We start from the raw sequence: 57,671 nt of genomic DNA on the forward strand, positions 1-57,671 counted from the left end.
ATCCCAAGGACACTGGCCGTGATCCTGTATGGAGATCTTGATATTTCGGTTGTGAATGAACTTCCGGCAAACCGTCTGCCGGTCAAAAACTGTGTGGTTGACACCTCTTACCGTCCGAAAGCATATCGTTTTATAGAGAAACAGGTAAAGATGGGGCATCAGGCGTATATCATCTGTCCGATGGTGGAGGAGAGCGAGCAGATCGAAGCAGAAGATGTGATTTCTTATACAGAAAAACTGAGAAGTACACTGCCGCAGGATATTACGGTTTCGTATCTCCATGGCAAGATGAAACCGGCCAAGAAGAACGAGATCATGGAAGCTTTTGTGAAAAATGAAATCCAGGTTCTTGTTTCCACGACGGTGATCGAAGTTGGTGTGAATGTACCGAACGCCAGCGTTATGATGATCGAAAATGCGGAGCGTTTCGGCCTTGCACAGCTGCATCAGCTTCGCGGGCGTGTCGGAAGAGGAGATGCACAGTCTTACTGTATCCTGTGTTATGGGAAAGACGGAGAAAAGACAAAAAAGCGTCTGGAAATTTTGAACAAATCCAACGACGGTTTTTATATTGCGAACGAAGATCTGCGTCTGAGGGGACCGGGAGATCTCTTTGGAATCCGTCAGAGCGGAGAGCTTGCATTTCGCATCGGAGATGTTTTTCAGGATGCCGCGATCTTACAGGAAGCAAACGATGCAGCAAACGACACCCTGCAGGATCCATCCTATCCGGAAGGGAAAGATTACGCCATTTTAAGACAAAATCTCGAAAAATATATGTACAAGGATCTGTGCAATTTGAATTTATAGTTGATAATTTGTAAAAAATGGTATATGATTAAGCCGATTGCTTAAGAAGCATTAAAAACAAGAGAGTTTAGAATGTTTTTTTATGAGGAGGAAACTATTATGGCAAACCGTAGACAGGCAAAGAAAAATGCAGCAGCTGCTGTAAACAAAGAAGCAGCAAAGAAAGAAGTAAAGACAACTGTTGCTGAAGAAACAGCAGAAAAAGTTACAGCAGTAGAAAAAGTTGCAGAAAAAGCAGCAGAAGTAAAAGAAGCTGTAAAAGAAAAAGTTGCAGAAGTAAAAGAAACAACAAAAGCTGCAAAGGCTGCCAAAGCTGAAACAGCTGAAAAAGCAGAACCGAAGAAGACTCCGGGAAGAAAAGCAGCAGTAAAAGAAGAGTTCGTTCTGGAATTTGCCGGCAAGCAGATCACACAGGAAGAAATCAAGAAAAAAGTAAAAGAAAACTGGACAAAAGTTCAGAAAAATAAAATCAAAGATATCAAGACGATCAAAGTATTCCTGCAGCCGGAAAATAGCTGTGCATACTATACGATCAATGACGAAGGAAACGACAGCTACAAAATCGAGCTTTAAGATCAAATTGTCATAAGATGCTATACTTTGAAACACTTTCCAGTTTAAAACCGGATGAAATCCACATACTAGGATCGCAATAGAAAATTGCACATCTGAAAAAGAAAAGGAAAACAAAACATTTCAAAGGAGGCATGTAATTATGGCAAATCGTTCATCTAATGTGGCGGCAGTACCGGAAGCAAAAGGTGCTCTTGACAGGTTCAAAATGGAAGTGGCAAGCGAACTTGGCGTTCCTCTGACGGATGGTTACAATGGTAACCTGACATCAAAACAGAACGGATCTGTAGGTGGCTATATGGTCAAAAAAATGATCGAAGCACAGGAGCGACAGATGTCCGGAGGAGCCGGAAGCGGCATGAACGGAAACGGCAGTGCACAGTACTGATCGGGAACTTCTGAAGTTTTGGATTGAAAAATGACAAAAGCGGGTGAGAGAAAACTTCTCTTGCCTGCTTTTTTTAAAATTAAGAATATGGTGACAAAATACTTTCTTTTTTGCAGGAGTCTGTGCTATAATGACCATAGTCTGCGAAAATACAGTCAGCAGAACTCTATAATGATCTGAGGTAGATAGAGAATGAACATAGGATTAATTGCACACAATGCAAAGAAAAATCTGATCGAGGATTTTTGCGTTGCCTACAAACGTATCCTGGAAAAACATGAGTTGTATGCGACCGGGATCACAGGAAGGCGTATAGAGGAGGCAACGAACCTTCATGTCCACAAATTCCTGGCAGGAAGCGTGGGCGGAGATAAACAGTTTGTAGAAATGATCGAACGAAACGGATTGGATATGGTGATTTTTTTCTACAGTCCATTATTTACCAATTCGAGAGAGCCGAATATTGAAATGATTTCAAAAGCATGTGATATTTATAACATACCGATTGCTACCAATATCGCAACAGCAGAATCTCTGGTCATCGGTCTGCAAAAAGGTGATCTGGAGTGGAGGGAAAATATATGACGATCACAGACGTTGGGAATCTTTTCATGTTTGCCGGAGGTCTTGGTATGTTCCTCTACGGTATGCACAGTATGTCCGGAGGCATTCAGAAAACAGCCGGCAATAAAATGAAAGAGCTGCTCGGGATTCTGACGAGCAATCACTTTATGGCAGTTGTGGTCGGGGCACTTGTCACGGCGATCATCCAGAGCAGCGGTGCCACAACGGTTATGGTGGTCGGATTTGTCAATGCGGGCATCATGACACTGACACAGGCCGTTGGCGTCATTATGGGAGCAAACATTGGTACCTGTATTACGGCGTGGATCGTATCACTTGGACAGCTGGGAGATGCTTTCAAGGCATTTTCCCCTTCTCTGTATGCACCACTTCTGGTCGGGATCGGAGCCTTTCTGATCATGTTCAGCAAAAAGGCGAAAAAGCAGACGGTCGGTGAGATCCTGGTAGGACTTGGCCTTTTGTTTATCGGTCTGGATTTTATGGGAGATGCTGCGGGAGATTACCTGCATTTTCCAATCTTTACCAGGGCATTTGAGCTCTTTGGCAGCAATCCGATCCTTGGTATCCTGATCGGTGTGATCGTTACGGCGATCATGCAGAGTTCATCGGCTGCAGTTGGTGTCCTTCAGACACTTGCAGCGGCAGGTGGTGTTGTGACTGCAAGTTCTGCCATGTATATCAGTCTTGGATCGAACATAGGTTCCTGCTGTACGGCACTTTTGTCCAGCCTTGGCGAGTCACGCAATGCAAAAAGATCAGCTGTGATCCATCTCACGTTCAATGTACTCGGTGCACTGGTCTGGGGCAGCGGATTGTTTGTCCTGTTTCAGTTCCGCCCGGCTTTCGGGACAATGGGGATCGACAGTGTCGGTATCTCGGTATTCCATACGATCTTTAACCTTGTCTGTACGGTTCTTATGACACCGCTGAGGGGGAAACTGGTTGCATTATCCGGTCTTCTGGTCAAAGGCGGCGATGAACAGGAACAGGCAGAGCAGAGTGACGATGCGATCACACTGCGTCATCTGGATGACCGTATCCTGGAGACACCGTCTTTTGCCGTTGAGAATGCGATTCTGGAAGTTGTACACATGGGGCACATTGCAAACGAAAATATGGAACGTGCCTTTGAAGCCGTTATGAATTATGACAAAGAAAAAATCGAGCAGGTTTACCGTACGGAAAAAGTCATCAATAAGATGGAAAAACTGATCACAGAGTACCTGGTTAAGATCAGCAATCTTTCTTTGAATGAAGACCAGCACATGGTTGTCAACGATCTGTTTTATTCGGTCAGTGACATCGAGCGTGTCGGCGATCATGTGGAAAACATTGTGGAGCTGATGGATGTCAAAGAGGATGGCGAACCGATCACTTTTTCCGAAGAAGGCAGATGTGATCTGGCAGAGATCATGGATCTGGTTGAAAAATCTTTTGTATTTTCCATATCGGCCAGAGAAAAGGTCAGCATGGATGATGCAAATAAAGTTGTAAAATATGAGGATATGGTCGATAATCTGGAAGAAGAGCTGAGGGAGAAGCATATTGAACGCCTTTCCAGACAGTTGTGCAATCCGACAAGCGGAGTGGCATTTCTGGATATTATCAGCAATCTGGAGCGTATCTCTGACCATGCCTACAATCTGGCAGGCTATGTGATGTCAGAACAATAAAAAGGAATATAAAGGAGCAGTCATGGGAAAATGGATCTATTACGTGGAAGACGATACAAGTATAAGGGAGTTGGTGCTGTACGCACTGAAAACCGCAGAATTTCAGGTGATGGGATTTGAAAATGCTGCTTCTTTTTATAAAAGAATGAAAGAACAGCAGCCGGATCTGATCCTGCTGGATATTATGCTTCCGGATGAGGATGGAGTCAGCATTCTGAAAAAACTGAAAAGCAGACCGGATACGGAGAATATCCCGGTCATTATGATGACGGCAAAATCTTCGGAATACGATAAAGTTCTGGGTCTGGATTCCGGTGCGGATGATTATATCACAAAACCGTTTGGAGTTATGGAACTGATCTCCAGAGTAAAGGCGGTGATCCGCAGAAGTGATCGGAGCAAAGGAAGTGCGGGAGAAGTCTTAAAGATCGGAGAGCTGGTTCTGGATGAACAGAAGCATGAGGTTTACGCCCGCGGACAGGCGGTCAGTCTTACGTTCAAAGAGTTTGAACTTTTGTCTTATCTTATGAAAAACCGAGGGCTGGTGCTCTCTCGTGATAAGATCCTTAACACCATATGGAATTATGAGTATGAGGGAGAGAGCCGCACCGTAGACGTACATATTGGTTCCCTGCGACAGAAACTTGGGACATGCGGAGATTTTATAAAGACAATACGCGGAATCGGTTATAAAATAGAGGATTAAGCGATGAAACAACGGATCTATCGAAACTATTTCTGGGTTGCACTTACAACGATACTGATTGTATCGTTTGTTTTTGTATTTTCTTATAATCGAACGATTCATGATCAGAAAGAGGAAGGGATGCGGGAAGAGGCAGAATTCATTTCTGCACTTCTGGAAAAGCAAGGAGATGCAGATGTCGATTTTCAGGCGGCAGCCGGAAAGACAGACTTTCGCATCACCCTGATCGCTGAAAATGGTATGGTGTTGTATGACAATAAAGTCAAAGATGTATCGGGCATGGAAAATCATGCAAAACGGCCGGAAATCTTAAAAGCCAGCAAGAACGGTGAAGGTTCCAGCAGCCGTATTTCCAGTACGATCCAGTCGGAGACTTATTATTATGCACGAAAACTTTCCGACGGCAGATATCTGCGTCTTTCAAGTAAGGGACTGAGTATCTGGAGCGGGTTTGTACAGGTACTTCCGGCACTTACCGGAATCGCACTGTTTGTCATATTTATCACATTTCTGATCGCCCATTTCCTTACCAGAAATATCGTAGAAGCGATCAACGGCATTGATCTGGAAAATCCGATGGAGCATCTTGTATTTCCGGAGCTTGGCGTTTTGCAGAAACGGCTTGGTTTTCAGAATCGAAAAATCCAGACGCAGATGCAAAATATGAAAGAACAGGAGTATAAATTAACTGCAATTACGGAAAATATGAATGAAGGGCTCATTATGCTGGATGCAGACCGCAGGATTCAGTATATGAACCAGAGCTGCCAGGATCTGTTTGAAGTATCCGGAAGCAAATTTATCGGGCAGACTATTTCCGGATTCTGTGACAGCATTCCGATGCAGGAGGTAGTAGAATCTGCACTGAAAGGAAATGTTCATACTGCCATGCAGGAACTGGATCATAAAAAAGTTCAGTATTTTGGAAATCCAATCCTGGAAAATCAAAAAATTCAGGGAATTATCATTCTGGTCCTGGATATTACTGAACGGGAGCGGACAGAGCGGATGCGAAAAGAATTTTCGGCAAATGTTTCACATGAACTGAAGACACCGCTGACTTCCATCTCTGGTTTTGCTGAGCTGATGGAGAATCATCTGGTTGCACCAGAAGATGTGCCGGAGTTTGCCGCCAAAATACACAGGGAATCCGAGAGACTGCTGACGCTTGTAAATGATATTATCAAAGTCAGTCAGCTGGATGACAAGGAAGTATATTATGGAAAAGAGAATATAGATCTGCTGTCTTTTGCAAAAGAGGTCTGTGACCGCCTGGAACCGATGGCACAGAGCCGGAACGTTACGGTTGAACTTTCCGGAGATGCTGTTTTGTATCTCGCGTCCAGGCAGCTGATGAATGATCTGTTTTATAATCTGATCGAAAATGGAATCAAATACAACAAGCCAAACGGAAAACTGTGGGTTACGGTCAGCGAAAAGAAAGGACATCCGTGTATCAGTGTGAAGGATACCGGGATCGGTGTGCCGATGAAATATCAGAGCCGGATTTTTGAACGGTTTTTCCGTGTGGATAAAAGTCATTCAAAACAGACGGGCGGAACAGGTCTTGGACTGTCCATTGTCAAACATGTGGTGGAATATTATGGCGGTTACATTGAAATCCACAGCAAAATGGAAGAAGGAACAGAAATCGTTGTACATCTGTAAATGAATGAAAGGATATTCAAAGGTAAATATGAAGAAAAGAATCAGTATCATCATGTTGCTTACAATCTCCGTGTTGATGACAGGATGTGAAGAGCTGCATAAAAAGCCGCTTGCTTATATTGAAACAAATGCAGATGATCGACAGAGTGAAACGTCTGAAACAGAAACAAAAAAGAAAAAAGAGACAGAGCCGGAAACGGAAGCCGTGGAAGTGGTCGAGCAGGGCAGCTTGGAAACAGAACGTCCGGAAACGGAGACAGAATCTGAAACGGAAGAGGATAAAACAGAGGATGCCGCTCCGGAAGGAGAACTTCCTGTTCTGGAAAAAACAGACAAGACTTCAGAAGAAATTGAGATGGAAAATATTCTCCAGAATCCGGAACTTCCGACCGGGTGTGAATCTGTGGCACTGACAATGGTTCTCAAATATCTCGGATTTGATTTGGAGAAAACAACCATAGCAGATGATTATCTTGTTTTTGCAGACCGGAATTTTGCGATGGGTTATATTGGAAATCCACATACGGAAGACGGGGCAGGTATTTTTGCACCGGGACTTGTCAAGACTGCAAATAATTTCCTGGAAGCACAGGAAAGTGAAAAAAGAGGCTTTGATATTTCAGATACTGACTTTGAAGATCTTTATAATTATGTGGCGGCAGGGATACCGATCATAATCTGGAATACCATGTATCTGGAGAAACCGGTTCCGACGGATGAAGTATGCGAGTTTGAGGGAAAAACCTATCGCTGGTTCCGCAACGAACACTGTATGGTGATGTGTGGTTTTGATAAAGAAAACGGTACGGTTCTGATTCAGGATCCGCTGGACGGACTGGTAGAACGCGATGCAGAAACATTTGCAAAATATTACGAGGAACTCGGAAAAAATGCAATGATCATTCACTAAGGGATTGCATACTCTTACTTTTTTTGGTATGCTTATTCCAAGGAGGATGTGGCTTATGGGAGAAAAGTATGAGTATTTGAAAAAAGTATTAGATGACAGCCATTATACCGTGGCATTGTGTGGTTCCGGCATTCTCGCAGAGACGGGATGCAGGACTTTCCAAAACCAGGATTATGCTTATGAGATTGAGCAGAAGTACGGAAGATCACCGGAAGATATTTTCGCAAGTGCCTATTACATGACAAGACCGGATTCCTTTTTTGAATTTTACAGGGCAGAAGTTCTCAAAAAGGACTGGAAGCCTTCCGAATCCTGTTATGCACTGAAAAAACTGGAAGATGCAGGAAAGATCCAGTGTATTTTAAGCGATAATATTTTTGATCTGGAGAAACGTGCAGGATGCAGCAATGTGCTCAGTTTGCGAGGGAGCATCTATCAGAACCGCTGTCCGAAATGCGGACAGGAATATCCGATGGAATATATCCGGGATTCCAAAAAGACACCGCGATGCCGGAACTGTAATAATGTGGTACGTCCCGGTGTGACTCTTTACGGAGAACAGCTGGACAGCCATCTGACTTCACTGGCAGCGACAGAAGTCGAAAAAGCAGAAGTGCTTCTTTTGCTCGGAACAAAATTATCTTCGGATGTGTACTCAAATTATGTTAAATTTTTTGAAGGTGAGCAGATCGTTGTGATCCATGAAAAGGAACACTACACGGACTGCAAAGCAGACATGGTGATCTACGATCAGCCGGGAAAGGTACTTTCCAATCTGGGATATGATTTTTGAGCCGGCAGATGCCAAAAGCAGTCCGTCCAAACCGGATGTGCGGCACAGAAAAACAAAAGAAACGACATTTGCCGGGAGACGGCAATGTCAGAAAAGCGGAGATAAAAGTAAACTATGAATGTATTGTTTTCTTTGACACCAAAAAGTGAAGTAGCGTATCTGTATGATGATTACTCTCTTCGTCAGGCACTTGAAAAGATGGAACACTACCGTTACAGTGCAGTACCCGTGATTGACCGCAATGGCTGTTATGTGGGAACGCTGACGGAAGGAGATCTGCTCTGGTATATCAAAGACCATAAGATTGTGGATCTTCATATGACAGAAGAGATCCCCCTTTCGCAGGTGGAACGCAGATGGTACAATGAACCGGTCAATATCGACTGTGAGATCGAAGATCTGATCTTAACTTCCATGAATCAGAACTTTGTCCCGGTGATCGACGATAAAAAGATCTTTATCGGTATCATCCGCAGAAAGGATATCATAGAGTACTGTTATAACTGCTATAAAAATGTAGCAGGAAACGAAAAAAACTAAAATATTATGGAAGTAAAAGGATTTATCGTTATATTTTAGTGACGCTTTACATTGACAAAGTAAATATTTGTTGGTAAAATACAATAAGCCTCAAGAGAACAGAGGCAGTTTTGAAAGAAGGCAGGAAATCCCAATGAAGAAAAGAGTATTATCCTTATTGGTTGACAATACCTCCGGTGTACTGAGTCGAGTAGCAGGGCTGTTCAGCCGCCGTGGTTACAATATCGACAGTCTGACCGTTGGCGAGACAGCGGATCCGAGATACTCACGTATGACTGTTGTCGTAAACGGTGATCAGCAGATTTTGGATCAGATCACAAAGCAGCTGGCAAAGCTGGTTGATGTTGTTGATATCAAACAGCTGGCAGAAGGCGAAAGCGTGACAAGAGAACTGGTGCTTGTAAAAGTAAGAGTTGGCCGTGAAAACAGGCAGGATGTAATGTCCATTGCAAATATTTTCCGTGCCAAAATTATTGACGTGGGAGTTGATTCTCTAATCATTGAACTTACCGGTACAGAGTCCAAGATTGAAGCATTTTTCAAACTTCTTGGCGATTACGAGATATTAGAGCTGGCAAGGACAGGCATGACAGGTTTATCAAGAGGAGCGGAGGATGTCCGTTACCTGTAAAGAAGAAAGCTAGAGGCATTAATTATACCTTTAACAAATATATACATAATGGAGGAACATAAAATGGAACCAAGAATTTTTTATCAGGAAGATTGTAACCTTTCCGCACTGGAAGGACACAAGATTGCAATTATTGGTTACGGCAGTCAGGGACATGCACATGCACTGAATCTGAAAGATTCCGGATGTGATGTTATTGTTGGTCTGTATGAAGGCAGCAAGTCCTGGGCAAAAGCAGAAGCTCAGGGATTAAAAGTATATACAGCGGCAGAAGCTGCAAAACAGGCAGACATCATTATGATTCTGATTAACGATGAGCTGCAGGCAGATATGTACAAAAAAGACATCGAGCCAAACCTGAATGAAGGCGATATGCTGATGTTCGCACATGGTTTCAACATTCATTTCGGATGCATCAAACCGCCGGCATATGTTGATGTAACTATGATTGCTCCAAAAGCTCCTGGACATACTGTAAGAAGCGAGTACCAGGCAGGAAAAGGAACCCCATGTCTGATTGCTGTAGAGCAGGATTACACCGGAAAAGCATGGGACAAAGCACTGGCTTATGGTCTTGGAATCGGTGGAGCAAGAGCAGGTCTGCTGGAGACAACTTACCGTACAGAAACAGAGACAGACCTCTTTGGTGAGCAGGCAGTTCTCTGCGGTGGTGTATGTGCACTGATGCAGGCAGGATTCGAGACACTGTGTGAAGCTGGATATGATCCGAGAAATGCATACTTCGAATGTATCCATGAGATGAAACTGATCGTAGACCTGATCTACCAGAGTGGTTTTGCAGGAATGAGATATTCTATCTCCAACACAGCTGAGTATGGCGATTATATCACAGGTCCTAAGATCGTAACAGAAGACACAAAGAAAGCTATGAAACAGGTTCTGAAAGACATCCAGGATGGTACTTTCGCAAAAGAATTCCTTCTGGATATGTCACAGGCAGGACGTCAGGTACACTTCAAAGCGATGAGAAAACTGGCTTCCGAGCATCCTTCAGAAAAAGTCGGTGCAGAGATCAGAAAACTGTACAGCTGGAATGGCGAAGACAAACTGATCAACAACTAATCGTTTATCGTGAGAAATGATTTAAGGTTTCAATTTATATTTGGCAAGATAAAAGCAGATTCCGTTCTGGAGTCTGCTTTTTCCCGTTTTCAGGTGATGTCCATGTTTTGTGTGTCCTACATTTTTTTCGGCGTCATCCTGATATTGCGTTACTGCTATGATGCGGCGGCTTGCACTGCATTGCCGGAAAGGGTAGAATAAGAACAGATTATCCGGAAAAACTAAGGAAAAGGAGAAGGTGCATGAATAAGAAATTGGGGTATCAGATTTTGGAATTGTGCGGTATTTTGCTTGGAAATGCGATCCTGGCATTTGGAATTGCAGCTTTTGTATTGCCGCACGGCATGATCACCGGAGGAGCGACTGGTCTTGGACTTGTTACGAGCAGAGTATTCGGGGTGGATCTCTCGGTGTCAGTAGCTGTTTATAACATTATTTTGTTTGCGGTCGGGGCGTTTGTACTCGGCAAAAAATTTGCACTGACGACCATCGTGAGTACTATTGTGTATCCAATGTTCCTTTCTTTTTTTACACAACAGCAGTGGATTGCAACGATGACAAATGACATTTTGCTTTCAGCTATCTATGCCGGCATTATGGTCGGTCTTGGTGTCGGTATCGTCATCCGGTTCGGAGCATCGACCGGAGGGCTGGATATCCCGCCGCTGATCCTGAATAAAAAATTGGGGATTCCGGTGGCGGTTTCTATGTATCTTTTCGATTTCACAGTGCTTCTGTTACAGGTTGTTATATCGACAAAAGAACAGGTTCTGTACGGAATCCTGATCGTAATCTTAAGTTCCATTGTACTCGGATATGTCTCTTTGGCAGGACAGAAAAAAGTACAGGTTATGATCATATCCAGGCATTATCAGGAAATTCGCGATATGCTTCTTCAAAAACTGGATCTTGGTGCCACAATGTATCATATCGAGACTGGCTACCTGCAAAAAGATGAGATGGCAGTCTGTTGTGTGATCTCATCCAGAAAGCTGCATACTGTGACCGATATGGTGCAGGAAGTCGATAAAAAAGCATTTCTTTCCGTAACGCAGATCAATGAAGTGCGTGGAAGAGGCTTTACACTGGATCGAAAATATATATAAACCTTGACAAGTCTGGTCGAAAATGGTAATATTTATTCATTGATAGGAAAAGCGTTGATGAGGAATAGTACATTTTGACCAGAATACAGAAAGCTGTCGGGTGATGCGAGACAGTGGAAGGAAAGAATGGAACTGACCTTGGAGCAGCTGCCTGAAATCAAAGGAGAGTAGGAGCAGACGGAAGTCCACCGTTACAGGGACAGGATATAAGATGCAAATCCGTATCCGGTGAGAGTATGAATGAATTCATAAAATAGAGTGGTACCGCGGAAGACTTGACCTTTCGTCTCTATGATAGCAGATATGTTATAGTGAGACGTAAGGTTTTTTTATGTTCTTCAAACGATGCCTGCCGGATAAATTAAAGACAAAAAGAAAAGGAGATCTGTTAAAATGATGAAAAATGTAAGTAAATATCAGAGACAGTATTTTATGCCGCCAGTAGAATGCAATGACTGGGTGAAAAAGACTTATGTAGATAAGGCACCAATCTGGTGCAGCGTCGATCTGCGTGATGGAAACCAGGCACTGATCGTACCGATGAGTCTGGAACAGAAGGTAGAATTCTTTAAACTGCTTGTAAAGATTGGTTTTAAAGAAATCGAAGTCGGTTTCCCGGCCGCTTCCGAGACAGAGTATAATTTCCTGAGAACACTGATCGATCAGAACCTGATTCCGGATGATGTGACCATTCAGGTACTGACACAGGCAAGAGAGCATATTATCCGCAAGACTTTTGAAGCAGTGAAAGGTGCTCCGAGAGCGATTGTACATGTATACAATTCTACCTCTGTGGCACAGAGAGAACAGGTATTTAAAAAATCCAAAGAAGAGATCCTGAAGATTGCCGTAGACGGTGCAAAACTTCTGAAAAAGCTGGCTGATGAGACAGAAGGAAATTTTGCATTTGAGTACAGTCCGGAGAGCTTTACCGGAACAGAACCGGAATATGCACTGGAAGTATGCAACGCAGTTCTGGATGTATGGCAGCCGACCGCAGATAACAAATGCATCATCAACCTGCCAAGTACCGTACAGAATGCAATGCCGCACGTTTACGCAAGCCAGATTGAATATATGAGCAAAAACATGAAATATCGTGAGAATGTGCTGATCTCTCTGCATCCGCATAATGACCGTGGATGTGGTATCAGTGATGCAGAAATGGGACTTCTGGCAGGTGCTGATCGTATTGAAGGCACTCTGTTCGGAAATGGCGAGCGTACCGGAAATGTGGATATTGTGACGCTGGCACTGAATATGTATTCTCAGGGTGTAGATCCGCAGCTTGACTTCCGTGATATGCCGGCAATTTCTGCAGCATATGAAGAATATACAGGCATGCATATTGATATGAGAAGTCCGTACGGCGGAAGCCTTGTATTTGCAGCATTCTCTGGTTCCCATCAGGATGCAATCGCAAAAGGTATGCATTACCGTGAGGAGCATGACTGCCCGACCTGGACCGTTCCGTATCTGCCGATTGATCCGACCGATATCGGAAGAAGATATGAGGCAGACGTGATCCGTATCAACAGCCAGTCCGGAAAAGGCGGCGTAGGCTATATTCTGGAGCAGAACTTTGGACTGAACCTTCCGGCAAAAATGCGTGAGGCAATGGGATATGCTGCAAAAGACAGCTCAGACCATCAGCATAAAGAATTGCAGCCTCAGGAAATTTTCAATCTGTTTAAAGAAAAATTTGAAGATATCACAACGCCGTTCAATATCAGCGAAGTACACTTCAAACAGCATAATGGCATTATTGCAGAGGTGACTGTAGAATGTGAAGGCAAGAGCGTGGTTGCGATCGCAGCAGGAAATGGCCGTCTGAATGCAGTAAGCAACGCACTGAAGAATCAGTTCCGTCTGGAATATGATCTGACAACTTATCAGGAGCATGCACTGGAACAGAGTTCCAGATCCAAAGCGATCGCCTATGTTGGTATCCGCAGCAAAGACGGAGAACATTACTGGGGTGCCGGCGTGGATCAGGATATCATCCGTGCTTCCATCAATGCACTGCTGACTGCAATCAACAACATGGTAAATGCAAAATGAGATTTGTCACAGAGCATTTCTGTGACAAAGATATGGAAAGGCCTGTAATCTATATGGATTGCAGGTCTTGTTTGTGATTTGACTGGAATTTTCTATAAAATGCTTGACATTCAAGCAGCTTTATACCTTACAATCCCACTATAAAGTACTTGCCTGATGCAAAGTACAAAGAGAGGAGAGGTTTTATGAGCAATATCAAAGAAGCAGAAGAACAGACCGGTATCAGTCGTGCAAATATCCGGTACTACGAAAAGATGGGCCTGCTGCAGCCAAAGCGAAATGAGAAGAATGGATATCGTGAATATAGGCCGGAAGATATAAAGCGGATTCTTCAGATTAAGATTTTACGGAAGCTGGATGTTCCGATTGAGGAGATTAAAGATACCTTTGATCGTCCTGAAATGTTTGGTAAGGTGATCCAAAAGCAGAAGGAAAGATTGGAAAAGCAGAGAGCGGAGCTGACGGATGCGATTGATTTCTGCGAAGAGATTAAAGAGGAAAATCTCGGAGAGTTTGATCCACAGTACTATTTGAAGAAAATGGATGAAAAGGAAAAGAAAGGTGCCGTTTTTGCGGATTTGCTGAATGATTTCAAAAAAGTATCGAAAGCAGAAGCAGAGGCACGCTTCTCTTTCAGGCCGGATACCATGTGCATGAATCCGGAAGAATTTGAAGAAGCATTATTGCAGTATGCCTCTGAAAAAGGAATGAAGATTGTGATAACAAAAAAAGGAATGTATCCGGAATTTACGTTGGATGGAATTCCCTATACTGCTTACCGGCACTTTTCACGTTTTGGTGCGATAATAGAATGTGAGACAACAAATGCAAAAACAGCAGAACATGAAATGTCGCCGAAGCGTTATCACATGTTTAAATGGCTGCATCGGATGGAACTGCCGACGTTTCTTCTGATCTTGATACTGGTATTATTTGTACGCAGCGTTGAGGGATTCGTTTTGGCAATGATTTTTTATGCTATCTGTGGAATTGTGGCATATTCCAGATATTTTGATTATACGAGAAATTCCTGAGAACAATCCGTAGGCATCATAGTTGGGGACTTTTGACACCCACATCATAATTATAAAATTGACAAAAAATATAACTCCCTATTATAATGGAGACATCTATCGTGCATTGCAATTTAAAACGGGTAATGTTATACTGAAAACGATAAATTTTCACAGGAGGATTTTGGAGCAATGGGTATTAAAGTAAGCGAATTTGGAAAAACTTCAAAAGGTAAGATTGCACATATCTATACACTGGTAAATGGAAAAGGTATGGCACTGGAAGTGACCGATTATGGTGCAACCATGGTGTCAATCCTTGCTCCGGATGCAAAGGGCAGAAGCAAAGATGTACTGCTTGGATATGATGATGTGCAGGATTATGAGCAGGGAACCTGTTATTTTGGTGCAATCATCGGAAGAAACGGAAACCGGACAAAAGATGCACAGGTCGTGATTGACGGACATGTGTATCAGATGGAAAAAAACGAAGGCGAAAACAATCTTCACAGCGGAAGTGAAGGTTACAGCAATATCATCTGGGATGCGTCCGTAGACGAGGATGGCAACAGTGTAAGTTTCCATCATGTCGGTGCAGACGGTGAACAGGGACTGCCGGGTACGTTTGATATCACCGTTACTTATACACTGACCATGGAAAACGAAGTGAAGATTCACTACGAAGGAACTTCTGATAAAGATACGATTGCCAATATGACTAATCACGGATATTACAATCTGGCAGGACATGCAGCAGGAAAGATCGAAGATCACATTTTATGGCTGGATGCAGATGCATTCACACCGGTAGGACAGGGCATGATCCCAACTGGAGAGATCCTTCCGGTTGAGGGAACACCGATGGATTTTCGTGCTGCAAAGAGCATCGGAGCAGATATTGAGGCAGATTATGAGCAGCTGAAGATTGCCGGCGGATATGACCACAACTATGTACTGAACAACAGCAACGGAACACTCCGTAAGATTGCGGAAGTAACCGAACCGGAAAGCGGAAGACGTATGGAAGTCTTTTCCGATGCAGTTGGCGTTCAGTTCTATGCAGGTAATTTTGTTGAGAGTATTCCAAAGGGAAAAGAAGGTGTCGTTTATCAGAAACGCTCCGGTCTCTGCCTTGAAACACAAGGATTCCCGGATGCAACACATCACGAGACGTTTCCGTCTACCGTACTGCGTGCCGGTGCAAAATACGAAACGACAACCATTTACTATTTTTCAGCAGTAAAATAAAAAATCAGGTATTTTATACAAGGACAGGAATATATTTAAAAAACAGGTAATGGTTCTGAAAAGTAAAAGGAGTGTCCGCAGGTGAAAAGGATTGCAAAAAGACAGTTTTTCTTACTTGGATGTGCATCATTGGCTGCAATGCTCCTGTCCTTGTATGATCGTTATGGGATTGTTTTGACAAGCAGCAGTCGGAGTTTTCTGGCAGAACAGAGTCAGCTTCAGGAACAGGTGCTGAGAGAAAACCAGGAAAAAGGCGGAAACCGCAGCACAGGGCAGAGCGGAAAAGAAAGCAAAACAATGGCGGAAAACAAAGCGGGAGCGGAGACAGAAACTGCAGAAAAGGATGAAAGAATGGCATCAGATGCAAATCCGGACATCCGTGTCCTGCTGTGCAGTGACAATTATGCGAGTGAATACCATGACCGGATCACGATTACGGCAGATGTGCCGTTTCGGGTGAGCGGACAGGGCACAGAACGGCACTGCCAGGCCGGTGAGCAGGTTGAGCTCACGATGCAAAGCAATGAATTTTTGCAGGGCGATCTGGTCTTTACAATGGAAGAAGACGGTGTATTTCAGCTTCCGTATCTGAAACGTGCCGCAGAGTGTCCCTCTTACGAAGGGAGTCTTCATGTGGAGAAAAGAGAGGAAGGTCTGATCCTGATCAATACGCTTCCGCTGGAAACTTATCTGTGCTATGTGGTTCCAAGTGAAATGCCCTCTTCCTATCCGATCGAGGCGTTAAAAGCCCAGGCAGTCTGTGCCAGATGTTATGCTATGCTTCAGATGGAGAACAGTCGCTGCGAGGAATTTGGTGCAGATCTGGATGACAGCGTTTCTTATCAGGTGTATAATAATATTGGAAAGACGGATGCTGCCGTGCAGGCAGTGCAACAGACTGCCGGGATGGTGATAAAAGAAGACGGGCAGATTGAAAATACGCTGTATTATTCAACGTCCTGCGGACTTCGCATGGAGGAGGAAGCTTCCAACGAGGCCGTTTTCTGTGCAGCGATGTCCGGCAGCAGAGCATCCGATGCGGAGCGTGAAGAATCCTGGTATCGCTGGAATACACTTTTTTCGACAGAGGAACTAAATGCCGCTGCCGAAACGTTTTATCCGGGACAGATCGGGCAGATTTTAAGCTTAAACGTTTTGAAGCGACTTGAAAATGGAAGGGCAGAAGTGCTGCAGGTCACAGGGACACTTGGGACGGTAGCAATCGAAGGAGAGTATGCGATCCGCCAGTTTCTGCGGCCCGGTGATCAGGCTGTGATCTTACAGGATGGAAACACGGCACCAAGTCTTGGACTTCTTCCGAGTGCGTTCTTTTATATTACCCCACAGTATCAGGGTGGCGTGCTGTCCGGTTTTCTGCTGAATGGAGGGGGATATGGGCACGGGGATGGCATGAGTCAGAATGGTGCAAAACACCTGGCGGAAGAGGGATGGAGCTGTCAGGAAATTTTGAAGTATTACTATGGAGACGGAGTGGAGATCATATGCGATACGTGATACAGCTGGTTCGCTGGCTGCTGAGATTTATGGATAAAAGTTCAGAGGACAGAGTGGATGCCTATTCGGCACAGTCTGCTTTTTTTATCATTATGGGATTTATTCCCTTTGTGATGTTGCTGCTTATTTTGCTCCAGTACACGCCGATGACAAAAGAAGACGTTATGACCTTGTTGAAGGTGATCTTTCCGGAAGGTTTCCATGCGTACCTGGAAACGTTAGTCGGATCTGTGTATACAAAATCCACCGCATTGCTCTCTGGAACGGTGATCACAGCAGTCTGGGCGTGCAGCAAGGCCATGATGTCTGTATCCAAAGGACTGAATAAGATTTATGACACAAAGATCCGGAAAAATTATTTTCTGGCAAGATTCCGGGCAGCTCTTTATATTATTTTGCTGCTGATATCGCTGATTCTGGCGATGGGGCTGTTTGTGTTCGGCAATCTGCTGCATGATTATCTTCTGCATTATCTGCCGTGGCTGCGAGCCGTATCCTGGCTGATCATCAGTGCCCGGACGATTGGAACGATCCTTTTGCTGTGCATGATCTTCTGTGCGATGTATGCGTGGCTTCCGTATAAGAGACAGGATTTCTTTTCTCAGCTTCCGGGAGCAGTGGCCACTTCTTTTGCCTGGTCGGTGTTTTCCTATGGCTTTTCGGTCTATATCGAATATTCCAAAGGGATGTCAGCAATCTATGGAAGTCTGACAACGGTCGTGATGGTCATGCTGTGGCTGTATTTCTGTATGTGGCTGCTGTTTATGGGGGCAGAGATCAACTGCTATCTGGAGCAGCCAGAAAAGTTTTCAAAAGATGCAATCGAAAAAGGGTTGTAATTTTAAAAATTGATGTTATAATGATTTTGATTGAAATGCGAAAGGCTTTGAAAGTGCAAAGTAGTTTCCTGTTTCCCGACAGAGAGGGAGGATCATCGGCTGAAAATCTTCCACGGTACAGACAGAGAGATGAATTTCACACTGGAGCTGCGTTCCTGAAGACAGTAGGGAGCGACGTACTTGTGCGTTAAACAACATTGAGTGTCTGTCAAATGACAGAAATCAGGGTGGTACCACGGAAAGATCGCTTCGTCCCTATTTTGGGATGGAGCTTTTTTATTTTAATTTACAAGGAGAATGAGACATGAAAGACAAACTGCAGGCAATCCGGGAGGAAGCACTGAAACAGATACGCGAGTCAAACAGACTTGATAAACTGAATGAGGTAAGGGTTTCTTTTCTTGGAAAGAAGGGTGAACTGACTGCTGTATTAAAAGGAATGAAAAATGTAGATCCAAAAGAGCGTCCGTTCGTTGGTCAGATGGTTAATGAAACGAGAGAAGCGATTGAGGAGTTTTTAGAAGAGACAAAGAAAAAACTGGAAGAAAAAGCACGCGAAGAAAAGATGAAACAGGAAGTCATTGATGTGACACTTCCGGCAAAGAAGATCAACGTTGGCCATCGTCATCCGAATACAATCGCTCTGGAAGAGGTAGAGCGTATCTTTGTCGGTATGGGATATGAAGTCGTAGAAGGACCGGAGATCGAGTATGATTTGTACAACTTCGAAAAACTGAACATTCCGGCAAACCATCCGGCAAAAGATGAGCAGGATACATTCTATATCAATAAAGATATCGTGCTTCGTACCCAGACTTCTCCGGTACAGGCCCGCATTATGGAACAGGGCAAACTGCCGATCCGTATGATCGCACCGGGACGAGTATTCCGTTCTGACGAAGTGGATGCAACCCATTCCCCGTCCTTCCATCAGATCGAAGGTCTGGTTGTAGATAAAAATATTACATTTGCAGACCTGAAAGGTACTCTGGAAGAGTTCGCAAAACAGCTGTTCGGACCGGAGACAAAGACGAAATTCCGTCCGCATCATTTCCCATTCACAGAGCCGAGTGCGGAAGTTGACGTAAGCTGCTTCAAATGCGGCGGCAGCGGTGAGATTGAAGGTCATTCCTGCCGTTTCTGTAAAGGTTCCGGCTGGATCGAAATCCTTGGCTGCGGTATGGTTCATCCGCATGTATTTGAGATGTGCGGCATTGATCCGGAAGAATATACCGGATTTGCTTTTGGTGTAGGTCTGGAGCGTATTGCACTTCTGAAATATGAAATCGATGATATGCGTGAATTATATAAGAACGATATCCGCTTCCTGAAGCAGTTCTAAAAATGCGGATGCGAAACAGAAAATCAACGGAAAGTACAGGAAAGGAAATATAACCATGAATACATCATTATCTTGGATTAAAGCATATGTTCCAGAGCTGGATGTTACGGCACAGCAGTACACAGATGCCATGACATTATCCGGAACAAAAGTAGAAGGATTTGAGCGACTGGATGCAGATCTGGACAAGATCGTCATCGGTCAGATCGATAAAATTGAAAAACATCCGGATGCAGACAAACTGATCATCTGTCAGGTCGATATCGGCGAGAAGACGATCCAGATCGTAACCGGTGCTCCGAATGTAAAAGAAGGAGACAAGGTTCCGGTTGTTTTAGATGGCGGACGCGTTGCAGGCGGACATGACGGCAAAAAAACACCGGGCGGTATCAAGATCAAAAAAGGAAAACTTCGCGGCATTGAGTCAGATGGTATGATGTGCTCCATTGAAGAACTTGGTTCTACCAGAGATATGTATCCGGAAGCACCGGAATACGGCATTTATATCTTCCCGGAAGATGCAGTGGTAGGCGAAAGTGCCATCAAAGCACTGGGACTGGATGACGTTGTATTTGAATACGAGATCACATCCAACCGTGTAGACTGCTACAGCGTGATCGGTATTGCAAGAGAAGTGGCAGCAACTTTCGGAAAAAAATTTGTGCCTCCTGTTGTAAAAAAGACCGGAAATGATGAAGATGCAAACGATTATGTGACCGTTGAAGTGGCAGACAAAGATCTCTGCCCAAGATACTGTGCACGTGTCGTAAAAAATATCAAGATCGCTCCGTCACCGAAATGGATGCAGAGAAGACTGGCATCAAACGGAATCCGTCCGATCAACAACATTGTCGATATCACAAACTATGTAATGGAAGAATACGGCCAGCCGATGCATGCCTATGATTATGATACCCTTGCAGGTCATAAGATCGTGGTCCGCAGAGCCGAAAACGGCGAAAAATTTACCACACTGGACGGTCAGGAACGTACGATGGATGATTCTGTTCTGATGATCTGTGACGGTGAGAAAGCTGTTGGCATTGCCGGCATCATGGGCGGTGAGAATTCCATGATCACTGACAATGTAAAGACGATGATGTTTGAGGCTGCATGTTTTGATGGCACCAACATCCGCCTTTCTGCAAAGAAAATCGGTCTTAGAACCGATGCTTCCGGCAAGTTCGAAAAAGGTCTGGATCCGAACAATGCACAGGCAGCGATCAATCGTGCATGCCAGCTGATCGAAGAACTGGGTGCCGGTGAAGTAGTCGGTGGCATGGCAGATGTATACTCCAAACGCAAAGAGCCAGTTCGCGTGAAATTTGAGCCGGAACGCATCAATGCACTGCTTGGAACCAATCTGTCCAGCGAACAGATGTTGGATTATCTTGCAAATGTAGAACTTGCCTATGACGAAGAGAGCAATGAAATTATTGCACCGACCTTCCGTCATGACATTTTCCGCACCGCAGATATCGCAGAAGAAGTGGCACGTTTCTATGGATATGATAATATCCCGACGACGCTGCCAAAAGGAGAAGCTACTACAGGTAAACTTCAGTTCCATCACAGAGTAGAAAATGTTGCAAAAGATATCGCAGAATTCTGCGGATTCTCCCAGGGCATGAATTATTCCTTCGAAAGCCCGAAGGTATTCGACAAACTGCTGATCCCCGAAGATTCTGTACTGCGTCAGGCCATCAGGATCTCCAACCCGCTCGGCGATGATTTCAGCATCATGAGAACGACTTCCTTAAATGGTATGCTCTCTTCTCTTGGCTATAACTACAGCCACAGAAACAAAGACGTTCGTCTCTATGAACTGGCAAACATTTATCTGCCGAAAGCACTGCCGCTTACCGAGCTTCCGGATGAGCGTATGCAGTTCACGCTTGGTATGTACGGCAGCGGAGATTTCTTTGTCATGAAAGGTGTCGTAGAAGAGTTCCTGGAAAAAGCAGGCATGCATAAGATTCCGCAGTACGATCCGAACGCAGGACAGCCATCTTTACATCCGGGCAGACAGGCAAACATCCTCTACGACGGAGAAGTGATTGGATTCCTGGGCGAAGTTCATCCACAGGTTCTGGATAATTACGGAATCGGTGAAAAGGCATATGTTGCCGTTCTGGACATGCCGAAGATCGTGGAAAAAGCTTCCTTCGACCGCAAATACGAAGGTATTCCGAAATTCCCGGCTGTGACACGTGACCTCAGTATGGTGGTTCCGAAACATGTACTTGCCGGTGAAATCGAAGAGATGATCGTTCAGCGTGGAGGCAAACATCTGGAAAGCTTCAAACTGTTTGATATTTATGAAGGAACTCAGATCAAAGAAGGCTATAAATCTATGGCTTATTCTGTGGTATTCCGTGCAAAAGACAAGACCATGGAAGAAGCAGAGATCACTACGGTGATGAAGAAGATCCTCAATGGGCTGGAAAGCATGGGTATCGAACTTCGTCAGTAATCTGGAGAATAACACATGAAAATGTATATCATACGTCATGGTCAGACCCCCTGGAATGCACATAAGTGCCTCCAGGGGCGTTCTGACGTTGATTTAAATGAAAATGGGATCTATCTGGCAGAGTTGACCGGAAAGGCACTTCGTGATGTAACGTTTGACATGGCTTTTACCAGTCCACTGATCCGTGCAAAACACACGGCACAGTGTATCCTTGCCGGAAGAGAGGTCCCGATCATAGAGGATGAGCGTCTGATCGAGATCAGCTTTGGAATCTATGAGGGCTGCTGTTATGCAGAAGAAAACCGGCAGGTGCCGCAGCAGTGGATTGAAAACTTCTTCCATGCCCCGCAGGATTATGTGGCAGCACCGGGCGGGGAAAGTCTGGATGATGTGGAAAAGCGTACCCGGGATTTTATGGAAGATATCTGCAGTCGAAAAGAACTTCAAGATAAGACGATCCTCGTGTCGACGCATGGCTGTGCACTTCGCGGACTGCTCAACAGCATAAGAGAAAGCAACCGGGAAGATTACTGGCATGGCGGCGTATCAAAAAACTGTGCCGTGTCGATTGTAACCTGTAACAGAGGCGAGAAGCCGGTTTTAGTTGAAGAAAATCATATTTATTATTAAGGAGTATATATATGAAAACATCGGATTTTTATTTTGATCTGCCGCAGGAACTGATCGCACAGGATCCACTGGAAGACCGTTCCTCTTCCAGACTGCTGGTACTTGACAGAGAAAGCGGAAAGACGCAGCATCGCGTTTTCCGTGATATCATTGAATATCTGAACCCGGGAGATTGTCTGGTAGTCAACAATACGAAAGTAATCCCGGCAAGACTCTATGGAAGCAAGATCGGAACGGATGCAAAGATTGAAGTACTGCTTCTAAAAAGAAGAGAGAATAATGTCTGGGAGACGCTGGTAAAACCGGGGAAGAAATGTCGTGTCGGTGCAAGAATCAGTTTTGGCGAAGGGCTGCTGATCGGTGAGGTGATCGATGTGGTTGACGAAGGAAACCGTCTGATCCGTTTTGAGTATGAGGGGATTTTTGAGGAAATCCTGGATAAACTGGGACAGATGCCGCTGCCGCCGTACATCCATCACCAGCTCAAGGACAAAAACCGTTATCAGACGGTGTATGCAAAGCACGATGGATCTGCCGCAGCACCGACAGCCGGACTGCATTTTACACCAGAACTGTTGGAAGAAATCAAAAAGAAAGGCGTTCACATTGCACATGTGACTTTACATGTCGGACTTGGAACCTTTCGTCCGGTCAAAGTAGAAGATGTGACAGATCATCACATGCACTCGGAGTTTTACATTGTGGAGCCGGAGCAGGCGGAGCTGATCAACCGTGTGAAAAAAGAAGGCGGGAAGATTGTGGCAGTCGGAACGACAAGCTGCCGTACGCTGGAGTCGGCAACCGATGAAAACGGTATTTTAAAAGCAGGAAGCGGATGGACGGACATCTTTATTTATCCTGGTTATCCGTTTAAAATGATCGACCGTCTGATCACAAACTTCCACCTGCCGGAGTCCACACTGATGATGCTGGTTTCCGCACTGGCCGGAAAAGATAAGATCATGGCTGCTTATGAGGAAGCAGTAAAAGAGCGTTATCGTTTCTTCTCCTTTGGGGATGCGATGTTTATTATGTAGTGCTTAAGATGCCCCGGCATTCTTCTGTGCACCTCTGATCTACAGTTTGTCAGCAAGTTCAGATAACGGAGCGAAATGATACCCCATTTCTTCCCATTTTGTCAGAAGTTCATCGAGAATGGCTGCATTCGTAGAAGAGGTGCTGTGAAGCAAAACTACGGCTCCCGGATGGATGCGGCTTAAAAGTTTGGAAAAAGCCTGCTCTTTTGTTGGCTGCTCATCTTGAATCCAGTCCACGTAGGCGAGACTCCAGAAGAAGGTTTTGTAGCCAAGTTCTTTTGCCATTTCAAGGTTGGAGGTGCTGTATTTTCCCTGAGGTGGGCGGTAGTAGTGAGCCATTTCGCTTCCGGTGATCGACTGAAAAAGTGTGTTCACGTCATTCAACTCTTTTTCAAAAGCTTCCTTTGTGGAGATTTTAGACATATCCGGATGATGATAAGTGTGGTTGCCGACGATGTGACCTTCCGCTACCATGCGTTTGGTAAGTTCCGGACTGGTTTCCAGAAAATTTCCGACGACAAAGAAAGTGCCAACCGCCTGATGGTTTTTCAGGGCATCCAGAATAGCAGGCAGATTGCCATTTTCATATCCGGCATCAAAGGTGAGGTAAATGACTTTTTCATCTGTTTCATCTGCGTAGGCTGCCTGATATTTTGCAAGCTCAGAAGGCGTGGCGTTGCCGACAGGCCGCACACCTTCTTCCTGAAAACTGAGTCCCCAGTTGCCTTCTGAAGAAGATGAGGCAGGAAGTACCGTGGTCGGCTGTGAAAACAGATAATGGATCCCGGATCCGGAAAAGTAGGCGGCTGTCAGAAGCAAGAGTGTGACAGCTGCTTTTTTGAACGGAAAAACAGACATAAAAAATCCCCTGGTATGAAATTGGTTATTTATATGAAAAAACAACCAGAGATATACCAGGGGATTCATTTTAACTGCTGTATTTACAGCGGCAGAATTTTCCCGTCTGCGGTTACGAGAACCGTACTGTTTTCATCGATATGATCTGCATAGAGCTGCTCATCTTCTGCCATCAGGCAGAATTCTTCGGATTCCTGCTCATAACGCAGGTAAACATGATCCATTGCAATCACCCCATCCGGTCGTCCTTCACATCCAAAATCCGACTCTTCGATACGTGTGACGATTGCTCTTCTTGCATGCATCCGTGCATGTTCTTTTGCAATCTCCTGATAGAGTGCGAAAAATGTCCAGTCTGCATTGGTATCGGTCACGATCGCCTTCAGGTCGATGGAAGGAATGCCGGCTTTTTTCAAATAAGAAAACAGCACATCCATCCGCACACCAGAAAAATGATCCATCACCAGCACAGATTGTGGAATTTTTGAAAAAGGGACATCGGAAGTGCTTTTTTCGAAGCCTGTACGGCCGGTGAGATAGCCGATCTTCTGAGCAGTAGATGCGGCATCCAGAATACGAAACTGGATACCGAGCTGAACGAAGATGGATTTGATCTTCGGCAGGTATTTGGGCTTCTTTGGGTAATATAATAAAACGGTTTCCTGTACAGGGTTCATAGATCTACTCCTTGTTTGGTTGATTTTTGTTGAATATTCTTGAAATTTATAGTACTCTTAACAGGAGCAGATGTCAATATGAGGAGGGAGAAAGGTGAAACGTAATATCGATATAAAAGAAATTTCAGACGGAAAGCTGTATGGGCCAAATGATATGGTAAAAGCAGACTGCAGGGGATGTGAGGGATGTTCTGCCTGCTGTCATGGGATGGGCACTTCGATCGTGCTGACACCGCTTGATATTTACCGGCTTGAAAAGGAGCTGAACGCTTCTTTTGGAGAACTGATGACAAAAGGTGTGGAACTGAATCTGGCGGACGGTGTAATCTTGCCGAACCTGGCCATGCGTGGTGAAAAGGAAGCCTGTGCTTTTTTGAATGATTCCGGGCGATGCACGATCCATGGGGCAAGACCGGATATCTGTCGTCTCTTTCCGCTTGGCAGAATCTATGAGGAAAAAGGATTTCGCTATTTTCTGCAAGTCTACGAGTGTGAAAAGAAAGACCGGCTCAAGGTGAAGGTGAAAAAATGGATCGATATTCCAGATCCTGCACGCCATGATAAATTTATTTCTGACTGGCATGCTTATCTGAAAAAGCAGGAGGAGATTCTGGAAAACGATTCGTCGGATGAAAGCAGAAAAGCGGTATCCATGGGAATTTTGAATACGTTTTATGTGCGAAACTATGACAGGACAAGGGATTTCTATGAACAGTTTTACGAAAGATTAGAGGAGACGGAAGCAGTATTATGAGATATTATCTTGCACCGCTTGAGGGGATCACGGGATATATTTTCCGCAATGCACATACCAGGCTTTTTACACCGGCCGATAAATATTTTTCTCCGTTTCTGGTTCCGAAACCAAACAGCGGAAAACAGTTCAGTGCAAAAGAAAAGGCCGATATCCTTCCCGAGCATAATCAGAACATCCATCTTGTCCCACAGATCATGACAAACAAAGCAGCAGATTTTATTGCCATGACAAAGGCTCTGGAAGAATATGGTTATCAGGAAGTCAATTTAAATCTGGGTTGTCCGTCCAGAACGGTTGTCACCAAAGGCAGAGGAGCCGGGTTTCTTTCAGATCCTGAGACACTGCAATTTTTTTTTGATGAAGTTTTTCGGGAAATAAAGATCAAAATTTCAGTGAAAACGAGGATCGGTCTGGAACATGCAGAGGAATTTCAGGATCTGCTTTCGGTATACAATCAGTTCCCGTTTGAAGAACTGATCATACATCCACGTGTACAGTGCATGTATTATAATGGAACGCCGGATATGGAAACGTTTGCATATGCCTGCCAAAACAGCAAAAACAGTCTCTGTTACAATGGAGATCTGTTCCGAAAAGCGGATTTTGAAAGATTCAGGGAGCAGTATCCAAAAGTTCCGGCAGTAATGTTTGGACGCGGAGTGCTTGCCAATCCGGAACTGATCGGTGAAATAAAAGGCAAAAATGCCATGGACAAGATGAGGTTTCGTGTATTCCATGACTGCATTTTTGAAGCATATCGGGAAGCATTTCAGGATGATAAAAATGCCATGTTTAAAATGAAAGAATTCTGGTACTATGCGGCAGATATGTTTACCGCTTCTTCGAAATATGCAAAGAAGATCAAAAAGACGAAGAGTGTCTCGACGTACGAGGAAACGGTGGCACAGCTGTTTGATGAACAGGAGCTGATCGCGGGGGCGGGATTCTCAAAAAAGACAGAGTGAGGGAGCATTTATGATTGCAGACAGTCCTTTGATAGGAAAAATAATTTTGATCCTGGTTCTGATCGCCATTGATGCGTTCTGTTCCTGTGCGGAGATCGCAGTGATCTCACTGGATGCATCGGAACTGGAGAAAATGGCGGAAGAAAAAAACAAAAAAGCAGAAAGACTTTTGAAATTTTTAAGACAGCCGGCGAAATTTCTGACCATGATCCAGGCGGTGATCACACTGTGCGGATTTCTGATCAGTGCTTTTACGGCAGATCTGCTTGCACTGTGGATGACCGGTCTTGTGATGGAGCAGTTTGTACACCTGGTTTCGGCAAAAGTCTGGCATAATATCTTTCTGGTGCTGATCACGTTTTTGCTTTCCTATGTGGTGCTGGTCTTTGGTATCCTGCTGCCAAAGCGTCTTGCGGCAAAGCGGGGGCAGAAGCTGGCATTTCGGATGAGCGGGCTTCTGGAAGTGTTCTGGATCGTTTTTTCGCCGTTTACGGCTCTTTTAAATGCGACTACAAATCTTCTGTTACGTCTTTTCGGGATCGATCCAAATGCGGAGGCGGTGGAAGTCAGCGAGGAAGAGATACGGAAAATGGCAGATGCCGGAAGCAAAAAAGGTGTGATCGATCTGGAGGAAAATGAGATCATCCAAAATCTGTTTGAATTTGATGACATGGCAGTGGATGAGTTTGCCACGCATCGGACAGACATCACGCTTCTGTGGACGGATGAGACGCTGCAACAGTGGGAGGAGACCATTCACGACAGCCGCCACACCGTTTATCCGGTCTGCGAAGAGACAGTTGATCATGTGGTCGGCGTATTGAATATTAAGGATTTCTTCCGGTTCCGCGGGCGGACAAAGGATTTCATTATGAAGCATGCCGTGAAACCGGCTCAGTTTATCCCGAAATCGGTAAAAGCAGATGTTCTGTTCCGGCGGATGAAAGTCTCACATAACCATTTTGCGGTGGTTCTGGATGAGTACGGCGGCATGGTCGGTATTGTCACGATGAACGATCTGTTAGAGCAGCTGGTCGGAGATCTGGAAGATGATTTGGCAGAGCTTGCCGAAGAACCGAAAATCTCCCGGATTTCAAAGGATACCTGGAAAATTGACGGCGGTGTAGATCTGGAAGATGCTGCGGAGGCACTGGAAGTGGAACTTCCGGTGGAGGATTATGATACCTTTGGCGGTTTTGTCTTTGGCATATACGGAACGATCCCATCCGATGGAACACAGTTTGAGGTCGATGCATGCGGACTGCATATCAAGATTCTTTCCATCAAAGAACATCGTCTGGAGTCGGCACTCGTCTGTAAAACGACAGGTTCAGAAAATGCGGCAGAACAAGAAAGAAGTGAAAAAAATGAAGATAAGTGAAGCGGATCTGTTTGAAAAGATCGAAGCATTTCTTGCAGATTATCCAATTTGTCAGTATGGATTTCTGAAAAGTGAGGATATTCTGTTCTCGGATAAAGTGCGGTATATCTGCGAAAAGGAGTGTCCAAGGTATGGAAAGTCCTGGTCCTGCCCGCCGGCTGTGGGAGAGGTTGCGGACTGTAAAAAACACTGCATTTCTTATCAGTATGCACTGGTGTTTACGACGCTCTCGGAAGTGGAAGATATTGACGATATGGAAGAGACGCTTGCAACCAGGCCGGAGCATGAAGAGGTTGTCCACGCGATCTGTCAGGAACTGGAGCAGTTATCCGAAGCATACTTTGCTCTTTCTTCCGAATCCTGTGCAATCTGCAGCCAGTGTGCATACCCTGAAAGTTGCCGCCATCCGGAACATATGATCCCATGTATTGAGAGTCAGGGGATTTTAGTGACGGATGTGGCAGAAAAATGCGGCATCGAATATTTTTATGACCGTCATACCGTTACCTGGTACGGCATTATTTTTTTTCATCATGATCAAAAGAGCTGCTGATTTCCAAAAAGGATCGTAAAACAGATCAGCAGGAGAAACTAAGAAAGCAAAGGGCAGGTATTTTTTGGAAACGCATCACATAAACTGCATAATAAAAGGTGATGACAGCGGTATGAGTTCGAAAAAGAAAGCGATCCGGCAGCGTATTTTAGAATCTGCCCAGATACCGGAGGATCTCTCCAGAGGAGCCGTTCTTCTTCAGATAACCGGAAGAGAAGAGGTATACATAGAGAATTTCAGGGGGATTTTAGAATATACAGACTGCGGTATTTTGATCCTCGGGAAGCAGGGAAGGATTTTGATCGAAGGCAGATACCTTCAGATTCCGTTTTATACCTCAGAAGAGATGAAAATTACCGGACAGATCGACCAGATCCGCTATTTATAAGGAGGCAAAAGCTTGGTTTTGAAGCTTCTTTTATACCGAAAAGGGATGCTGAGGATAAGCGTAACAGGTGAAAGTTATGACCGTTTTTTAAATCTCTGTGCAAATCATGGAATTGCACTGTGGAATCTGGAGTATCATGGAAATGCCTATGAGATGGATATTTCGGTTCAGGGATTTCGCATGCTGCGTCCGCTTGTGAAAAAAAGCAGAACCAGAGTGAGGATCATACGGCGGCAGGGACTGCCGTTTTTTTTATATCGCTGCCGGAAGAAAAAGATGCTGTTTGCCGGATTGCTGTGCGGTATCCTGCTTCTGTATTTCATGTCCTGCTTTTTGTGGCGGATCGATATTGAGGGAAATCAGCAGATTACAAGAGGACAGATCTGTCGCTATCTGGAAACCGTGCATATTGAAAACGGCACTCGTATTTCCGTGATCGACTGCAAAGAACTGGCGGCGATGCTGCGAAAACAGTTTGATGCTTTTACCTGGGTTTCCGTAAAACAGGAAGGAACCAGACTGCTGATCCAGGTAAAAGAGAGCACAGATCCTGAGGCAAATGTGGAAAATAATGAAAAAAAAGAAACAGAAGGAACAAATTCTGCAAATCTGCCCACGGATCTGATCGCAGATAAAAACGGTGTCATAACATCCATGATCACAAGAAAAGGAGTACCAATGGTGTCAGTCGGTGACACGGTGAAAAAGGGTGACTTGCTTGTGAAAGGAGAGCTGGAGATCCTGGATGATTCCGGGGAAGTATCCGGTTATCAGTACTGTGCTTCGGATGCAGATATTTTTCTTAAAACTTCTTATGAATATCGGGAAAAGATAAGATTAAAGAGAAAAGAGAAGCATTACAGCGGAAAAGAGAAACAAAAGATCGGACTTCGAGTCGGAAAATGGCAGATGTATCTGCCGGGTGCCGGCAAAAAAATGCAGACGTTTGATACGGTGACAGAGATGCATCCACTATGCATTTTTCAGAACTTTTATCTTCCGGTTTCTTTTGAAAAGCAGCAGTTTTTCGAGTATACATACGAAACGGTGACATTGACAGAAGAAGAAGCATCTGCCATGGCTGAAAAAGATCTGTATGATTTTCTGAATAAAATTCAGGAAAAAGGGGTTCAAATATTTGAAAATAATGTTAAAATAGAGTTTGATACAAACTATTGCATCGCAAAAGGGTCTGTTATTTTGATAGAGAAGGCCGGAAAAAGTGTAGAAAGGATAACAACGGAATGAGTATTGTAGAAGCAAGTATTTCTGTTCCGGCGGAGCATGAAACAAATGTTTTCGGACAATTTGACCAGCATATAAAAAAGATGGAGCGGGCACTGAATATCACCGTTGTGAACCGTGATGGCGTTTTAAAGATCATCGGCGGGGAGACGGCAGTGAACAAAGCCAGGAAGATTTTTGAACAGCTGATCGAACTGTCAAAGCATGGAAATATTATTCAGGAACAGAATGTTGACTATGCGATCGCACTTTCTTATGAGGATAAAGAAGAAGCACTTTCTGCGATCGACCAGGATACGATCTGCCATACGATCAACGGAAAGCCGATTAAACCAAAGACGCTTGGACAGAAGCAGTATGTTGATGCAATCCGCAAAAAGATGATTGTTTTCGGGATCGGTCCTGCCGGAACCGGAAAGACTTATCTGGCCATGGCGATGGCGATCCAGGCATTTAAAAACGATGAGGTCGGCAGGATCATTCTGACCAGGCCCGCGATCGAGGCAGGAGAAAAGCTTGGATTTCTGCCGGGGGATCTGCAAAGCAAGATCGATCCGTATCTGCGTCCGCTCTATGATGCACTGTATCAGATCATGGGACCGGAAAGTTTTGCCAAAAACATGGAAAAAGGATTGATTGAAGTAGCACCGCTTGCCTATATGCGGGGAAGGACTCTGGACAATGCCTTTATCATTCTGGATGAGGCACAGAATACGACGCCGGCACAGATGAAAATGTTCTTAACAAGAATCGGTTTTGGCTCAAAAGTTATCATCACTGGTGACAAAACGCAGAAAGACCTTCCATCTAGTGCCGCTTCCGGACTGGATGTAGCCATGAAAGTCCTGAAAAAAGTAGATGGGATTTCGTTCTGTGAACTGACCAGCAAAGACGTTGTACGTCATCCGCTGGTGCAGAAGATTGTGCAGGCCTATGAGGAATACGAAAAGAAAGCTGTACAGAAAAAGACAGACAGAACGGTGAAGAGCAAAACGAAGACTTCGACGGGTACAACAAGGAGAAAATCATGACACTGAATTTTGAGAGCGAGTACGAAAAAGAGCTGCCGTTTGATGCCAGGGAAGTGGCGGAAAAGGTATTTACATTTACGATGGATTATCTTGGCTGTCCTTATGAGGCAGAAGTAAGCCTTCTGCTGACCGATGATGAGACCATCCACCAGATCAACAAAGAACAGCGTGATATTGACCGTGCCACTGATGTGCTGTCTTTTCCGATGGCAGACTATGTCACAGAAGGTGATTTTGCATTTCTGGAGGAGGAAGGGGCAGACTGTTTTCATCCGGAAACGGGAGAACTATTGCTTGGCGATATCGTGATATCCGGTGACAAGGTGTTGCAGCAGGCAGAAAGCTACGGCCATTCTCCGCTTAGGGAGTATGCTTTTTTGATCGTACACAGTCTTCTGCATCTGGTCGGATACGATCATATGGAAGAGCAGGAAGCAAAACGTATGGAAAAGAAACAGGCAGATGTCCTGGAATCCATGGGAATTACAAGATAGGGGGAAGAAAGAATGAAAAAGAAATTAGCAGTTCTGGCGACTGTACTGATGGCAAGTGCCGTACTTGGAGGCTGTGCACAGAAAGCACCAGAAACCGAGACACGGACACAGACGCAGACGGAAACGCAGACTGAGACGGAAACCGAAACGGTTGCAACCGAAGCAGGAACGTTTGATCAGGGAGAGGCACTGCCGAAAGGAAAAGTACGCAGCTACCTGACCGGAAAGATCGTTGATAAAAAGATCGGTCGGAAAAGACCGTATGCGATCATGCTCAATAACATTTACGGTGCCATTCCGCAGGCCGGTATCGAACGTGCCGATGTGGTATACGAAGCTCCGGTAGAAGGTGCGATCACAAGACTGATGGGTATTTTTGAAGACTACGACGGGATGGAGAAGATTGGTTCTGTTCGAAGCTGCCGTGAGTATTATGTGCATTTTGCAAAAGAATTTGATGCATTGTATGTACATTACGGACAGGCTGTTTATGCGTGTGAGATTCTGAACAGCAACATTGACAACATCAGCGGACTTTCTTCTCAGGAGGGATTTGGACAGCTTTATGGATATGCCGGAGAAGAGACGTTTTACCGCACGGATGACAGACCGTCTCCGCACAACTGTTATACCAGTGCCGACCGTCTGATCGAAGCGACAAAAAAACTGTGTTACAGCCGAGAGTATGATAAGGATTACGATGGTCATTATCAGTTTGCGGGCGACGATCAGACCGTCACCTTTACAGATCCGGCAACCCATATTGAACCGGGATATGAAGTAAATGAACCGTGGTTTGACTATAATGCAGATGAAGGTGTATACTATCGTTATCAGTATGGCGACGCACAGATCGATCAGCTGACCGGAGATCAGCTGAAATACGATAATGTCATTTTCCAGCTTTGCGAATGTTATCCGCTGGATGATCACGGATACCTTGCCATTGAGGCAGAAAAAGGCGGTACCGCGTATGTCTTCACAAAGGGAACTTACGAAAAATGTACCTGGACCAAGGATGATATTGAGAGTCCGGCACGTTATTTTGATGAAGATGGAAATGAGATCACCATCAATCAGGGAAAGACCTGGGTATGTGTTGTTTATGATACAAAAGAAGACCAGATCGTGATCGAATAAAAAAATACAGAAAATATACCCCGTCGCAGGTGCGTCTGCCTGGTTCGCTGCCCGCGGGAACAAAGAGGTATGATAAAATATGAGTAAAAAGAGTTCAAGCAAAACAAATTTTCTGGCACAGGGGACGATTCTTGTAATCGCCTCCTTTGTCGCAAAAGCAATCGGTATGATCTACCGTATTCCGCTCACTCACATTTTGGGGGATGACGGAAACGGTTATTATTCTACCGCAAATGAGATTTATACTATTATCCTGATGATTTCTTCTTTCAGCCTTCCGCTTGCTGTATCCAGGCTGGTAGCAGAGCGGGAGTATGCAGGAGAAGTGAAAAATTCCTACAGGGTTCTGATCTGTTCCCTGCGTTTTGCGGCCGTGACAGGCGGTATTCTTTCCATTCTGACTTTCCTGCTTGGCGGTGTGATCACCAAGTATGTGATGGGGGTGGAGCTTGCAAGCTATGCACTTCGTGTCCTTGCACCGGCGATCTTTCTTTTTGCACTGACCGGTGTACTGCGTGGTTTTTTCCAGGGACATGGTACAATGGTCCCGACAGCGATATCACAGATCATTGAGCAGGTCATCAATGCAATTATTTCCGTAGCCGGTGCTTATGTGATGCTGCAGTACGGCCTGAAGCTTGGTGAGAAAAAAGGCGATGCGGAGCTTGGAACCGCACTTGCAGCAGCAGGAGGTACATTTGGAACGGTCGCCAGCGTCGGTGTGGCACTGCTGTTTATGATAGTGATCTATCTTGGCTATCGTAACGGTTTCAAACGCCGCATGAAAAAGGACAAAACAAGAAGAAGAGAATCTGACCGTGCCATTTACCGTGCGATTACTTACACTATTCTTCCAATCGTGCTCAGTACGCTGGTATATAATATCAGCACGATCATCGACCAGGGCGTGTTCAACCACATTCTGGCAGGCATGGGATTTACCCAGAAACAGTACGCAACCGTCTGGGGCATCTACAGCGGTAAATTCCGCGTGTTGATGAACGTCCCGCTGTCGATCGCATCCTGTCTGGCACCTTCGGTTGTACCGGCTCTGACAGAGGCGATGGCGAACAATGATTTACGGGAAGCCGGACTTCGGACCCGCGATACGATCCGCTATACCATGGTATTTACAATCCCGTGTGCAGTCGGTATGGCGGCACTGGCAAGACCAATCATGATGATGCTCTACGGAAACAACGACAGTCTGGCCCTTGCGGCAGGCATTATGCAAAGCGGAGCACTTCTGACCGTCCTTCTGGCACTGTCTACGCTTACCACCGGTATTTTACAGGGACTTGGTGAGATGCAGGCACCGCTTGTGCATGCAGCGACAGCCGTGGCGATCCATCTTGGATTTTTAGTTCTGTTTGTTGTAAAGTTTAAATGGAACATTTATGGAGTAGTCTATGCAAACATTATTTTCGGACTGATCATCTGTCTGCTCAATGCACGTTCCATCCGCAAAAAACTGCACTATCGCCAGGAGATTAAAAAGACCTTCCTGGTTCCGGTGATCGCGGCCGGTGTGATGGGCATTGCCGCATATCTGGTACACAGAGTGTTCAATCTGTTTGCCGGAAATACGATCTCAACGATCCTGGCGGTATGCGTGGGAGCTGTTGTCTATGGTATCTGTCTTGTAAAACTTGGCGGTATCCTGGAGCGTGAGATCCGCAGACTTCCAAAAGGTGATCTGCTGGCAGATCTTCTGATTCGGCTGAATATACTGTAATAGCAGTCATGTGTAAAAACAGGCCGTGAGCTTTGATGTTCACGACCTGTTTTCTAACTGCTGTAATTTTCCAGAAAATCATAAAGTTCTTTTTCGGTCCGGATATATTTTCCGTTTTTGATTTCTGTTTTCAGAGCGTCCGGCAGGCTGCTTAAGCGGATGCTGGTGTTTTCGTACAACGTTTCTTTATCATCCAGATAAATTGAGACGCAGCCCTGTTCTTCTGTAAGATAATATTGATATACCGGATGCGGATTCCCGGCATTTGCCGGAGCAGAGCGTATGGTTTCACTTTCATGATCAGCAGATTCTTCGGCGGAAGGCGGATTTCCGGTGATATAGTGATAGCTTAAATTGTAGGCGGTGCAAATCAGAAGAAGTAAGAGAAATGCTGCCGCAAAATAAATAGGCCGATGTTTCATGATCTTTTTCATCTCCTTTTTTTCAGTATTTCCGCTTTTTCCTGTTTTATCCGGGCAATTGACCTCTGGACGTACCTGACAAAATGGTGTAAGATAGCATGGAAAATGATCTGCAGACGAGCAGCAGATGGATGATACTTCAGGAGGAAAACATGAACAGCAGTATCAGAGAAATATTAAAAGATAAAAAGCGAATTGTGATAAAGATTGGTTCTTCGTCCCTGACTCACCCGGAGACAGGGGCGTTGAACCTTACGAAACTGGAAGTTCTGGTGCGTGAGATCAGTGATCTCCATAATATGGGCAAAGATGTGATTGTGGTATCATCGGGGGCGATTGCGGTCGGAAGAAGAGCTGCAGGTCTCGGACACCGACCAAGTGAGACAAAAGAAAAACAGGCATGTGCTGCAATCGGACAGGCCAGACTGATGATGATCTATCAGAAGCTTTTTTCGGAATACAATCAGCTGGCAGCACAGATCCTGATGACCAAACGTACCGTTATGGACAATCTGAGTCGTTTTAATGCACTGAATACCTTTCAGGAACTGTTAAAATTAGGGGCGATTCCGATTGTAAATGAAAACGATACGGTTTCCACGTATGAGATGCAGTTTGGTGATAATGATACGCTTTCTGCGATCGTAGCGGCATTGATTGATGCAGATCTGCTGCTCCTGCTGTCGGATATTGACGGTCTGTTTACGGATGATCCGAACAGCAATCCAAATGCGGAATTAATCCATGTAGTAGAAAAACTGGATGACCATTTGCTGAAAATGGGAAAGAGCACATCTACAAGCGATGTCGGCACCGGCGGTATGGCATCGAAATTGACAGCGGCAAAGCTCGCTTCCGCAGCAGGCACGGATATGGTCATTGCAAATGGAGAAGATTTCCGAAATATCCATCGTGTGATCGAAGGACAGGACTGCGGTACCCTTTTTCTTTCTCACAAAAAAGATGAGTTTTATCTGATGGATTATCTGGAAAAAATGTTATAATGCCGGGAATGTGCAAGTTGACTCTGGCATCATAGTTGGGGACTTTTGATACCCACATCATAAAATAAGGAGAAATATAGTATGATAACGGATGAAAAATTAGCAAGAATCAATGAACTTGCCAGAAAAGCAAAAGCAGAAGGACTGACAAGTGCCGAGACAAAAGAACGCGATGTGCTGAGAAGAGAATATATTGAAGCAGTCCGGGCAAACCTTCGCGGACAGCTGAACAATATTAATATTCAGGAACTGGATGGAAGCATTACAAATCTTGGTGAAAAATATGGAAAAAAAGGACATTAGAAAACAGGTTTTTGCACAGCGGGCAAAAACAAGTGAAGCATTTGTGCAGCAGCAGAGTTCTCTGATTGCCGGGAAGATTTTTGCACTGCCGCAGTTTCAGGATGCTTCCTGTATTTATGTGTATATGGATTACAACAAAGAAGCATCAACCAGACCGATCATTGAAGAAGCATGGAGGCTTGGAAAAAAAGTGGCAGCACCAAAAGTTTTCGGTGAGGATATGCGATATTTTTACATTCATTCTTATGATGATGTGGCTCCGGGATATTTTAATATACCGGAACCGGATGAGACGAGAAATCTGAAAGAAGCGGCAGATGAGACGGCACTGCTTCTGGTGCCGGGTGTGGCATTTGATAAAGATCGCCACCGCTGCGGATATGGAAAAGGATTTTATGACCGCTATTTAAGCAGACATACACAGCATGCTACCGTTGCCATGGCACTGGATTTTCAGATCGTAGAAGCGGTTCCGTCAGATGTGTATGATATCTGCCCGCAGATGCTGATCACACCAACGATGATTTATGGAAAATAAAAAGGAGGATTTGTCAATGAAGCGAACACTGGACGAGATTGGAATGTATGCGATGGCTGCGAAGCCGCATATGCAGTTGCTTGGGACAACAAAAAAGAATCAGGCACTGGAAGCAGTTGCAAATGCATTGAATGAGAAAGCAGATTATCTGATCGCAGAAAATGAAAAAGATATGCAGGCCGGAAAAGAAGCCGGGATGCATCAGGGACTTCTGGACCGTCTGCTGCTGACCAAAGACCGCATTGCCCAGATGGCAGAAGGACTGGTACAGATCGCAGGGCTGGAAGACCCGATCGGGGAAGTGCTTTCTATGAAAAAACGCCCGAACGGACTGCTGATCGGTCAGAAACGGGTTCCGCTTGGCGTGGTTGGCATTATTTACGAATCCAGACCGAATGTGACGGCAGATGCCTTCGGACTCTGCTTTAAAACAGGAAATGTGGTCGTGTTGAAAGGCGGAAGCGATGCGATGCATTCCAACATTGCCATTGTAAAAGTAATCCGTGAAGCTTTAAGAGCGTGCAAAGTGGATGAGGATGCGATCCAGCTGATCGAGGATACCGACCGTGCCGTCACAACGGCATTGATGAAGCGGAAAGATTTTCTGGATGTTCTGATCCCAAGAGGCGGTGCGGGACTGATCCGTGCCGTTGTGGAGAACAGTACCGTTCCGGTGATCGAGACCGGAACAGGGAACTGCCATATTTATGTCGATGAAAGTGCAGATCTTGACATGGCCGTCAATATCATTTTCAATGCAAAGACACAGCGGATCGGGGTCTGCAATGCCTGTGAATCACTGGTGGTACATGAAAAAGTGGAAAAAGCACTGATGCCGCTGTTAAAGGCAAAACTGGATGAAAAATCAGTTGAGATCCGTGGCGATGAACAGGTACAGGAAAGCGTTTCCGGCATCGTTCCGGCTGTGGAGAGTGACTGGGGAAAAGAATATCTCGATTATATCCTCTCCGTTAAGACCGTTTCTTCCATCGACGAAGCAATCGCACATATCAACCGCTATAACACCGGACATTCCGAGGCGATCATCACAAGAGATTATGCAAATGCTCAGAAATTTCTTGAAGAAGTGGATGCAGCAGCTGTCTATGTCAATGCCTCCACAAGATTTACCGATGGCTTTGAATTTGGCTTTGGGGCTGAGATCGGGATCAGTACACAGAAACTCCATGCAAGAGGACCGATGGGGCTTACGGCACTGACGACCACGAAGTACATTATCTATGGAAACGGTCAGGTGCGTTAAAAGATAACGGGAATAGATAATGCCAATACCTGGAAGCAAGAGCGGAGGAATAGAAAGATATGTTAGGAAAATTAGGTATATTTTTCCTTGCCATTGGATTGGCAAAAATCGCATGGTATCTTATCTGGAAAGACAGAAAATATACTGAGCAGTAATCAGATAAAAGTAAAGCATGATATAACAAACGGGCATCTGTTTAACAGATGTTCGTTTGTTATACGCTGAGAAAACGGGATGGCACTTTTGGTTTCCATGGGATTTATGTTTCTGCTGATCATGGTCGCTTTGTATATTGTTCTGATTTTTCCGCTATTTAGGATTATGAGAAGAGTATAGCAGACCTTTCCGTTGCTTTTTGCAATATCGTATGTTATATTAGAAAAAGTTATTGCAATTATAGAAGGGAAGAAAATTAGTGACAAACAACGAAGAATTCGAAAAGATATTAGAGAACATTGATGAAAACGGTCCTGCACCAGCGGAAGAACCGGAGAGACAGTATTATTTCATAAAAAAAGCACGTGCACTTGTAAAAAAAATGTCGGAAGAACTTGGAAGACCATTAATCTCGAGTGTCACAACCTTTGGCTGTCAGATGAATGCGAGGGACAGTGAAAAGCTGATCGGTATTCTAGAGAAGATCGGTTATGTAATGACAGAAGACGAACATGCAGATTTTGTGATCTACAATACCTGTACGGTCCGTGAGAATGCAAATCAGCGAGTTTACGGACGACTCGGAGCTTTAAACAGTATGAAAAAGAAAAATCCGCATATGCTGATCGGTCTGTGCGGCTGTATGATGCAGGAGCCGGAAGTTGTAGAAAAACTGAAAAAGAGCTACCGTTTCGTGGATCTGATTTTTGGAACACACAATATTTTTAAGTTTGCAGAGCTGATCTACACCAGACTGATCTCTGAACGTATGGTGATCGATATCTGGAAAGATACCACGCAGATTGTAGAGGAGCTTCCGGTGGAGCGAAAATATCCGTTCAAATCCGGTGTCAATATTATGTTTGGCTGCAACAATTTCTGCAGTTACTGTATCGTTCCATATGTCAGAGGACGTGAGAGAAGCCGTGAGCCGAAGGATATCATTCGTGAGATTGAAAAACTGGTTGCAGATGGCGTTGTGGAAGTGATGCTTCTTGGACAGAATGTCAATTCTTACGGCAAAAATCTGGAGCAGCCGATGACTTTTGCAGCTCTTTTAAGAGAAGCAGAAAAGGTAGAAGGCCTGAAGCGGATCCGTTTTATGACCTCTCATCCAAAGGATCTGTCGGATGAACTGATTGAGGTTATGAAAGAATCAAAGAAAATCTGTCCGCATTTTCATCTGCCGCTGCAGTCCGGCAGCAGTGCTATTTTAAAGAAAATGAACCGCCATTATACAAAAGAACGTTATCTGGAACTGGTTCGAAAACTTCGGGCGGCACTTCCGGATATTTCTCTGACAACGGATATTATTGTCGGCTTTCCGGGTGAAACAGAAGAAGATTTTCTGGAGACGATGGAAGTGGTAAAAGAAGTGCAGTATGACAGTGCGTTTACCTTTATCTATTCCAAGCGTACCGGAACCCCGGCAGCTGTTATGGAAAATCAGATCCCGGATGATGTAGTGAAAGACCGTTTTGACCGTCTGCTTGCAGAAGTACAGGAAATTTCGAGAGAACGCTGTGCAAGATTTGAAGGACAGACGATGGATGTTCTGGTGGAAGATGTCAATGACCATGATCCGTCCCTTGTCACCGGAAGACTGACCAACAACCTGCTGGTACATTTTAAGGGTACAGAAGACTTGATCGGAAAAATCGTCGATGTGCATCTGGATGAGTGCCGCGGATTTTATTATATGGGAACGATGATTTCAAAATAAAGCCAAAAGAAACAGATCGAAGAAAACAGGCGTATTTTGCTTTTTCAGTCAGAAAAGGCGGGGTACGTCTGTATTCATGAACATAAGGAGAGGTTTATGCAGCAGGAGACACCAAAGCCGCACAAACGGCGTGTAAGATATAAAGGAAAATATCCGAAAAAATTTGAAGAAAAGTACAAAGAGTTGAACCCGGAAAAATATCAGGATACGGTTGAACATGTGATCCGAAAAGGGAATACACCGGCAGGTATGCACATTTCCATTATGGTGAAGGAAATCCTGGATTTTCTGAAAATCCAGCCGGGAGAAACCGGATTTGATGCCACGCTTGGATACGGCGGCCATACAAAGGCAATGATGGAATGTCTTCATGGAGAAGGCCATATGTATGCTACGGATGTGGATCCGGAAGAGTCGGCAAAGACAAAAAAGCGTCTGGAAGAACAGGGATTTGGGGAAGGGATTCTGACCATAAAGCTTCAGAATTTCTGTACGATCGATGAGATTGCAAAAGAAGCGGGAGGATTTGATTTTATTTTGGCGGATCTTGGTGTATCTTCCATGCAGATCGACAATCCGAAACGGGGATTTTCTTTCCGTGCGGACGGACCTTTGGATCTTAGACTGAATCAGCAAAAAGGAATCAGTGCGGCAGAAAGACTGGATCAGATCAGCAGAGAGGAACTTGCCGGGATGTTATATGAAAATTCGGATGAACCGTACTGCGAAGAGATCGCAAAAGCGATCACAGATGAGATCCGCAAAGGGAATCGCATCGATAGCACAACAAAACTGCGGACTGTTATCGAAAATACGCTGGATTTTCTTCCGGAAAAAGAGAAAAAAGATACGATCCGAAAGACCTGCCAGCGTGTGTTCCAGGCACTTCGCATTGATGTCAACCAGGAATTTGAAGTTCTGTATGAATTTATGGAAAAACTGCCGGATGCCTTAAAGTCGGGCGGACGTGTGGCAATCCTGACGTTCCATTCCGGGGAGGACAAACTGGTCAAAAAAGCACTGAAGGCCGGATACAAAGCAGGTATTTATTCGGACTATGCCAAAGATGTGATACGTCCGTCCATGCAGGAGTGTGCACAGAATGGCAGAGCCAGGTCAACGAAAATGCGTTGGGCGGTAAAAGCAGAGTAAGAACAGAGGTACAAGCATGTTTTGTGCAGAACAGGCACAAACAATAGAAATGAGATGAAAGAGGTCTGACCGTTGAGTACAACAGCAAAAAATAATAAAAAAAATTCCGTAACGCCGATGATGGCAAAATATCTGGAGACAAAGGAACAGTACAAGGACTGTATTCTTTTTTATCGCCTGGGTGATTTCTATGAAATGTTTTTTGACGATGCCCTGACGGCATCCAAAGCACTGGAGATCACACTGACAGGAAAAGACTGCGGACTTGAAGAGCGTGCTCCGATGTGCGGCATTCCTTATCATGCTGCAGATACATATCTGAATCGTCTGGTGGCAAAAGGATATAAGGTTGCAATCTGTGAACAGGTAGAAGATCCAAAGCAGGCGAAGGGACTGGTTAAGCGGGAAGTTATCCGCATTGTCACGCCGGGAACGAATCTGGATACCAACGCCATGGATGAGACAAAGCACAATTATCTGATGGCGATCGTGTGCATGGCGGATCGTTTTGGCGTCTCCATTGCCGATATTTCCACCGGTGATTATCTGGTGACGGAAGTGGATGGATGCAGAAAACTGTTAGATGAGATCACAAAGTTTGCACCGACCGAGATCATCTGCAACGATTCCTTTTTTGTCAGCGGTGTGGATGTAGAAGATCTGAAAAACCGTCTTGGAATTGCCGTCAATGCCCTGGAAAACTGGTATTTTGGTGATGAACGCTGTAAGAAGACACTGCTGGACCACTTTCATGTCTCCAGCCTGGCAGGACTCGGACTTGGTGAGCTGAACTGCGGGATCATCGCAGCCGGTGCACTGCTTCAGTATCTGATGGAAACACAGAAAACAGCGATCGCAAACCTGACTTCGTTAAATACTTATTTTGCCGGAAAATACATGGTGATCGACAGCTCGACCAGAAGAAATCTGGAGCTTTGCGAAACTTTACGTGAAAAGCAGAAAAGAGGTTCCCTTCTGTGGGTTCTCGATAAGACAAAGACTGCGATGGGGGCAAGACTTCTGCGTTCCTTTATTGAGCAGCCGCTGATCGACAAGGAAGAAATATCAAACAGACTGGAAGCCGTCGGAGAATTAAAAGACAATGCGATCTGCAGGGAAGAACTGCGAGAATATCTTTCTCCGGTCTATGACCTCGAGCGTCTGATCAGTAAGATCAGCTACAAGACTGCAAATCCAAGAGATCTGATCGCATTCGGCACATCTTTGTCCATGCTGCCGCATATCAAATACATTTTATCTACGATGAAATCTCCGCTTCTTGTGGAAGTATGTGAGCAGATGGATGAACTTCAGGATGTGTGTGATCTGATCGACCGGGCAATTATGGAGGAGCCGCCGATCCAGATTAAAGACGGCGGTATTATCAAAGAAGGCTATAACGAAGAAATCGACCGTCTGCGTGCCGCAAAGACAGAAGGCAAGACCTGGCTGGCACAGCTGGAAGCCAAAGAACGTGAAAATACCGGCATCAAAAACCTGAAGATTAAATACAACAAGGTGTTTGGCTATTATCTGGAAGTGACAAACTCTTTTAAAGATATGGTTCCGGATTACTATACAAGAAAACAGACACTCACAAATGCTGAACGTTATATCACGCCGGAATTAAAAGAGCTGGAGGACATCATTCTCGGAGCGGAGGACAAGCTCTTTTCTTTGGAATACAATCTGTTTTCCGATGTAAGGGAACAGATCGCAAAAGAGGTAGAACGCATTCAGAAGACCGCAAAAGCAGTAGCGGCGATCGATGTCTTCGCTTCTTTGGCACTGGTTGCGGAACGTAATAACTATGTCTGCCCGAAAATGAATGAAAAAGGCGTGATCGATATCAAGAACGGCCGTCATCCGGTAGTTGAACAGATGATCGAAAACGATATGTTCATTGCAAACGATACTTACCTTGACAACAGCAAAAATCGTATTTCCATCATTACCGGTCCAAACATGGCAGGTAAATCAACATACATGCGTCAGAGTGCTCTGATTGTTTTGATGGCTCAGATCGGTAGCTTTGTTCCGACATCTTCTGCGAAGATCGGCATTGTGGACCGTATTTTTACAAGGGTCGGAGCTTCCGATGACCTGGCAAGCGGACAAAGCACTTTTATGGTGGAAATGACAGAGGTTGCCAATATTCTTCGAAATGCAACTTCGAACAGTCTTCTGATCCTGGATGAGATCGGACGCGGAACGAGCACTTTTGACGGGCTTTCGATTGCCTGGGCGGTGGTTGAGCATATCGCAAATACAAGACTTCTCGGGGCAAAAACGCTTTTCGCAACGCATTACCATGAACTGACCGAATTGCAGGGCAAATTATCGGGTGTGAATAATTACTGCATTGCTGTAAAAGAAAAGGGCGATGATATTGTATTTCTTCGGAAGATTGTAAAAGGCGGTGCGGATAAGAGTTATGGTATCCAGGTCGCAAAACTTGCCGGTGTTCCGGATTCCGTGATCGAACGTGCCAAAGAGTTGGTAGAAGAATTAAGTGATGCGGATATCACAGAGCGTGCAAAAGAGATTGAGGCAGCAGGCAGTGCACCGCAGGCAAAAACAGCGACAAAAGTCCGCAACCGTCCCAAAACCTACGATCAGGTTGATATGGGGCAGATGGCACTGTTTGACACTGCAAAAGATGAGGATATTTTAAAAGAATTAAGTGAGATGGAGATTGCTTCCATGACACCGCTGGAAGCGTTAAATACATTGAACCGTCTGCAGAGCAAACTGAAAAACCGTTGGAGTGTAACAGGCGTACAGGGATGATAGTATGAAGAATATTGCAGTATTAGATGAAAGTACCATTGATAAAATTGCAGCAGGAGAGGTAATCGAGCGACCTTCTTCTGTGGTCAAAGAGCTGGTAGAAAATGCCATCGATGCCGGAGCGACTGCTGTGACGGCTGAAATCAAAGACGGCGGGATCTCACTGATCCGGATCACCGATAACGGCGAGGGCATTGCAAAGGATCAGATTTCAACCGCTTTTCTGCGTCATGCGACCAGCAAGATCACGAAAGTGGAGGATCTGCTTTCTGTATCTTCGCTGGGATTTCGCGGTGAGGCGTTATCGAGCATTGCCGCAGTCTGCCAGGTGGAAGTGATCACCAAGACGGTTGGTACACTGCTTGGGACCAGATACCGTATTGAGGGCGGACAGGAGATTTTAACAGAAGAGATTGGAGCACCGGATGGAACGACCTTTCTGGTCAATAACATTTTTTATAATACACCGGCAAGAAAAAAGTTTTTAAAATCTGCGATGACAGAGGCTGGATACATCAGCGAACTGATGGAACGCATGGCTCTTTCGCATCCGGAAATTGCGTTCAAATTTATTAACAACCGACAGACCAGGCTGCACACATCAGGCAATCATAACCTGAAGGATATTATTTATGGTATTTATGGAAGGGATATTGCGGCCAATCTGCTTCCGGTAAAAGCAGAAGGAGCATTTGGCAGGCTGGAGGGATTTGTCGGAAAGCCGGTGATCTCCAGAGGCAACCGCAATTTTGAAAACTATTTTGTTAATGGAAGATATGTAAAAAGCAAGATCATCACAAAGGCGATCGAGGATGCCTATAAGACATTTATGATGCAGCATAAATATCCGTTTACGGCACTGCACTTTACGATACCGGGGGATCTTCTGGATGTCAATGTTCATCCGACCAAACTGGAACTGCGTTTTTCCAATCAGGAAGAAATCTACCAGATCGTATATGATACTGTACGGCAGGCACTCTCATCCAGAGAACTGATCCCGGATGTTGGTGTGGAGAGGGAGCCGAAAAAGGCAGAACTGCCAAAATATAAGAAGCCGGCACAGGTTCCGGAGCCATTTCAGATCCCAAAGGCAAAACCACAGTCCTCTTTTACGGCACATGTGATACGGGAGAGTGCACCTTCGTACGGAAATCTGCATACAGCCACATCTGATCCGGCTGTTGTACATGCTTCCAAGCAGATGGCAGTTTCTATGCAGAATCCAGTTTCTACGCAGGATCAGACAAAGGCAGAGCTGCCAAAAACAGAAAAAGTTCCACGTCCGCTTCCGCAGATGTTCCAGAAACAAAATACAGAGCCGGCATCAAAGAGCGTACCAGAAACCGAAAAAGGAGAAGTGTCTGAAACAGCAGAAAAACCAGAGAAACCGTTCGAACAGGAAATCACCAGAGAGATTCAGAAAGCAGAACAGATGGAGCTTTTTGATGATAAGCTTTTATCACAGCAGAATGTGAAGCAGCATACGGTTATCGGACAAGTGTTCGATACTTACTGGATCGTGCAGTTTCAGGATAAGATGTATCTGATCGACCAGCATGCGGCTCACGAAAAGGTTTTATATGAGCAGACGATGAAACGATTAAAAGATCATACGTTTACGTCGCAGCGGATCAGTCCTCCGGTCATTCTGACGCTGAGTCTCAAAGAGGAGGAAGCTTTAAAAATGCACATGGATGTTTTTGAAAAGCTTGGCTTTGAGATAGAACCGTTCGGCGGCATGGAATATGCCCTCAGTGCAATTCCGGACAATCTGTTCGGCATTACGGAGCGTTCTCTGTTTCTGGAGATTTTAGATGACCTGGTAGACCAGTCGGTCAGGGGCACGCCGCAGAGTGTTTTGGAAAAGGTGGCTTCCATGTCCTGCAAGGCAGCAGTCAAGGGAAATCATCGTATGAGTACAAAAGAAGCACATGCTCTGATTGATGAGCTGCTGACACTGGATAATCCATACAACTGCCCACATGGGCGGCCGACGATCATTTCCATGTCGAAATACGAGCTGGAGAAGAAATTTAAGAGAATTGTATAAAAACGGGGGGAGTTATATTATGACAAAGGAACCACTGATCATTCTGACCGGACCGACGGCGGTCGGGAAAACGGCACTTTCTCTGTCTCTTGCAGAGCGTGTGAACGGGGAGATCATCTCAGCAGATTCCATGCAGGTTTACCGCGGCATGGATATTGGTTCAGCAAAAATCATGCCGGAAGAACAAAAAGGAATTCCTCATCATCTGATCGATGTGTTAGATCCGGATGAGGAATTTCATGTTGTCCGGTTTGTACAGATGGCAAAAGAAGCGATGGAAGATATCCGGAGCAGGGGAAAAGTACCGATCCTCACAGGGGGGACTGGATTTTACATACAGGCCATGCTTTATGATATTGATTTTACGGAAAGCGGAGAGGACGATTCTTACCGAAGAGAATTGGAGACTTACGCAAAAGAGCAGGGGGCAGAAAAGTTGCATGAGAAATTAAAGGAAGTCGATCCCATTTCCGCCGAGAAGATCCATGCAAATAATGTTAAGCGTGTGATCCGTGCACTGGAATATTATAAACAGACCGGGGAGCCAATCTCCAGGCACAATGAGCAGGAACGGCAGAAGGAATCTCCTTATGCCTTTGCCTATTTTGTATTGAATGACAAACGGGATCGTCTTTACCAGCGTATTGATGAGCGCATTGATGAGATGCTTTTAGAAGGTCTGGTGGCGGAAGTAGAAAAGCTGAAGGAAAAGGGGTGCCACCGCGGTATGGTTTCGATGCAGGGACTTGGCTATAAAGAGATCCTGGAGTATCTGGACGGAGAATGTACCCTTGAGGAAGCAGTTTATAAATTAAAGCGAGATACGAGACATTTTGCCAAGCGTCAGATCACCTGGTTTAAGCGGGAACGCGATGTGATCTGGGTTGACAAAGATGCTTTTGAATATGATGAAGAAAAAATTCTGCAGTATATGCTTGCAGTTTTACAGGAGAGACATGTATGGAATCATTAAAAAATATGTACGAAGAATTTGGCATCTGTGATGCGATTTATGAGTTTGGACAGAAAACGGAGGAAAAATTAAAGGCACGTTTTGATGCGATCGATAAAAATGCGGAGTACAATCAGTTGAAAGTACTGCATGCCATGCAGAAAAACCGTGTCTGTGCAGAACATTTTTCCGGAAGTACCGGATATGGCTACAACGATGACGGAAGGGATACGCTGGAAAAGGTATATGCGGATACATTCCACACGGAAGATGCACTGGTAAGACCGCAGATCACATGCGGAACCCATGCGATCGCTCTGGCACTGTTCTCTAATTTAAGACCGGGAGATGAACTTTTATCGATCGCCGGGAAGCCGTATGATACGCTCGAAGAAGTGATCGGTATCCGCCCATCGAGAGGCTCTCTTGCCGAATATGGAGTCTCTTACGCACAGGTGGATTTAAAGGAGGATGGTTCTTTTGATTTTGACGGGATCAGAAATGCAATCAATGAACGAACGAAAGTGGTGACGATCCAGCGTTCGAAAGGCTATCAGACCAGACCGACGCTTTCGGTTGCAAAAATCGGGGAGGCGGTTGCTTTTGTAAAAAATATAAGAGAAAATATCATATGTATGGTTGACAACTGTTACGGTGAATTTACGGAGCTGAGTGAGCCAACGGATGTCGGTGTGGATATGATGGCCGGCTCTCTGATAAAGAATCCGGGCGGCGGACTGGCACCGGTCGGCGGTTATATCGTCGGAAAGAAAGAATGTGTGGAGAATGCAGCCTGCCGTCTGACGTCTCCGGGACTTGCCAAAGAGGTCGGAGCCTCCCTTGGTATTTTAAATTCTTTTTATCAGGGATTTTTTCTGGCACCGACCGTTACAGCCGGAGCTTTAAAGGGTGCCATTTTTGCAGCAAACATTTACGAAGCATGTGGATTTCCGGTAGTCCCGAATGGTTCTGAAAGCCGTCATGATATCATTCAGGCTGTGGAGCTTGGAACAGCAGAAGGTGTGATCGCATTCTGCCGCGGTATTCAGGCAGCAGCACCGGTAGACAGCTACGTGACACCGGAGCCGTGGGCAATGCCGGGCTATGACAGTGATGTGATCATGGCAGCGGGAGCTTTTGTTCAGGGATCTTCCATTGAGCTGAGTGCAGACGGACCGATCAAACCGCCGTATGCCGTGTATTTCCAGGGCGGACTTACCTGGCAGCATGCAAAACTTGGCATTTTGATGTCTCTTCAGAAACTTTATGATGCCGATTTGGTGAGACTGCCTCTTTAAAAGGAATATGATGACAGGGAGAAAACAGATGAAACGAATTATAGTCGCAGGCGGAGGGGCAGCAGGATTTATGAGTGCTTTTCATGCAAAACGGCCGGATACAGAAGTGACCGTTCTAGAGGCACAGGAAAAACCGGGGAAAAAGCTTCTGGCAACCGGAAGCGGAAAATGCAACCTGACTTATGCATCCAGAGAACCGGTGCTTTCCTATCGGGGAACAGGGCAGGATTTTACAGAAGCTGCCTTGCAAACGTTTGATCAGGAACGGACCGTGCAGTTTTTTGAAGAACTTGGCATGTTGATGCATGAAAAAAACGGCGGAGTTTATCCCTATACGGATCAGGCACAGACGGTGCAGACGCTTTTTTTGGATGTATTGCGTGAGCGTGGTGTGAAAATAAAAACACGGGAACGCATTATTGATATTCTGCCACAAAAAAAGGGAGGTTTTTTTGTGAAAACAGAAGGATGGCAATACGAGGCAGATGTTGTGATTCTTGCCTGCGGATCAAAGGCAGCACAGACACTTGGCGGGTGTGAGGACGGCTATCATCTGGCAGAAAAACTTGGCCATCCGGTTACGGAGATCGTTCCGGCACTGGTTCCGTTAAAGACAAAAGAAGCTGCTTTCCATGCACTTGCCGGACTTCGAAGCCCGGCGAAAGTAACGCTTTTTCTTGATGGAAAAAAGGCGGCTGAATCGGAAGGAGAACTGCAGTGGACATCGTATGGAATTTCCGGGATTGTGGTTTTTCAGGTCAGCCGTTTTGCAGCACTTGGGCTTTTAGAAAAGAAAAACGTGCAGATTTCTCTCAATCTGCTTCCGCAGGTGAACAGACAGCATCTTCTTGCAATATACCAAAAACAGACAAATAAAAAGGCAGAGCATCTTCTGTCCGGGATCTTTCCACAGAAACTGGCCGCTCTGCTGCTGAAACAGACTGGATATAAAGCAGGTGAAATTTTGCAGGAAGAATCATTTCTTGAGATTCTTTCTCTGGTATCTGATCTGCGTCTTACAGTAACCGGTACACGTTCGTTTGAGTATGCACAGGTCTGTGCCGGTGGTATTGACACTGCTTTTGTAAATGCAAAGACCATGGAATCGAAAAAGGTGCCGGGACTTTATTTTGCCGGGGAGATTCTGGATGTAGATGGTGCCTGCGGCGGCTATAATCTGCAATGGGCCTGGAGCAGCGGTTACCTGGCAGGATATTATGCAGCAAACGATCAGAAAGGACAGGTAGAACAGAATGCTTAGAATTTCACAGATAAAGAGAAACGCGGAAAAAGGAGAACAGGGACTGAAACGTGCCGCAGCAAAAGAACTTCGCATCCGGGAGGAAGAAATTCAGAATCTTCGGATCTGCAAACGTTCTCTGGATGCGAGAAAGAAACCGGAACTGTATTATGTCTATACGGTAGATGTGGAAGTAAATGACGAAGAAAAAATACTGCGAAGATGTAAAAGCAACAAAGTTACCAGAGCAAAAGAAGTCATCTACGCCCCAGAGCAGAGCGGCACAATTCCATTCAAACATCGTCCGGTTGTGATCGGCATGGGGCCTGCGGGGCTTTTCTGTGCACTTTCTCTTGCAAGAACCGGTTTTGCACCGATTCTTTTAGAGAGAGGCATGGATGTCGACCGCAGACAGGAGATGGTTGAAACATTCTGGCAAACAGGGCAACTGGATGAACGAAGCAATATCCAGTTCGGAGAAGGCGGAGCCGGCACTTTTTCGGATGGAAAACTGAATACAGCCGTAAAAGATGCCACCGGAAGAAATACGTTTGTATTGAAAACCTTTGTGGAATTCGGTGCACCGGAAGAAATCCTGTGGCTGAACAAACCACACATCGGAACCGATCTTCTCAGGGAAGTCATTAAAAATATCAGAAAAGAGATCCTGCGTCTTGGAGGAGACGTGCGTTTTGAAGCACAGGTCACCGATTTTGAAATCCAGAAAGGACAACTTCGGGCACTGATCATCAATGGAGCGGAACGGCTGGAATGTGAGGCGGCCGTCCTGGCAATCGGTCACAGTGCGAGAGACACGTTTGCACTGCTGAAAAAAAGACAGTTTTCTATGTCACCGAAAGCTTTTGCGGTCGGTGTCCGCATGGAACATCCGCAGCATCTGATCGATCAGTCCCAGTACGGAAAAGAGCGGGGAACGCTTCCGGCAGCAGATTACAAGCTGACCTGTCAGCTTCCGAACGGACGAGGTGTATACTCTTTTTGTATGTGTCCTGGCGGATATGTCGTAAATGCTTCTTCCGAGGAAGGAAAACTTGCCGTTAATGGTATGAGTTATCACAGTCGAAACGGTGACAATGCGAACAGTGCCATTGTTGTTACGGTGACACCGAAAGATTTCCCGGGAGATGATGTGCTTGCCGGCGTAGAATTTCAGAGAAAACTGGAAGCGGCGGCATATGAAGCCGGAGATGGGAAGATCCCTGTGCAGCTGTATCATGATTTCTGCAAAAAGCAGGTCAGTGAATCACTTGGAGAAACCACGCCTTCCATGAAAGGAGCATGGACATTCGGAAATGTAAGAGACTGTTTTCCAAAAGAGATCGGAGATTCAATCGAGCAGGCAGTCAAAGTCTTTGGAAGAAAGATCAGAGGCTTTGACAGAGGAGACGCGATTTTATCCGCAGTAGAGAGCAGAACGTCTTCACCTGTGCGGATCGAGCGGGAAAAAGAGACGCTGGAGAGCAGTATTTCCGGTATTTATCCATGCGGGGAAGGAGCAGGATATGCCGGCGGGATTACTTCCGCAGCCATGGATGGACTGAAGGTTGCGGAAGCTATTTTAAAAAAATTTAAGATTAAATAGTGTGTACACTTCGCACTATTTATGATACAATAGCCTATCGGAAGAAAATGGATACTGCAATACGGGTATCAGGGGAACAAGAGAGCCGGTTGTATTTTATGAAAGAAAACAACTGTAAAATGACAGAATTGCCGGCAGATGAATTGCCATATGAAAAATGCATAAACAAAGGTGCGGAAGTGCTAAGTGATGCAGAGCTTCTCGCCGTTATTTTGCGTACAGGATCAAAGGGGATCAATGCATTGGAACTTTCCAGAAAAATATTGGATGCAGGAGCACCAAGAAATGGACTTCTTGGCCTGTATCATATGACAATTCCGCAGTTATGCCAGATACGCGGTATCGGAGAAGTAAAAGCAGTACAGCTCAAATGTATTGCGGAGCTTTCCAGAAGGATTGCCGGTCAATCCGCCTGGAGTGCCCTGAACTTCAAAGATGCTGCCAGCATTGCAGATTATTTTATGGAGGAGATGCGTCATCTGGAGCAGGAGCAGATGATTCTTCTGATGCTTGACACAAAATGCCGTCTTCTTGCGAGGCAATCCATATCCAAGGGCAGTGTAAACTGTTCTGTCATTACGCCGCGTGAGATTTTTTTGCTGGCCCTGCAGCATCATGCGGTTTTTATTATACTTCTGCACAATCATCCAAGTGGAGATCCGACTCCGAGTGAAGAGGACAAAAGCCTTACAAAAAGGATTTCACTTGGCGGTGAGCTGGTCGGGATACGTCTTCTGGATCATATTATTGTGGGAGATCGGTGTTATGCCAGTTTCAGGGAAATGAAAATCCTTTGAGATAAGGAGTTTGAGTACATGTTGTTTCGAAAAAAATGCGGGATCGATCTTGGAAGTGACACGATAAAGATCGCCGATAAAAAAAACAAAAAAGTGGTCTGTGAAAAAAATATGATCGCGGTGCGGGATAAAACCTATGTGATCGCAGTCGGCCAGCGTGCATACGAAATGTACGAAAAGACGCCCCTCTGCGTAACAGCGGACAGTCCGATGGTTGACGGAGCGATCGCAGACGGCGGGAATCTCGGCTTTATTCTGGCACGGTTATTAAAGCGTTTTTCGAGTGTTTTTACAAAAAGGCCGGATATTCTGGTGACGGTTCCGATGGAGCTGTCGGAGATTGAGATGCGTGCTTTTTATAAAGTACTGACCGGACTGAAAGTAAGAAGGATCGCTCTTGTGGAAAAAGGAGTTGCAGATGCGGTCGGCATCGGTATGCCGGTTCTTGCCCAGACGGGAAGTATGGTGGTCAACATCGGAGCTTCCACAACCGGGATTTCTGTGATCTCAGATGGAAAAGTGATCATCGGAAGACAGTATCCGTATGGCGGAAATGCAATGGATCAGGCAGTCATCACGATGGTACGCCGCGAGCATAATCTTGCAATCGGCAAAAAGACGGCAGAGAAGCTCCGTGTTGCTATGGGGTATCTTATGAACGGGGAAGCAAAGAGCAGCGAAGTTTACGGTATCCACACGATCAGCGGAGTCCCAAGTTCTGCCAGGATACCGTCCGAAGATATCAGCAAGGCGATAACCGATACGGCCGATGCAATTGCCGATGCCGTGAAGATGACACTGCAGAGGACACCGCCTCAGCTGCTTGAAAATATACAGCAGAATGGTATTTATCTGGCGGGAGGTGTGTCACTGACACCGAATATTGCCAGCTATATACAGGAAAAGGTAACATTTCCGGTTTATAATGTTCCAGATCCTGTCTATAACACGATGAATGGTCTTGTGGAGATTATGAATGACAAAGAACTGAAAAAGCTGACATTTTCTTTGAAGGATTATGTCGGCAATCTGATATAAAAGAGGAAATGCAATGAAAAAAAAGATGAATGATTCAGGAAAAAGCAAACTGGTACTCACAATTCTGACAGCGGTATGTGTCGTTTTGATCATTCTGTCTTTTACGACAGATGCAGTATCCGGGCCACTTCATTATGTCACAGGAGTGATCACGCCGATCCAGAGTGGAATGAACGCAATCGGCACATGGATCTCGGACAAGGGAGAATACCTGTTCCATACAACAGATCTGCGAAGTGAAAATGCCGGACTGCAGAAAAAAGTGGACGAGCTGACCGCAGAAAACAGTGATCTGCTGCAGAATCAGGATGAGTATGAAAGATTAAAAGATCTGCTGGATCTGAAAGATGAATACAGCAACTATCCGACGATCGCCGCACGCATTATCGCAAAAGATTCCGGAAACTGGTTCAATGTATTTACGATCAACAAAGGATCGAAAGACGGGATTCAGGAAGATATGAATGTCATTGCAGACGGAGGTCTTGTCGGGATTGTAACTTCGGTAGGATCAAACTGGGCGACTGTTCGTTCAATCATAGACGATTACAGCAACGTCAGTGCCGAGATCAGCTCCACTTCCGACAACTGCATCATTGCCGGTAATTTGAAACTGATCGATGAAGGAAAGATCAGCCTTGTGAAGCTGACGGATGCGGATAATAAGGTGACAGTCGGTGACAAAGTGGTGACATCAGAAATCAGTAACCGCTTCCTTCCGGGGATTCTGATCGGTTATGTCAGCGAGATCGGGATGGATTCCAATAACCTGACAAAATCAGGAAGCATTACACCGGTTGTTGATTTCAGACATCTGCACGAAGTGCTGGTCATTACACAGCTGAAAAATACCGATGAGGCACAGAAAGATATCCAGTCTCAGGCACAGAGTGAGACAGAGATGATTCTGGAAACAGAAACCGGAAAACAGACAGAAAGCAGTAAGCAGGCAGGAGGAGAACAGTGAAACGCAGAGTCATAATGATTATTTTGATCTTACTGACATTTGTTCTGCAGACGACATTGATGCAGACATTTGCCATTGCATCCGTCTCCCCGAATCTTCCGATCATCCTGACGGTTTCTTTTGCACTGATGCGTGGAAAACGCGAGGGGATGTTTGTGGGTGCATTTTTTGGTATCCTGATGGATATTTTTTACGGACCGGTGCTGGGATTTCATATGCTCCTCTTCACCTATGTCGGATACTTCAACGGTTTCTGTTATCGCATTTTTTATGATGATGATATCAAGATGCCGGTACTTCTGATCGCATTCAGCGATCTGGTCTATGATTTGGTGGTTTATCTTTTTCAGTTTTTCTTTCGCGGAAGGATCAGCCTGTTCTTCTATCTGAGAAGGATCATTATACCGGAAGTGATCTATACTGCACTGATCACGCTGGTTGTATACCGCCTGCTTCTGGCATTGAACCATAAACTTGAAAAGGCAGAACAAAGGAGTGTAGGTAGCTTTGTTTAATTATGTTAAAAATTCACTGTCCAAACTGATAAAGTCCAGACTGATCGTTCTGGTTGTCCTGTTTGCATTGCTTGCAGGCATACTGATCCAGCGTCTGTATACCATGCAGATCATCAACGGTGAAAAGTATCTGACGGATTTTACCATGCAGATCAAAAAAGAAACAACACTGAAAAGTACGCGGGGCAATATTTATGACCGCGACGGAAATGCGGTTGCATACAACAAGCTCGCATATAATGTCACCTATGAAGATGTAGGCAGCTATGATACGACAAGAGAGAGAAACCTTGCGATGAACGGCAGCCTGTATCAGATCATGAAAGTGATCGAAGATGGCGGTGACCAGGTTTATACCAACTATGCGATCGACATTGGAAGTGACGGCCAGTATGAGTTTACAAGGGAAGGCTTTAATCTTCTGCGTTTCCGGGCAGATATTTTCGGATACGCAGATACGGAAGATCTGAAAACCGATGAGAGAAACTGTACGGCAGAAGAGATGATGCAGACACTTTCTACGAAAAAATGGTACGGAATCGACCTTTCCGTTTACACGGAAGAAGAGCTGCAGGAGTACGGCCTTCCATCCAGTTTTACAAAAGAAGAGCAGTTAAAGCTGACTGCACTGCGAAGTGCGGTTGCACAGAACAGCTATCAGAAGTATGTGACGACTACGATCGCAAAAGATATTTCTAAAGATACGGTTGCTGTTATTATGGAAAACAAAGACCGCTATCCGGGCGTGGATGTGGAAGAAGATTCTATCCGGGTTTATGAGGACGGTCTTTATATGGCACCACTGATCGGTTATACCGGTCAGGTTTCCGCAGAAGAACTGGAAGAACTTAATGGTGAAAACGGAAACGGTCAGTACAGCAGCAGTGATATCGTCGGAAAGTCCGGACTCGAGAAATATTTTGAAAAAGAGCTTCGCGGACAGAACGGAACAAAAACGGTTTATGTGGATAACCTTGGAAAAGTATTGAAAGAAGATTCTGAAGTTGCACCGCAGGCCGGAAATGATATCCATCTTACCATTGACCGCAATCTTCAGATTGCAGTATATAAGATTCTGGAGCAGTATATTGCCGGAATTGTATACAATAAGATTTTTGATGCCGAGAAATTTGATAAAGACAGTATTTCATCAGAGGATGATATCCTGATCCCGATCTATGATGTGTATTACAGCCTTTTTGAGAATAATGTGCTGGATGCAGATCATCTGGCTTCTGACGATGCAAGCGATAATGAAAAACGTATCTACAGTGAATTTCAGAGTCGGGAAGAAGAGATTTTCTCTGAAATACGGGGTCAGATGACATCCTCTTCAGCAACGGCATATCAGGATCTTTCCGAGGAGATGCAGGTATATGAAAGCTTTATTGTGGACGATGTTCTGATCGAAGGAACAGAAGTCCTTGATAAAGACAAGATCGATACCAATGACGAGATGTGGACAAAATGGAGCAATGACGGATCCGTCAGTCTGAATGAGTTTTTAAGTTATGCGATCTCCAAGAACTGGATCGATATCACAAAAGTAAACAGCGATACTACATACCTTGACACCAGTGAAATCACAGCTGCACTTGCTGATTATGTGACGGACTATCTTTCAAAGAGTGATGCATTCAGCCGCCAGGTATATAAATATATGATACAGAATTATCAGATCAGCGGAAAGGATATCTGTCTGCTACTGTTTGATCAGGGTATTCTGAAGATGAATGAGGAAGATTACAGTGCTCTGGAAAACGGAGCAGTTTCGGCTTATGATTTTATCATGGCGAAGATTTATTCTCTTGAGATCACACCGGCAATGCTTGCACTGGAGCCGTGTACCGGTTCAGCCGTGATCACCGATCCGGACAACGGCGATGTTCTGGCATGTGTTACATATCCGGGCTATGATAACAATCGTCTGGCAAACAATATGGATGATGATTATTTCTATAAACTGAACAGCGACAAATCTTCTCCGTTCTATAATAAAGCAACGCAGGAAGTGACAGCACCTGGTTCTACGTTTAAAATTGTGGCGGCAACTGCAGGTGTGATGGAAGGTGTTGTAGGCGCTTATGATACGATCAACTGTACCGGAAAGTTCCAGCTGATCCCTCCGGATGTAAACTGCTGGATCTATTCAGAAAGATATAAGAGCGGATCTCATGGTCCTCTGACTTTGTCACAGGCGATCAAGGAATCCTGTAACTTTTATTTCAATACAGTCGGTTATATGCTTGGAAAGACCTCGGATTTTACCAATCTTACACCGGAGACCGATGCGGATGGAAATGTTGTACAGTCTTCCACTTATAATGACGCACAGGCGATCAGTACACTTACCAAGTATGCTGCAATGTATGGTTTTGATGCCAATACGGGCATTGAAATAGATGAGACAGCACCGCATGTTTCCACTGCGGATGGTGCCAGAACTGCAATGGGACAGGCAGGCAATACCTTTACGACCAGCCAGCTTTCACGTTATGCGGCAACGATCGCAAACAATGGAACCTGTTATGATCTGACTTTGCTTGACCGTATCACAGACAGCGATAATAATACGCTGGAAGAGCCGGAGCCGGTTGTGCACAGCACTGTGGATCTTTCGTCGGATCTCTGGGATGTGATTCATTCCGGTATGAATGGAGTTTATCAGAGTAACGCCGCATTTACGGACATAAAGAGTTCTTTCAATATGGCCGGAAAGACAGGTACTGCACAGGAGAATCAGGACAAACCAAACCATGCACTCTTTATCGGCTATGCACCGTATGATACACCGGAAATTGCCATGGCAGTGCGTATTACAAACGGCTATTCTTCCACGAACGCGGCGTCCGTTGCAAAAGATATTGTAAGTTATTACTTTAAACTGAAAGATGAAAGCGATATTATTACAAATACTGCAGCAAATGTAAATGTAAGTAACAGTTTTGCGGACTAACAGTCTGGGGAGGCGAGCGTATGAACCGTAAATCCGTGATCATTAAGAGTAA

General features: G+C 45.1%; 53 protein-coding genes and 2 other annotated features (2 of these 55 cut by a window edge). Of the genes, 50 read left to right on the plus strand and 3 right to left on the minus strand.

What is annotated here, in order from left to right; genetic code table 11:
• The 22 genes from recG to queA form a co-directional block, all read left to right on the plus strand.
• Nucleotides 1-810, plus strand: the 3' end of a protein-coding gene (gene recG, locus LKD42_RS01090) for an ATP-dependent DNA helicase RecG (protein ID WP_147631395.1). It extends 1,248 nt beyond the left edge of the window; the window shows 810 of its 2,058 coding nt (coding positions 1,249-2,058); the start codon falls outside the window, past its left edge; the stop codon is at nt 808-810.
• 99 nt (nt 811-909) lie between these two features.
• On the plus strand, nt 910-1,383 hold the full coding sequence (locus tag LKD42_RS01095; protein WP_147631396.1) for a DUF6465 family protein: 474 nt from the start codon (nt 910-912) through the stop codon (nt 1,381-1,383).
• 142 nt (nt 1,384-1,525) lie between these two features.
• A complete protein-coding gene (locus LKD42_RS01100) occupies nt 1,526-1,771 on the plus strand; it encodes an alpha/beta-type small acid-soluble spore protein (protein ID WP_022119590.1) in 246 nt (81 codons plus the stop codon).
• A 192-nt stretch (nt 1,772-1,963) separates the two neighbouring features.
• Nucleotides 1,964-2,356 (plus strand): methylglyoxal synthase, encoded by a 393-nt coding sequence (locus LKD42_RS01105; protein WP_022119591.1) that lies wholly within the window; start codon nt 1,964-1,966, stop codon nt 2,354-2,356.
• The gene (locus LKD42_RS01110) at nt 2,353-4,029 is read left to right on the plus strand and encodes a Na/Pi cotransporter family protein (protein WP_248834556.1); all 1,677 of its coding nucleotides are present in this window, start codon (nt 2,353-2,355) and stop codon (nt 4,027-4,029) included. The genes LKD42_RS01105 and LKD42_RS01110 overlap by 4 nt, the downstream gene beginning before the upstream one ends.
• A 22-nt stretch (nt 4,030-4,051) precedes the next feature.
• Nucleotides 4,052-4,735, plus strand: coding sequence for a response regulator (locus tag LKD42_RS01115; protein WP_248834557.1), 684 nt, complete (start codon nt 4,052-4,054; stop codon nt 4,733-4,735).
• A 3-nt stretch (nt 4,736-4,738) separates the two neighbouring features.
• On the plus strand, nt 4,739-6,403 hold the full coding sequence (locus LKD42_RS01120) for an ATP-binding protein (protein WP_248834558.1): 1,665 nt from the start codon (nt 4,739-4,741) through the stop codon (nt 6,401-6,403).
• A 28-nt stretch (nt 6,404-6,431) separates the two neighbouring features.
• Nucleotides 6,432-7,313: a C39 family peptidase gene (locus LKD42_RS01125; protein ID WP_248834559.1), complete on the plus strand. Its 882-nt coding sequence runs from the start codon at nt 6,432-6,434 to the stop codon at nt 7,311-7,313.
• Nucleotides 7,314-7,368: 55 nt separating this feature from the next.
• Nucleotides 7,369-8,106 carry a Sir2 family NAD-dependent protein deacetylase gene (locus LKD42_RS01130; RefSeq protein ID WP_248834560.1) on the plus strand — a complete coding sequence of 246 codons (738 nt, stop codon included), beginning with the start codon at nt 7,369-7,371 and terminating at the stop codon, nt 8,104-8,106.
• Nucleotides 8,107-8,220: 114 nt separating this feature from the next.
• Nucleotides 8,221-8,646: a CBS domain-containing protein gene (locus tag LKD42_RS01135; RefSeq protein ID WP_147631401.1), complete on the plus strand. Its 426-nt coding sequence runs from the start codon at nt 8,221-8,223 to the stop codon at nt 8,644-8,646.
• Between the two features lie 133 nt (nt 8,647-8,779).
• Nucleotides 8,780-9,277: an acetolactate synthase small subunit gene (gene ilvN, locus LKD42_RS01140; protein WP_022119598.1), complete on the plus strand. Its 498-nt coding sequence runs from the start codon at nt 8,780-8,782 to the stop codon at nt 9,275-9,277.
• Between the two features lie 63 nt (nt 9,278-9,340).
• Nucleotides 9,341-10,360: a ketol-acid reductoisomerase gene (gene ilvC / locus LKD42_RS01145; RefSeq protein ID WP_022119599.1), complete on the plus strand. Its 1,020-nt coding sequence runs from the start codon at nt 9,341-9,343 to the stop codon at nt 10,358-10,360.
• 242 nt (nt 10,361-10,602) lie between these two features.
• Nucleotides 10,603-11,466: a YitT family protein gene (locus LKD42_RS01150; RefSeq protein WP_248834561.1), complete on the plus strand. Its 864-nt coding sequence runs from the start codon at nt 10,603-10,605 to the stop codon at nt 11,464-11,466.
• A 45-nt stretch (nt 11,467-11,511) separates the two neighbouring features.
• Nucleotides 11,512-11,760 (plus strand) — a binding site (T-box leader).
• Nucleotides 11,761-11,862: 102 nt separating this feature from the next.
• Nucleotides 11,863-13,527 (plus strand): 2-isopropylmalate synthase, encoded by a 1,665-nt coding sequence (locus LKD42_RS01155; RefSeq protein WP_248834592.1) that lies wholly within the window; start codon nt 11,863-11,865, stop codon nt 13,525-13,527.
• Nucleotides 13,528-13,712: 185 nt separating this feature from the next.
• Complete coding sequence (locus LKD42_RS01160; RefSeq protein WP_248834562.1) at nt 13,713-14,561, plus strand: MerR family transcriptional regulator; 849 nt, start codon at nt 13,713-13,715, stop codon at nt 14,559-14,561.
• Nucleotides 14,562-14,732: 171 nt separating this feature from the next.
• Nucleotides 14,733-15,788, plus strand: a complete 1,056-nt coding sequence (locus LKD42_RS01165) for an aldose epimerase family protein (RefSeq protein ID WP_173895578.1) — start codon at nt 14,733-14,735, stop codon at nt 15,786-15,788.
• 81 nt (nt 15,789-15,869) lie between these two features.
• A complete protein-coding gene (locus tag LKD42_RS01170; RefSeq protein ID WP_248834563.1) occupies nt 15,870-17,303 on the plus strand; it encodes a SpoIID/LytB domain-containing protein in 1,434 nt (477 codons plus the stop codon).
• Nucleotides 17,291-18,142 carry a YihY/virulence factor BrkB family protein gene (locus LKD42_RS01175; RefSeq protein ID WP_173897234.1) on the plus strand — a complete coding sequence of 284 codons (852 nt, stop codon included), beginning with the start codon at nt 17,291-17,293 and terminating at the stop codon, nt 18,140-18,142. Before LKD42_RS01170 ends, LKD42_RS01175 begins: the two co-directional genes overlap by 13 nt.
• A gap of 38 nt (nt 18,143-18,180) precedes the next feature.
• Nucleotides 18,181-18,402: a binding site (T-box leader), on the plus strand.
• A gap of 44 nt (nt 18,403-18,446) precedes the next feature.
• A complete protein-coding gene (pheS, locus tag LKD42_RS01180) occupies nt 18,447-19,484 on the plus strand; it encodes a phenylalanine--tRNA ligase subunit alpha (RefSeq protein WP_022119606.1) in 1,038 nt (345 codons plus the stop codon).
• A 55-nt stretch (nt 19,485-19,539) separates the two neighbouring features.
• Nucleotides 19,540-21,957: a phenylalanine--tRNA ligase subunit beta gene (gene pheT / locus LKD42_RS01185; RefSeq protein ID WP_248834564.1), complete on the plus strand. Its 2,418-nt coding sequence runs from the start codon at nt 19,540-19,542 to the stop codon at nt 21,955-21,957.
• 15 nt (nt 21,958-21,972) lie between these two features.
• Nucleotides 21,973-22,587 (plus strand): histidine phosphatase family protein, encoded by a 615-nt coding sequence (locus LKD42_RS01190; protein ID WP_248834565.1) that lies wholly within the window; start codon nt 21,973-21,975, stop codon nt 22,585-22,587.
• An 11-nt stretch (nt 22,588-22,598) separates the two neighbouring features.
• Nucleotides 22,599-23,624 carry a tRNA preQ1(34) S-adenosylmethionine ribosyltransferase-isomerase QueA gene (queA, locus tag LKD42_RS01195; RefSeq protein WP_022119609.1) on the plus strand — a complete coding sequence of 342 codons (1,026 nt, stop codon included), beginning with the start codon at nt 22,599-22,601 and terminating at the stop codon, nt 23,622-23,624.
• Between the two features lie 39 nt (nt 23,625-23,663).
• Here the strand turns inward: queA and LKD42_RS01200 are convergent, their stop codons facing one another.
• Nucleotides 23,664-24,482 carry a polysaccharide deacetylase family protein gene (locus LKD42_RS01200; protein WP_248834566.1) on the minus strand — a complete coding sequence of 273 codons (819 nt, stop codon included), beginning with the start codon at nt 24,480-24,482 and terminating at the stop codon, nt 23,664-23,666.
• Between the two features lie 83 nt (nt 24,483-24,565).
• Nucleotides 24,566-25,159: a DUF3783 domain-containing protein gene (locus LKD42_RS01205; protein ID WP_248834567.1), complete on the minus strand. Its 594-nt coding sequence runs from the start codon at nt 25,157-25,159 to the stop codon at nt 24,566-24,568.
• A 94-nt stretch (nt 25,160-25,253) separates the two neighbouring features.
• Between LKD42_RS01205 and LKD42_RS01210 the strand changes: the two genes are divergently transcribed.
• The 10 genes from LKD42_RS01210 to LKD42_RS01255 all read left to right on the plus strand — a co-directional run bounded on the left by LKD42_RS01210 (nt 25,254) and on the right by LKD42_RS01255 (nt 34,848).
• On the plus strand, nt 25,254-25,913 hold the full coding sequence (locus LKD42_RS01210) for a YkgJ family cysteine cluster protein (protein ID WP_022119612.1): 660 nt from the start codon (nt 25,254-25,256) through the stop codon (nt 25,911-25,913).
• On the plus strand, nt 25,910-26,881 hold the full coding sequence (locus tag LKD42_RS01215) for a tRNA dihydrouridine synthase (protein ID WP_022119613.1): 972 nt from the start codon (nt 25,910-25,912) through the stop codon (nt 26,879-26,881). Before LKD42_RS01210 ends, LKD42_RS01215 begins: the two co-directional genes overlap by 4 nt.
• A gap of 10 nt (nt 26,882-26,891) precedes the next feature.
• Nucleotides 26,892-28,262, plus strand: a complete 1,371-nt coding sequence (locus tag LKD42_RS01220; protein ID WP_248834568.1) for a hemolysin family protein — start codon at nt 26,892-26,894, stop codon at nt 28,260-28,262.
• On the plus strand, nt 28,249-28,815 hold the full coding sequence (locus tag LKD42_RS01225; protein WP_248834569.1) for a DUF2284 domain-containing protein: 567 nt from the start codon (nt 28,249-28,251) through the stop codon (nt 28,813-28,815). The genes LKD42_RS01220 and LKD42_RS01225 overlap by 14 nt, the downstream gene beginning before the upstream one ends.
• Before the next feature lie 112 nt (nt 28,816-28,927).
• Complete coding sequence (locus LKD42_RS01230) at nt 28,928-29,203, plus strand: YabP/YqfC family sporulation protein (RefSeq protein ID WP_022119797.1); 276 nt, start codon at nt 28,928-28,930, stop codon at nt 29,201-29,203.
• An 18-nt stretch (nt 29,204-29,221) separates the two neighbouring features.
• Nucleotides 29,222-30,451, plus strand: coding sequence for a sporulation protein YqfD (gene yqfD / locus LKD42_RS01235; RefSeq protein ID WP_248834570.1), 1,230 nt, complete (start codon nt 29,222-29,224; stop codon nt 30,449-30,451).
• Entirely contained in the window at nt 30,448-31,479 is a 1,032-nt protein-coding gene (locus LKD42_RS01240) for a PhoH family protein (RefSeq protein WP_022118631.1), read from the plus strand. The genes yqfD and LKD42_RS01240 overlap by 4 nt, the downstream gene beginning before the upstream one ends.
• A complete protein-coding gene (ybeY, locus tag LKD42_RS01245) occupies nt 31,476-31,973 on the plus strand; it encodes an rRNA maturation RNase YbeY (protein WP_248834571.1) in 498 nt (165 codons plus the stop codon). Before LKD42_RS01240 ends, ybeY begins: the two co-directional genes overlap by 4 nt.
• A gap of 12 nt (nt 31,974-31,985) precedes the next feature.
• Nucleotides 31,986-33,113: a DUF3048 domain-containing protein gene (locus tag LKD42_RS01250; protein WP_248834572.1), complete on the plus strand. Its 1,128-nt coding sequence runs from the start codon at nt 31,986-31,988 to the stop codon at nt 33,111-33,113.
• A gap of 79 nt (nt 33,114-33,192) precedes the next feature.
• On the plus strand, nt 33,193-34,848 hold the full coding sequence (locus LKD42_RS01255) for a putative polysaccharide biosynthesis protein (protein WP_248834573.1): 1,656 nt from the start codon (nt 33,193-33,195) through the stop codon (nt 34,846-34,848).
• A gap of 53 nt (nt 34,849-34,901) precedes the next feature.
• Here the strand turns inward: LKD42_RS01255 and LKD42_RS01260 are convergent, their stop codons facing one another.
• Nucleotides 34,902-35,270 (minus strand): hypothetical protein, encoded by a 369-nt coding sequence (locus LKD42_RS01260; RefSeq protein WP_248834574.1) that lies wholly within the window; start codon nt 35,268-35,270, stop codon nt 34,902-34,904.
• Nucleotides 35,271-35,422: 152 nt separating this feature from the next.
• Between LKD42_RS01260 and proB the strand changes: the two genes are divergently transcribed.
• From proB to LKD42_RS01350, 18 genes are all read left to right on the plus strand, one after another.
• The gene (gene proB, locus LKD42_RS01265) at nt 35,423-36,274 is read left to right on the plus strand and encodes a glutamate 5-kinase (protein ID WP_022118626.1); all 852 of its coding nucleotides are present in this window, start codon (nt 35,423-35,425) and stop codon (nt 36,272-36,274) included.
• Nucleotides 36,275-36,355: 81 nt separating this feature from the next.
• Nucleotides 36,356-36,577: a DUF896 domain-containing protein gene (locus tag LKD42_RS01270; RefSeq protein WP_179963772.1), complete on the plus strand. Its 222-nt coding sequence runs from the start codon at nt 36,356-36,358 to the stop codon at nt 36,575-36,577.
• On the plus strand, nt 36,558-37,115 hold the full coding sequence (locus LKD42_RS01275) for a 5-formyltetrahydrofolate cyclo-ligase (RefSeq protein WP_248834575.1): 558 nt from the start codon (nt 36,558-36,560) through the stop codon (nt 37,113-37,115). The genes LKD42_RS01270 and LKD42_RS01275 overlap by 20 nt, the downstream gene beginning before the upstream one ends.
• 16 nt (nt 37,116-37,131) lie before the next feature.
• Nucleotides 37,132-38,379, plus strand: a complete 1,248-nt coding sequence (locus tag LKD42_RS01280; RefSeq protein WP_147631418.1) for a glutamate-5-semialdehyde dehydrogenase — start codon at nt 37,132-37,134, stop codon at nt 38,377-38,379.
• A gap of 415 nt (nt 38,380-38,794) precedes the next feature.
• Nucleotides 38,795-40,258, plus strand: coding sequence for a tRNA (N6-isopentenyl adenosine(37)-C2)-methylthiotransferase MiaB (gene miaB, locus LKD42_RS01285; RefSeq protein WP_248834576.1), 1,464 nt, complete (start codon nt 38,795-38,797; stop codon nt 40,256-40,258).
• Nucleotides 40,259-40,354: 96 nt separating this feature from the next.
• Nucleotides 40,355-41,410, plus strand: coding sequence for a 16S rRNA (cytosine(1402)-N(4))-methyltransferase RsmH (rsmH, locus tag LKD42_RS01290; protein ID WP_248834577.1), 1,056 nt, complete (start codon nt 40,355-40,357; stop codon nt 41,408-41,410).
• Between the two features lie 117 nt (nt 41,411-41,527).
• Complete coding sequence (mutS, locus tag LKD42_RS01295; protein ID WP_248834593.1) at nt 41,528-44,200, plus strand: DNA mismatch repair protein MutS; 2,673 nt, start codon at nt 41,528-41,530, stop codon at nt 44,198-44,200.
• Between the two features lie 4 nt (nt 44,201-44,204).
• Entirely contained in the window at nt 44,205-46,253 is a 2,049-nt protein-coding gene (mutL, locus tag LKD42_RS01300) for a DNA mismatch repair endonuclease MutL (RefSeq protein ID WP_248834578.1), read from the plus strand.
• A 19-nt stretch (nt 46,254-46,272) separates the two neighbouring features.
• On the plus strand, nt 46,273-47,226 hold the full coding sequence (gene miaA / locus LKD42_RS01305) for a tRNA (adenosine(37)-N6)-dimethylallyltransferase MiaA (protein WP_147631474.1): 954 nt from the start codon (nt 46,273-46,275) through the stop codon (nt 47,224-47,226).
• The gene (locus LKD42_RS01310; RefSeq protein WP_173865605.1) at nt 47,214-48,503 is read left to right on the plus strand and encodes a methionine gamma-lyase family protein; all 1,290 of its coding nucleotides are present in this window, start codon (nt 47,214-47,216) and stop codon (nt 48,501-48,503) included. Before miaA ends, LKD42_RS01310 begins: the two co-directional genes overlap by 13 nt.
• A gap of 28 nt (nt 48,504-48,531) precedes the next feature.
• Nucleotides 48,532-49,764 carry a BaiN/RdsA family NAD(P)/FAD-dependent oxidoreductase gene (locus tag LKD42_RS01315; protein ID WP_248834579.1) on the plus strand — a complete coding sequence of 411 codons (1,233 nt, stop codon included), beginning with the start codon at nt 48,532-48,534 and terminating at the stop codon, nt 49,762-49,764.
• Nucleotides 49,757-51,346 carry an NAD(P)/FAD-dependent oxidoreductase gene (locus tag LKD42_RS01320; protein WP_147631477.1) on the plus strand — a complete coding sequence of 530 codons (1,590 nt, stop codon included), beginning with the start codon at nt 49,757-49,759 and terminating at the stop codon, nt 51,344-51,346. The genes LKD42_RS01315 and LKD42_RS01320 overlap by 8 nt, the downstream gene beginning before the upstream one ends.
• Nucleotides 51,347-51,465: 119 nt before the next feature.
• Nucleotides 51,466-52,143 (plus strand): RadC family protein, encoded by a 678-nt coding sequence (gene radC, locus LKD42_RS01325; protein ID WP_248834580.1) that lies wholly within the window; start codon nt 51,466-51,468, stop codon nt 52,141-52,143.
• An 18-nt stretch (nt 52,144-52,161) separates the two neighbouring features.
• Nucleotides 52,162-53,181, plus strand: a complete 1,020-nt coding sequence (locus tag LKD42_RS01330) for a rod shape-determining protein (RefSeq protein ID WP_147631479.1) — start codon at nt 52,162-52,164, stop codon at nt 53,179-53,181.
• A 13-nt stretch (nt 53,182-53,194) separates the two neighbouring features.
• A complete protein-coding gene (gene mreC / locus LKD42_RS01335; RefSeq protein ID WP_147631480.1) occupies nt 53,195-54,148 on the plus strand; it encodes a rod shape-determining protein MreC in 954 nt (317 codons plus the stop codon).
• Nucleotides 54,145-54,663, plus strand: coding sequence for a rod shape-determining protein MreD (gene mreD, locus LKD42_RS01340; protein WP_147631481.1), 519 nt, complete (start codon nt 54,145-54,147; stop codon nt 54,661-54,663). The genes mreC and mreD overlap by 4 nt, the downstream gene beginning before the upstream one ends.
• A complete protein-coding gene (locus LKD42_RS01345; protein WP_248834581.1) occupies nt 54,656-57,619 on the plus strand; it encodes a penicillin-binding transpeptidase domain-containing protein in 2,964 nt (987 codons plus the stop codon). Before mreD ends, LKD42_RS01345 begins: the two co-directional genes overlap by 8 nt.
• Before the next feature lie 20 nt (nt 57,620-57,639).
• Nucleotides 57,640-57,671: the start of a septum site-determining protein MinC gene (locus LKD42_RS01350; protein WP_215660785.1), read on the plus strand. It continues 661 nt past the right edge of the window; the window shows 32 of its 693 coding nt (coding positions 1-32); the start codon lies at nt 57,640-57,642; the stop codon falls past the right edge of the window.

Source organism: Hominisplanchenecus faecis (genome assembly GCF_020687205.1).
GTDB lineage: Bacteria > Bacillota > Clostridia > Lachnospirales > Lachnospiraceae > Hominisplanchenecus > Hominisplanchenecus faecis.

Coding starts and splice junctions, on each gene's coding strand:
- LKD42_RS01095 (WP_147631396.1), top strand. CDS start 910: ATGGCAAACCGTAGACAGGCAAAGAAAAATGCAGCAGCTGCTGTAAAC.
- LKD42_RS01100 (WP_022119590.1), top strand. CDS start 1,526: ATGGCAAATCGTTCATCTAATGTGGCGGCAGTACCGGAAGCAAAAGGT.
- LKD42_RS01105 (WP_022119591.1), top strand. CDS start 1,964: ATGAACATAGGATTAATTGCACACAATGCAAAGAAAAATCTGATCGAG.
- LKD42_RS01110 (WP_248834556.1), top strand. CDS start 2,353: ATGACGATCACAGACGTTGGGAATCTTTTCATGTTTGCCGGAGGTCTT.
- LKD42_RS01115 (WP_248834557.1), top strand. CDS start 4,052: ATGGGAAAATGGATCTATTACGTGGAAGACGATACAAGTATAAGGGAG.
- LKD42_RS01120 (WP_248834558.1), top strand. CDS start 4,739: ATGAAACAACGGATCTATCGAAACTATTTCTGGGTTGCACTTACAACG.
- LKD42_RS01125 (WP_248834559.1), top strand. CDS start 6,432: ATGAAGAAAAGAATCAGTATCATCATGTTGCTTACAATCTCCGTGTTG.
- LKD42_RS01130 (WP_248834560.1), top strand. CDS start 7,369: ATGGGAGAAAAGTATGAGTATTTGAAAAAAGTATTAGATGACAGCCAT.
- LKD42_RS01135 (WP_147631401.1), top strand. CDS start 8,221: ATGAATGTATTGTTTTCTTTGACACCAAAAAGTGAAGTAGCGTATCTG.
- ilvN (WP_022119598.1), top strand. CDS start 8,780: ATGAAGAAAAGAGTATTATCCTTATTGGTTGACAATACCTCCGGTGTA.
- ilvC (WP_022119599.1), top strand. CDS start 9,341: ATGGAACCAAGAATTTTTTATCAGGAAGATTGTAACCTTTCCGCACTG.
- LKD42_RS01150 (WP_248834561.1), top strand. CDS start 10,603: ATGAATAAGAAATTGGGGTATCAGATTTTGGAATTGTGCGGTATTTTG.
- LKD42_RS01155 (WP_248834592.1), top strand. CDS start 11,863: ATGAAAAATGTAAGTAAATATCAGAGACAGTATTTTATGCCGCCAGTA.
- LKD42_RS01160 (WP_248834562.1), top strand. CDS start 13,713: ATGAGCAATATCAAAGAAGCAGAAGAACAGACCGGTATCAGTCGTGCA.
- LKD42_RS01165 (WP_173895578.1), top strand. CDS start 14,733: ATGGGTATTAAAGTAAGCGAATTTGGAAAAACTTCAAAAGGTAAGATT.
- LKD42_RS01175 (WP_173897234.1), top strand. CDS start 17,291: ATGCGATACGTGATACAGCTGGTTCGCTGGCTGCTGAGATTTATGGAT.
- pheS (WP_022119606.1), top strand. CDS start 18,447: ATGAAAGACAAACTGCAGGCAATCCGGGAGGAAGCACTGAAACAGATA.
- pheT (WP_248834564.1), top strand. CDS start 19,540: ATGAATACATCATTATCTTGGATTAAAGCATATGTTCCAGAGCTGGAT.
- LKD42_RS01190 (WP_248834565.1), top strand. CDS start 21,973: ATGAAAATGTATATCATACGTCATGGTCAGACCCCCTGGAATGCACAT.
- queA (WP_022119609.1), top strand. CDS start 22,599: ATGAAAACATCGGATTTTTATTTTGATCTGCCGCAGGAACTGATCGCA.
- LKD42_RS01200 (WP_248834566.1), bottom strand. CDS start 24,482: ATGTCTGTTTTTCCGTTCAAAAAAGCAGCTGTCACACTCTTGCTTCTG.
- LKD42_RS01205 (WP_248834567.1), bottom strand. CDS start 25,159: ATGAACCCTGTACAGGAAACCGTTTTATTATATTACCCAAAGAAGCCC.
- LKD42_RS01215 (WP_022119613.1), top strand. CDS start 25,910: ATGAGATATTATCTTGCACCGCTTGAGGGGATCACGGGATATATTTTC.
- LKD42_RS01220 (WP_248834568.1), top strand. CDS start 26,892: ATGATTGCAGACAGTCCTTTGATAGGAAAAATAATTTTGATCCTGGTT.
- LKD42_RS01225 (WP_248834569.1), top strand. CDS start 28,249: ATGAAGATAAGTGAAGCGGATCTGTTTGAAAAGATCGAAGCATTTCTT.
- LKD42_RS01230 (WP_022119797.1), top strand. CDS start 28,928: ATGAGTTCGAAAAAGAAAGCGATCCGGCAGCGTATTTTAGAATCTGCC.
- LKD42_RS01240 (WP_022118631.1), top strand. CDS start 30,448: ATGAGTATTGTAGAAGCAAGTATTTCTGTTCCGGCGGAGCATGAAACA.
- ybeY (WP_248834571.1), top strand. CDS start 31,476: ATGACACTGAATTTTGAGAGCGAGTACGAAAAAGAGCTGCCGTTTGAT.
- LKD42_RS01250 (WP_248834572.1), top strand. CDS start 31,986: ATGAAAAAGAAATTAGCAGTTCTGGCGACTGTACTGATGGCAAGTGCC.
- LKD42_RS01255 (WP_248834573.1), top strand. CDS start 33,193: ATGAGTAAAAAGAGTTCAAGCAAAACAAATTTTCTGGCACAGGGGACG.
- LKD42_RS01260 (WP_248834574.1), bottom strand. CDS start 35,270: ATGAAACATCGGCCTATTTATTTTGCGGCAGCATTTCTCTTACTTCTT.
- proB (WP_022118626.1), top strand. CDS start 35,423: ATGAACAGCAGTATCAGAGAAATATTAAAAGATAAAAAGCGAATTGTG.
- LKD42_RS01270 (WP_179963772.1), top strand. CDS start 36,356: ATGATAACGGATGAAAAATTAGCAAGAATCAATGAACTTGCCAGAAAA.
- LKD42_RS01275 (WP_248834575.1), top strand. CDS start 36,558: ATGGAAAAAAAGGACATTAGAAAACAGGTTTTTGCACAGCGGGCAAAA.
- LKD42_RS01280 (WP_147631418.1), top strand. CDS start 37,132: ATGAAGCGAACACTGGACGAGATTGGAATGTATGCGATGGCTGCGAAG.
- rsmH (WP_248834577.1), top strand. CDS start 40,355: ATGCAGCAGGAGACACCAAAGCCGCACAAACGGCGTGTAAGATATAAA.
- mutS (WP_248834593.1), top strand. CDS start 41,528: ATGATGGCAAAATATCTGGAGACAAAGGAACAGTACAAGGACTGTATT.
- mutL (WP_248834578.1), top strand. CDS start 44,205: ATGAAGAATATTGCAGTATTAGATGAAAGTACCATTGATAAAATTGCA.
- miaA (WP_147631474.1), top strand. CDS start 46,273: ATGACAAAGGAACCACTGATCATTCTGACCGGACCGACGGCGGTCGGG.
- LKD42_RS01310 (WP_173865605.1), top strand. CDS start 47,214: ATGGAATCATTAAAAAATATGTACGAAGAATTTGGCATCTGTGATGCG.
- LKD42_RS01315 (WP_248834579.1), top strand. CDS start 48,532: ATGAAACGAATTATAGTCGCAGGCGGAGGGGCAGCAGGATTTATGAGT.
- LKD42_RS01320 (WP_147631477.1), top strand. CDS start 49,757: ATGCTTAGAATTTCACAGATAAAGAGAAACGCGGAAAAAGGAGAACAG.
- radC (WP_248834580.1), top strand. CDS start 51,466: ATGACAGAATTGCCGGCAGATGAATTGCCATATGAAAAATGCATAAAC.
- LKD42_RS01330 (WP_147631479.1), top strand. CDS start 52,162: ATGTTGTTTCGAAAAAAATGCGGGATCGATCTTGGAAGTGACACGATA.
- mreC (WP_147631480.1), top strand. CDS start 53,195: ATGAAAAAAAAGATGAATGATTCAGGAAAAAGCAAACTGGTACTCACA.